Origin of the sequence: Pseudomonas moraviensis (assembly GCF_900105805.1) — a bacterium.
In the GTDB taxonomy this organism is placed as follows: domain Bacteria; phylum Pseudomonadota; class Gammaproteobacteria; order Pseudomonadales; family Pseudomonadaceae; genus Aquipseudomonas; species Aquipseudomonas moraviensis_A.
Genome location: NZ_LT629788.1, coordinates 5,752,044 through 5,809,581, shown reverse-complemented (window position 1 = coordinate 5,809,581; position 57,538 = coordinate 5,752,044). Strand labels below are relative to the sequence as shown.

At 57.5% G+C, this 57,538-nt stretch carries 52 protein-coding genes, 3 tRNA genes and 1 other RNA gene; 23 read left to right on the top strand and 33 right to left on the bottom strand.

Annotated elements, in window-relative coordinates; genetic code table 11:
• The first annotated feature begins 35 nt into the window (after positions 1-35).
• On the top strand, positions 36-530 hold the full coding sequence (locus BLU71_RS25940) for a DUF4148 domain-containing protein (protein WP_083354201.1): 495 nt from the start codon (positions 36-38) through the stop codon (positions 528-530).
• Between the two features lie 7 nt (positions 531-537).
• Here the strand turns inward: BLU71_RS25940 and BLU71_RS25935 are convergent.
• The 16 genes from BLU71_RS25935 to rlmE all read right to left on the bottom strand — a co-directional run bounded on the left by BLU71_RS25935 (position 538) and on the right by rlmE (position 16,146).
• Positions 538-613 (bottom strand) — tRNA-Thr (locus tag BLU71_RS25935).
• 196 nt (positions 614-809) lie between these two features.
• A complete protein-coding gene (gene pnp / locus BLU71_RS25930; protein WP_042608864.1) occupies positions 810-2,915 on the bottom strand; it encodes a polyribonucleotide nucleotidyltransferase in 2,106 nt (701 codons plus the stop codon).
• 204 nt (positions 2,916-3,119) lie between these two features.
• The gene (rpsO, locus tag BLU71_RS25925) at positions 3,120-3,389 is read right to left on the bottom strand and encodes a 30S ribosomal protein S15 (RefSeq protein WP_016771751.1); all 270 of its coding nucleotides are present in this window, start codon (positions 3,387-3,389) and stop codon (positions 3,120-3,122) included.
• 143 nt (positions 3,390-3,532) lie between these two features.
• On the bottom strand, positions 3,533-4,450 hold the full coding sequence (truB, locus tag BLU71_RS25920; RefSeq protein ID WP_024011571.1) for a tRNA pseudouridine(55) synthase TruB: 918 nt from the start codon (positions 4,448-4,450) through the stop codon (positions 3,533-3,535).
• A 4-nt stretch (positions 4,451-4,454) separates the two neighbouring features.
• The gene (gene rbfA, locus BLU71_RS25915) at positions 4,455-4,856 is read right to left on the bottom strand and encodes a 30S ribosome-binding factor RbfA (RefSeq protein WP_016771753.1); all 402 of its coding nucleotides are present in this window, start codon (positions 4,854-4,856) and stop codon (positions 4,455-4,457) included.
• A 159-nt stretch (positions 4,857-5,015) separates the two neighbouring features.
• Positions 5,016-7,547, bottom strand: coding sequence for a translation initiation factor IF-2 (gene infB / locus BLU71_RS25910; protein WP_042608863.1), 2,532 nt, complete (start codon positions 7,545-7,547; stop codon positions 5,016-5,018).
• Positions 7,548-7,574: 27 nt separating this feature from the next.
• Positions 7,575-9,056, bottom strand: a complete 1,482-nt coding sequence (gene nusA, locus BLU71_RS25905; RefSeq protein WP_024011569.1) for a transcription termination factor NusA — start codon at positions 9,054-9,056, stop codon at positions 7,575-7,577.
• Positions 9,057-9,103: 47 nt separating this feature from the next.
• Complete coding sequence (rimP, locus tag BLU71_RS25900; protein ID WP_007973115.1) at positions 9,104-9,562, bottom strand: ribosome maturation factor RimP; 459 nt, start codon at positions 9,560-9,562, stop codon at positions 9,104-9,106.
• Positions 9,563-9,701: 139 nt separating this feature from the next.
• Positions 9,702-9,778, bottom strand: a tRNA-Met gene (locus BLU71_RS25895).
• 97 nt (positions 9,779-9,875) lie between these two features.
• A tRNA-Leu gene (locus tag BLU71_RS25890) sits at positions 9,876-9,961 on the bottom strand.
• A 22-nt stretch (positions 9,962-9,983) separates the two neighbouring features.
• Entirely contained in the window at positions 9,984-10,367 is a 384-nt protein-coding gene (gene secG, locus BLU71_RS25885; protein WP_016771756.1) for a preprotein translocase subunit SecG, read from the bottom strand.
• Between the two features lie 4 nt (positions 10,368-10,371).
• Positions 10,372-11,127, bottom strand: a complete 756-nt coding sequence (gene tpiA, locus BLU71_RS25880) for a triose-phosphate isomerase (protein WP_042608862.1) — start codon at positions 11,125-11,127, stop codon at positions 10,372-10,374.
• Positions 11,128-11,192: 65 nt separating this feature from the next.
• A complete protein-coding gene (gene glmM, locus BLU71_RS25875) occupies positions 11,193-12,530 on the bottom strand; it encodes a phosphoglucosamine mutase (RefSeq protein ID WP_042608861.1) in 1,338 nt (445 codons plus the stop codon).
• 16 nt (positions 12,531-12,546) lie between these two features.
• Entirely contained in the window at positions 12,547-13,398 is an 852-nt protein-coding gene (gene folP / locus BLU71_RS25870) for a dihydropteroate synthase (protein WP_065615754.1), read from the bottom strand.
• A gap of 8 nt (positions 13,399-13,406) precedes the next feature.
• The gene (gene ftsH, locus BLU71_RS25865) at positions 13,407-15,314 is read right to left on the bottom strand and encodes an ATP-dependent zinc metalloprotease FtsH (RefSeq protein WP_016771759.1); all 1,908 of its coding nucleotides are present in this window, start codon (positions 15,312-15,314) and stop codon (positions 13,407-13,409) included.
• A gap of 202 nt (positions 15,315-15,516) precedes the next feature.
• Entirely contained in the window at positions 15,517-16,146 is a 630-nt protein-coding gene (gene rlmE, locus BLU71_RS25860) for a 23S rRNA (uridine(2552)-2'-O)-methyltransferase RlmE (RefSeq protein WP_039759551.1), read from the bottom strand.
• A gap of 101 nt (positions 16,147-16,247) precedes the next feature.
• Here rlmE and BLU71_RS25855 point away from each other — a divergent pair, with 101 nt between their 5' ends.
• Positions 16,248-16,556 (top strand): YhbY family RNA-binding protein, encoded by a 309-nt coding sequence (locus BLU71_RS25855; RefSeq protein ID WP_016771761.1) that lies wholly within the window; start codon positions 16,248-16,250, stop codon positions 16,554-16,556.
• Positions 16,557-16,565: 9 nt separating this feature from the next.
• Here BLU71_RS25855 and BLU71_RS25850 read toward each other — a convergent pair whose 3' ends face one another.
• From BLU71_RS25850 to grpE, 8 genes are all read right to left on the bottom strand, one after another.
• Positions 16,566-16,970 carry a hypothetical protein gene (locus BLU71_RS25850; RefSeq protein WP_042608885.1) on the bottom strand — a complete coding sequence of 135 codons (405 nt, stop codon included), beginning with the start codon at positions 16,968-16,970 and terminating at the stop codon, positions 16,566-16,568.
• Positions 16,971-16,998: 28 nt separating this feature from the next.
• Positions 16,999-17,475 carry a transcription elongation factor GreA gene (gene greA, locus BLU71_RS25845; protein ID WP_039759729.1) on the bottom strand — a complete coding sequence of 159 codons (477 nt, stop codon included), beginning with the start codon at positions 17,473-17,475 and terminating at the stop codon, positions 16,999-17,001.
• A 2-nt stretch (positions 17,476-17,477) separates the two neighbouring features.
• Positions 17,478-20,699 (bottom strand): carbamoyl-phosphate synthase large subunit, encoded by a 3,222-nt coding sequence (gene carB / locus BLU71_RS25840; RefSeq protein ID WP_039759558.1) that lies wholly within the window; start codon positions 20,697-20,699, stop codon positions 17,478-17,480.
• Positions 20,700-20,823: 124 nt separating this feature from the next.
• Positions 20,824-21,960 carry a glutamine-hydrolyzing carbamoyl-phosphate synthase small subunit gene (gene carA, locus BLU71_RS25835; RefSeq protein WP_064364500.1) on the bottom strand — a complete coding sequence of 379 codons (1,137 nt, stop codon included), beginning with the start codon at positions 21,958-21,960 and terminating at the stop codon, positions 20,824-20,826.
• Between the two features lie 258 nt (positions 21,961-22,218).
• Complete coding sequence (dapB, locus tag BLU71_RS25830) at positions 22,219-23,022, bottom strand: 4-hydroxy-tetrahydrodipicolinate reductase (protein WP_016771766.1); 804 nt, start codon at positions 23,020-23,022, stop codon at positions 22,219-22,221.
• Positions 23,023-23,031: 9 nt separating this feature from the next.
• Complete coding sequence (gene dnaJ / locus BLU71_RS25825; RefSeq protein ID WP_039759565.1) at positions 23,032-24,156, bottom strand: molecular chaperone DnaJ; 1,125 nt, start codon at positions 24,154-24,156, stop codon at positions 23,032-23,034.
• Between the two features lie 297 nt (positions 24,157-24,453).
• A complete protein-coding gene (gene dnaK, locus BLU71_RS25820) occupies positions 24,454-26,370 on the bottom strand; it encodes a molecular chaperone DnaK (protein ID WP_042608859.1) in 1,917 nt (638 codons plus the stop codon).
• A gap of 102 nt (positions 26,371-26,472) precedes the next feature.
• Positions 26,473-27,039 (bottom strand): nucleotide exchange factor GrpE, encoded by a 567-nt coding sequence (grpE, locus tag BLU71_RS25815; protein WP_039759570.1) that lies wholly within the window; start codon positions 27,037-27,039, stop codon positions 26,473-26,475.
• 240 nt (positions 27,040-27,279) lie between these two features.
• On the opposite strand from grpE, the gene recN reads away from it, so the two are divergent.
• Entirely contained in the window at positions 27,280-28,953 is a 1,674-nt protein-coding gene (gene recN, locus BLU71_RS25810; RefSeq protein ID WP_064364501.1) for a DNA repair protein RecN, read from the top strand.
• A 76-nt stretch (positions 28,954-29,029) separates the two neighbouring features.
• Here recN and fur read toward each other — a convergent pair whose 3' ends face one another.
• Positions 29,030-29,434: a ferric iron uptake transcriptional regulator gene (fur, locus tag BLU71_RS25805; protein WP_016771770.1), complete on the bottom strand. Its 405-nt coding sequence runs from the start codon at positions 29,432-29,434 to the stop codon at positions 29,030-29,032.
• 97 nt (positions 29,435-29,531) lie between these two features.
• Here fur and BLU71_RS25800 point away from each other — a divergent pair, with 97 nt between their 5' ends.
• Positions 29,532-30,059, top strand: a complete 528-nt coding sequence (locus BLU71_RS25800) for an outer membrane protein assembly factor BamE (protein ID WP_042608857.1) — start codon at positions 29,532-29,534, stop codon at positions 30,057-30,059.
• A 61-nt stretch (positions 30,060-30,120) separates the two neighbouring features.
• Here BLU71_RS25800 and BLU71_RS25795 read toward each other — a convergent pair whose 3' ends face one another.
• The 3 genes from BLU71_RS25795 to BLU71_RS25785 are packed head-to-tail and all read right to left on the bottom strand — an operon-like array spanning position 30,121 to position 32,273.
• Positions 30,121-30,465, bottom strand: a complete 345-nt coding sequence (locus tag BLU71_RS25795; protein WP_083354200.1) for an RnfH family protein — start codon at positions 30,463-30,465, stop codon at positions 30,121-30,123.
• A complete protein-coding gene (locus tag BLU71_RS25790; RefSeq protein ID WP_016771773.1) occupies positions 30,428-30,862 on the bottom strand; it encodes a type II toxin-antitoxin system RatA family toxin in 435 nt (144 codons plus the stop codon). The genes BLU71_RS25795 and BLU71_RS25790 overlap by 38 nt, the downstream gene beginning before the upstream one ends.
• Positions 30,863-30,869: 7 nt before the next feature.
• Positions 30,870-32,273 carry a sodium-dependent transporter gene (locus BLU71_RS25785; RefSeq protein WP_083354199.1) on the bottom strand — a complete coding sequence of 468 codons (1,404 nt, stop codon included), beginning with the start codon at positions 32,271-32,273 and terminating at the stop codon, positions 30,870-30,872.
• A 119-nt stretch (positions 32,274-32,392) separates the two neighbouring features.
• Between BLU71_RS25785 and smpB the strand changes: the two genes are divergently transcribed.
• On the top strand, positions 32,393-32,875 hold the full coding sequence (smpB, locus tag BLU71_RS25780) for an SsrA-binding protein SmpB (RefSeq protein ID WP_007953781.1): 483 nt from the start codon (positions 32,393-32,395) through the stop codon (positions 32,873-32,875).
• 149 nt (positions 32,876-33,024) lie between these two features.
• Here smpB and BLU71_RS25775 read toward each other — a convergent pair whose 3' ends face one another.
• Positions 33,025-33,792, bottom strand: coding sequence for a GntR family transcriptional regulator (locus BLU71_RS25775; RefSeq protein WP_042608853.1), 768 nt, complete (start codon positions 33,790-33,792; stop codon positions 33,025-33,027).
• Positions 33,793-34,055: 263 nt separating this feature from the next.
• Between BLU71_RS25775 and BLU71_RS25770 the strand changes: the two genes are divergently transcribed.
• From BLU71_RS25770 to BLU71_RS25685, 18 genes are all read left to right on the top strand, one after another.
• Positions 34,056-35,753 carry a lactate permease LctP family transporter gene (locus BLU71_RS25770; protein ID WP_083354198.1) on the top strand — a complete coding sequence of 566 codons (1,698 nt, stop codon included), beginning with the start codon at positions 34,056-34,058 and terminating at the stop codon, positions 35,751-35,753.
• Positions 35,754-35,914: 161 nt separating this feature from the next.
• Positions 35,915-36,739: a (Fe-S)-binding protein gene (locus BLU71_RS25765; RefSeq protein WP_083354197.1), complete on the top strand. Its 825-nt coding sequence runs from the start codon at positions 35,915-35,917 to the stop codon at positions 36,737-36,739.
• A complete protein-coding gene (locus tag BLU71_RS25760; protein ID WP_083354196.1) occupies positions 36,736-38,193 on the top strand; it encodes a LutB/LldF family L-lactate oxidation iron-sulfur protein in 1,458 nt (485 codons plus the stop codon). The genes BLU71_RS25765 and BLU71_RS25760 overlap by 4 nt, the downstream gene beginning before the upstream one ends.
• Entirely contained in the window at positions 38,190-38,861 is a 672-nt protein-coding gene (locus BLU71_RS25755) for a LutC/YkgG family protein (protein WP_083354195.1), read from the top strand. The genes BLU71_RS25760 and BLU71_RS25755 overlap by 4 nt, the downstream gene beginning before the upstream one ends.
• Positions 38,858-41,668, top strand: coding sequence for an FAD-binding and (Fe-S)-binding domain-containing protein (locus BLU71_RS25750; RefSeq protein ID WP_083354194.1), 2,811 nt, complete (start codon positions 38,858-38,860; stop codon positions 41,666-41,668). The genes BLU71_RS25755 and BLU71_RS25750 overlap by 4 nt, the downstream gene beginning before the upstream one ends.
• Before the next feature lie 129 nt (positions 41,669-41,797).
• Positions 41,798-42,076 (top strand): hypothetical protein, encoded by a 279-nt coding sequence (locus BLU71_RS25745; RefSeq protein ID WP_064364510.1) that lies wholly within the window; start codon positions 41,798-41,800, stop codon positions 42,074-42,076.
• Positions 42,077-42,174: 98 nt separating this feature from the next.
• Positions 42,175-42,563, top strand: a transfer-messenger RNA (tmRNA) gene (ssrA, locus tag BLU71_RS25740).
• 167 nt (positions 42,564-42,730) lie between these two features.
• Entirely contained in the window at positions 42,731-43,966 is a 1,236-nt protein-coding gene (locus BLU71_RS25735; protein WP_083354193.1) for a tyrosine-type recombinase/integrase, read from the top strand.
• A 280-nt stretch (positions 43,967-44,246) separates the two neighbouring features.
• A complete protein-coding gene (locus BLU71_RS25730) occupies positions 44,247-45,086 on the top strand; it encodes a hypothetical protein (protein WP_083354192.1) in 840 nt (279 codons plus the stop codon).
• A gap of 88 nt (positions 45,087-45,174) precedes the next feature.
• Positions 45,175-45,495, top strand: coding sequence for a helix-turn-helix transcriptional regulator (locus BLU71_RS25725; RefSeq protein WP_083354191.1), 321 nt, complete (start codon positions 45,175-45,177; stop codon positions 45,493-45,495).
• Positions 45,492-46,100 carry a hypothetical protein gene (locus BLU71_RS25720; RefSeq protein WP_083354190.1) on the top strand — a complete coding sequence of 203 codons (609 nt, stop codon included), beginning with the start codon at positions 45,492-45,494 and terminating at the stop codon, positions 46,098-46,100. Before BLU71_RS25725 ends, BLU71_RS25720 begins: the two co-directional genes overlap by 4 nt.
• On the top strand, positions 46,097-46,402 hold the full coding sequence (locus BLU71_RS25715; RefSeq protein WP_083354189.1) for a hypothetical protein: 306 nt from the start codon (positions 46,097-46,099) through the stop codon (positions 46,400-46,402). The genes BLU71_RS25720 and BLU71_RS25715 overlap by 4 nt, the downstream gene beginning before the upstream one ends.
• Before the next feature lie 373 nt (positions 46,403-46,775).
• A complete protein-coding gene (locus BLU71_RS27535; RefSeq protein ID WP_172833297.1) occupies positions 46,776-46,934 on the top strand; it encodes a hypothetical protein in 159 nt (52 codons plus the stop codon).
• Positions 46,931-47,215, top strand: coding sequence for a hypothetical protein (locus tag BLU71_RS25710; protein WP_083354188.1), 285 nt, complete (start codon positions 46,931-46,933; stop codon positions 47,213-47,215). The genes BLU71_RS27535 and BLU71_RS25710 overlap by 4 nt, the downstream gene beginning before the upstream one ends.
• Positions 47,212-47,484, top strand: coding sequence for a DUF3077 domain-containing protein (locus tag BLU71_RS25705; RefSeq protein ID WP_083354187.1), 273 nt, complete (start codon positions 47,212-47,214; stop codon positions 47,482-47,484). The genes BLU71_RS25710 and BLU71_RS25705 overlap by 4 nt, the downstream gene beginning before the upstream one ends.
• On the top strand, positions 47,481-50,387 hold the full coding sequence (locus BLU71_RS25700) for a DUF927 domain-containing protein (RefSeq protein WP_083354186.1): 2,907 nt from the start codon (positions 47,481-47,483) through the stop codon (positions 50,385-50,387). The genes BLU71_RS25705 and BLU71_RS25700 overlap by 4 nt, the downstream gene beginning before the upstream one ends.
• A gap of 93 nt (positions 50,388-50,480) precedes the next feature.
• Positions 50,481-51,425, top strand: a complete 945-nt coding sequence (locus tag BLU71_RS25695; protein WP_083354185.1) for a chromosome segregation protein SMC — start codon at positions 50,481-50,483, stop codon at positions 51,423-51,425.
• Between the two features lie 215 nt (positions 51,426-51,640).
• Positions 51,641-52,006, top strand: coding sequence for a histone-like nucleoid-structuring protein, MvaT/MvaU family (locus BLU71_RS25685; RefSeq protein ID WP_083354183.1), 366 nt, complete (start codon positions 51,641-51,643; stop codon positions 52,004-52,006).
• Between the two features lie 230 nt (positions 52,007-52,236).
• Here the strand turns inward: BLU71_RS25685 and BLU71_RS27400 are convergent, their stop codons facing one another.
• From BLU71_RS27400 to BLU71_RS25660, 4 genes are all read right to left on the bottom strand, one after another.
• Positions 52,237-53,439, bottom strand: a complete 1,203-nt coding sequence (locus BLU71_RS27400; protein ID WP_156889245.1) for a hypothetical protein — start codon at positions 53,437-53,439, stop codon at positions 52,237-52,239.
• A 217-nt stretch (positions 53,440-53,656) separates the two neighbouring features.
• Positions 53,657-54,829: a ComEA family DNA-binding protein gene (locus BLU71_RS25670; protein WP_083354180.1), complete on the bottom strand. Its 1,173-nt coding sequence runs from the start codon at positions 54,827-54,829 to the stop codon at positions 53,657-53,659.
• Positions 54,830-55,093: 264 nt separating this feature from the next.
• Entirely contained in the window at positions 55,094-55,738 is a 645-nt protein-coding gene (locus BLU71_RS25665) for a hypothetical protein (protein ID WP_083354179.1), read from the bottom strand.
• Positions 55,725-56,960: a hypothetical protein gene (locus tag BLU71_RS25660; RefSeq protein ID WP_083354178.1), complete on the bottom strand. Its 1,236-nt coding sequence runs from the start codon at positions 56,958-56,960 to the stop codon at positions 55,725-55,727. The genes BLU71_RS25665 and BLU71_RS25660 overlap by 14 nt, the downstream gene beginning before the upstream one ends.
• Between the last annotated feature and the right edge of the window lie 578 nt (positions 56,961-57,538).

Here is a 57,538-nt window from a genome sequence, read left to right as displayed (position 1 = left end):
GGTACACAACATGCTGTTCACAAGGAAAACCAGTGATGCGCAGCTTCTTGAAAATCTCCGCGGTTGTCTCTACTACCACTTTGATCGCAGCTCTGGCCTTTCCCGCCAGCGCCATGGCCGTTGAACTGAGTTCGAGCAGCGCGTCCTATGGCGACAAGGTTTCACTCATCCACAACGATTATGGCAAGGACGTCCTGATCAAAAGCGATATCAGCATTGATGAGCTGCAAAAGATGCGCGACACCCTCAATGACCAGTCGCGCCAGATCGAAGAATTCAAACGTAACAGCGGTTCGGGTTCAAGCGCCAGCGCCAAGGAGATCGACGAACTGAAAAACAGGGTCAAGGAACAGGACCGCGAACTGGAAAGCCTCGGCCGCCAGGTTGAAGAACTCAAGCGGAACAGCGGCTCAAGCTCCAACTCGAACAGCAGCGAGATCTCGAATTTGAAGCAGATGGTCAACAATCAGGATCGGGACATGGATCAGCTTAAACGTACTGTCGAGGATCTGAGCCGCAAGGTGAAATAAACGAGGATGGTGCCCGAGACAGGAATCGAACCTGCGACCTTCGCGTTACGAGTGCGCTGCTCTACCGGCTGAGCTACACGGGCGATGGGCTAAACCTAGCATCGGTTTTCACAAAAGCAAAGATCGCAGCCTGCGGCAGCTCCCACATAATCGGATTATCAAACCGCTTCTGTGGGAGCTGCCGCAGGCTGCGATCTTTTGCTCTTTATTCAAGGCAAAAAAATGCCCCCGCCGTTTGCACGGCGGGGGCATCTTCATTGCGCTAAAGCGTTGGGGTGATTAAACGCCCGAAGCCTTGGCAGCTGCCACGTCTTTGATGGACAGCTTGATACGGCCGCGGTTGTCCACGTCCAGAACCAGCACTTCGACTTCCTGGCCTTCTTTGAGGATGTCGGTGACTTTCTCTACGCGAGCGTCGCTCAGCATCGAGATGTGCACCAGACCGTCCTTGCCCGGCAGGATGTTGACGAATGCGCCGAAGTCGACGATGCGCTCAACCTTGCCGACATAGATCTTGCCGATCTCGGCTTCTGCCGTGATGCTCAGAACGCGCTGACGCGCGGCTTCTGCGGCATCCTTGGTTTCGCCGAAGATCTTGATCGAACCGTCGTCTTCGATATCGATCGAAGCCTTGGTTTCCTCGCAGATCGCACGGATGGTCGCGCCACCTTTACCGATAACGTCACGGATCTTGTCGGTGTCGATCTTCATCGCGATCATGGTCGGAGCGTTGGCCGACAGCTCGGTACGCGACTGGCCAATGATCTGGTTCATCTGGCCGAGGATGTTCAGGCGCGCTTCAAGGGCCTGGCCCAGAGCGATTTCCATGATCTCTTCGGTGATGCCCTTGATCTTGATGTCCATCTGCAGCGCGGTCACGCCTTTGGCGGTACCCGCTACCTTGAAGTCCATGTCGCCCAAGTGATCTTCGTCGCCGAGGATGTCGGTCAGGACGGCGAACTTCTCGCCTTCTTTAACCAGACCCATGGCGATACCGGCCACCGGTGCTTTCATCGGTACACCGGCGTCCATCAGCGCGAGGGAAGCGCCGCACACGGAAGCCATCGAGCTCGAACCGTTGGATTCGGTGATTTCCGACACCACGCGGATGGTGTACGGGAACACGTCAGCGGCTGGCAGCATGGCCGAAACCGAACGACGGGCCAGACGGCCGTGACCGATTTCGCGACGACCGGCGCCACCCATGCGACCACACTCGCCTACCGAGAACGGCGGGAAGTTGTAGTGCAGCATGAACGGGTCTTTCTTTTCGCCTTCCAGGGTGTCCAGCAGTTGCGCGTCACGGGCGGTGCCCAGTGTTGCCACAACCAGTGCCTGGGTTTCACCACGGGTGAACAGCGCCGAACCGTGAGTCTTCGGCAGAACGCCGACTTCGATGTTCAGCGGACGTACGGTGCGGGTGTCGCGGCCGTCGATACGTGGCTTGCCGTTGACGATGTTTTCGCGAACGGTGCGGTACTCGATTTCGCCGAAGGCTGCCTTGACTTCAGCAGCGCTAGGCTGGCCTTCTTCACCGGACAGCTTGGCAACCACTTGGTCACGCAACTCGCCCAGACGCGCGTAGCGGTCGGCCTTGACGGTGATGGTGTAAGCCTGGGAGATCGCTTCGCCGAACTCGGCACGGATCGCGCCCAGCAACTCGGTGGCTTCAGGCTGTGGAGCCCAGTTCCAGGTTGGCTTGGCGGCTTCGGCAGCCAGTTCCTTGACTGCGTTGATCACAACCTGGAATTCGTCGTGAGCGAACAGTACCGCGCCCAGCATCTGGTCTTCGGTCAGCTCTTTGGCTTCCGATTCAACCATCAGCACGGCGTCGGAAGTACCGGCAACGACCATGTCCAGGCTCGAAGCGGCTTGCTGTTCATAAGTCGGGTTCAGCAGGTAGCCGGTGCTTTCGTGGAAAGCCACGCGAGCGGCGCCGATCGGGCCATCGAATGGAATGCCGGAAATGGCCAGGGCAGCCGAGGTACCGATCATCGCAGCGATGTCCGGATCGGTCTTCTTGCTGGTGGAAACGACGGTGCAGACAACCTGCACTTCGTTCATGAAGCCTTCTGGAAACAGCGGACGGATCGGACGGTCGATCAGTCGGGAAGTCAGGGTTTCTTTCTCGGAAGGACGGCCTTCACGCTTGAAGAAACCGCCAGGGATCTTACCGGCAGCGTAAGTCTTTTCCTGGTAGTGAACGGACAGAGGGAAGAAACCCTTGCCCGGATCGGCTTGCTTTGCACCGACGACAGTCACCAACACGCTGACGTCGTCGTCAACGGTGACCAATACTGCGCCGGAGGCCTGACGGGCGATACGGCCAGTCTCGAGGGTAACGGTCGATTGACCGAACTGGAATTTTTTGATTACCGGGTTCACGGTGTCCTACCTTCTTTGTGGCTCTTGGGGGAAACGGTTTCTTGCGAATTCTTGGGCAATCTCGGGAATCGGCCCGATGGCAATTGTCCGGGTGCTACAGGTAAAGCCATGCTGCAGATAAAACTTGAGGCTGGGAGCCTGCAAGGCGCCAGCGGAAAACCGCTGACGCCCGACAGACCACCAACCTCATAGCGCAATCGCTGATTAGCGACGCAGACCCAGGCGAGCGATCAGAGCGGCGTACCGGCTCACGTCCTTGCCTTTCAGGTAGTCCAGCAGCTTGCGACGCTGGTTAACCATGCGGATCAGACCACGACGGGAGTGGTGATCTTTACCGTTGGCCTTGAAGTGACCTTGCAGTTTGTTGATGTTGGCGGTCAGCAGTGCAACCTGCACTTCTGGCGAACCAGTGTCACCAACAGCTTGCTGGTAGTCAGCAACGATTTGAGCTTTTTCTTGAACGTCGAGAGCCATGAGGCAATCCTTCCTTATCAGGAAACTGTTTCAGGGAAACAGCTTCAACAGGCCAGGGACAAATCCCTGTATCTATAAATGAGTAGTGACCATGCCTGTTAACAGCCACACTCGCCGGCCCGCTTGACGCAGACCGGTTCCGGTCATTCTGACCGAATCAAGCGACGCGGCGCGATGCGCCCGTCTTCGCTCACTTCACCGATACCGATGAAGCGACCATTGTGATCCTGTACTCGCACCATGCCGAACTTCGGCGCATCCGGGGCACGCACCGGCTGGCCGTTGAGCCAGTAGAACGCGCTCGCCTCGGAGAAGTGCAGCAACGGCCAATCCTGCAGGCCGCTGTCCGAAGGCATCAGGAAACGGTCGACCGCTTCGTTGCCACCTTCGGCATGTACCGCTTCCAGCTCTTCGAGGGTCACGGTCTGCGCGAGGGTGAAAGGCCCGGCCTGGGTCCGGCGCAATTCTGCGACGTACGCACCACAACCGAGTTGCTCACCGATATCCTCCACCAGGGTACGAATATAGGTGCCCTTACTGCAGTCCACCGCAAGCCGCGCAGTATCGCCTTCGAAGGCCAGCAATTCCAAGCGCGCAATAGTAACAGAACGCGGTTCGCGCTCCACTACTTCGCCTGCACGTGCCAGTTTGTACAGCGGCTGGCCATCACGCTTGAGCGCCGAGTACATCGGCGGTATCTGACTGATTTGCCCGCGAAATTTCGGCAGAACCGCTTCGACATCGGCGCGACCAACGGTCACCGGACGCTCCTGCAAAACCTCGCCTTCGGCATCGGCCGTGGTGGTGGTCTTGCCGAGTTGCGCCAGGGTTTCATAGCCCTTGTCGGAATCGAGCAGGTACTGCGAGAACTTGGTCGCCTCGCCGAAGCACAGCGGCAACACGCCGGTGGCCAGCGGGTCGAGGCTGCCGGTGTGCCCGGCCTTCTCGGCATTGAGCAGCCAGCGCACCTTCTGCAACGCGGCGTTGGAAGTGAAACCCAACGGCTTGTCGAGCAGGATGATGCCGCTGACGTTACGACGGATACGTTTGACCTGAGCCACCGAATTACTCCTTGGTGTCTTCAGGTGCTGGAGCGGCAACGTGCTGATTGTCTTCAGCCACGGCCCGCTCGATCAGTGCCGACAGGTGCGCACCACGCACGACAGATTCGTCGTAGTGGAAGTGCAGTTGCGGCACACTGCGCAGCTTCATTTCGCGGGCCAGTTGCATGCGCAGGAAACCTGCGGCGGCATTGAGCACCTTGATGCTTTGCGCGATGTCTTCAGCGTTGTCCTGACCCATCACGGTGATGAAAATCTTCGCGTGACCGACGTCACGGGACACTTCCACAGCAGTGATGGTGACCAGGCCGACGCGCGGGTCTTTGACTTCGCGACGGATCAGTTGCGCCAGCTCGCGCTGCATCTGATCGCCGATACGTTGGGTACGGCTGTATTCTTTTGCCATGATTTGTTACCTGTTACTGCCCAGCGGTGAAACCCGCAAGGTCTGAAAGCGGCAAACGCCCGGCCTGACAAAAGCCAGACCGGGCGTTGCGTTTAGAGTCCGGACGCTGGGCCGTGCATTTGCATGCTACGGCCCATCGTGGCCCTTGAAGTGCGCGAGTCAGAGGCTGCGAGCAACCTGAACCTTCTCGAAGACTTCGATCTTGTCGCCGACTTTGACGTCGTTGTAGCTCTTCACGCCGATACCGCATTCCATGCCGGCACGTACTTCGGAAGCGTCATCCTTGAAGCGGCGCAGGGATTCCAGCTCGCCTTCGAAGATAACGATGTCTTCACGCAGTACACGGATCGGACGGTTACGGTGCACGACACCTTCAATCACCATGCAACCGGCGATCGCGCCAAACTTCGGCGAACGGAACACGTCACGCACTTCGGCCACACCCAGGATGTTCTCGCGAACATCGCTGCCGAGCATACCGGTCAGGGCTTTCTTGACGTCTTCGATGATGTCGTAGATCACGTTGTAGTAACGCATATCCAGACCTTCCTGCTCGACGATCTTGCGAGCGCCAGCATCGGCACGCACGTTGAAGCCGAACAGTACAGCGTTGGAAGCCAGTGCCAGGTTGGCGTCGGACTCGGTGATACCACCGACACCGCCACCCACGACGCGCACTTGCACTTCATCGTTGCCCAGGCCATTCAAGGCACCGTTCAACGCTTCCAGCGAACCACGGACGTCGGACTTGAGGACGATGTTGAGCGTCTTCTTCTCGGCCTGACCCATGTTTTCGAAGATGTTTTCCAGCTTGCCGGCGTGAGCGCGAGCCAGTTTGACTTCGCGGAACTTGCCTTGACGGAACAGAGCCACTTCACGGGCTTTCTTCTCGTCGGCAACCACGCTCATCTCGTCGCCAGCGTCCGGGGTACCGTCCAGGCCGAGGATCTCGACAGGGATGGAAGGGCCGGCTTCCTTGATCGGCTTGCCGTTCTCGTCGAGCATGGCACGTACACGGCCGTAGTTCGAACCGACCAGAACCATATCGCCTTGACGCAGCGTACCGTCCTGAACCAGCACGGTTGCCACCGGGCCACGGCCCTTGTCGAGACGCGATTCAACCACCACACCACGGCCAGGAGCCGATGGAGTAGCTTTCAGCTCGAGAACTTCGGCCTGCAGCAGAACGGCTTCAAGCAGCTCGTCCACGCCAGTACCCATCTTCGCCGAAACCGGAACGAATGGTGTGTCGCCACCCCAGTCTTCGGAAGTCACGCCGTGAACCGACAGCTCGCTGCGGATGCGATCGAGATCGGCGCCCGGCTTGTCGATCTTGTTCACTGCGACCACCAGCGGCACGCCAGCTGCCTGAGCATGCTGAACGGCTTCGATGGTTTGCGGCATCACGCCGTCGTCCGCCGCAACCACGAGGATCACGATGTCGGTCGCCTTGGCACCACGGGCACGCATTGCGGTAAACGCGGCGTGACCCGGGGTGTCGAGGAAAGTGACCATGCCGCGATCAGTCTCAACGTGGTACGCACCGATGTGCTGGGTGATACCGCCGGCTTCGCCAGCAGCTACCTTGGCACGACGGATGTAGTCGAGCAGGGAAGTCTTACCGTGGTCAACGTGGCCCATTACGGTCACGACTGGAGCACGGGAGAACGACTCACCTTCAAACTTCAGGGACTCGGCCAGGGAATCTTCCAGGGCGGTGTCGCTGACCAGGGTCACTTTGTGGCCCAGTTCTTCGGCTACCAGTTGAGCAGTTTCCTGATCAAGCACCTGGTTGATGGTCGCTGGGGTACCCAGTTTGAACATGAACTTGATGATTTCAGCAGCCTTGACCGACATCTGGTTGGCCAGATCGCCAACCGTGATGGTCTCGCCGATCTGCACATCACGCACGACAGGGCCGGTAGGGCTCTGGAAACCGTGGGCGTTGCGCTTCTTCAGCTTGGCCTTGCCGCGACCACCACGACGGAAGCCATCGCTTTCTTCGTCGGTAGTGCGTGGTGCCACACGTGGCGCCGGAGCTTTTTCCTTGACCGATGCGCGATGCGGAGCGTTTTTGCGCTCGCCATCACCGCCACCGCTGCGACGATTGTTGTCGTCGGCACGTGGCTTGTCCGGACGGCGCTGTTCGTTCTGCTTGTTGCGAACGTCAGCCGAAGGAGCAGGAGCAGCAGCCACCACCGGTGCGCTTTCGCGAACAGGTTCGGCAGCGGCAGCCGGCGCCGCGACGGCGTCGCTGGCAGCGGTTTGCGCAGCAGCAGGCTGGCGACGCGCTTCTTCTTCGGCGCGTTGCTTGGCTTCTTCTTCAGCCTTCTGACGGGCAGCATTTTCTACTGCGCGGCGCTCATCCAGTTCACGCTTGCGCTCGGCTTCGATTTCTTCCGGGCTACGCTGTACGAAAACTTTCTTCTTGCGAACTTCAACGCTGATGCTCTTGCTACCAGCCACACGCAGGGTGCTGGTGGTTTTACGCTGCAGCGTGATCTTGCGTGGTTCTTCCACTTTCGCCTTGTGACTGCTCTTCAAGTGAGTCAGCAGGGATTGCTTCTCACTGTCAGTCACATTTTCGTCGGCGGCGGTGTGCGGCAGACCTGCCTCACGCATCTGCTGCAACAGGCGCTCTACCGGTGTTTTGACCTCATCGGCCAGTTGTTTCACCGTGACTTGCGTCATGCACTTCTCTCCTCAGGCCGCGCCTAATTACTCGAACCAGTGGGCTCGGGCGGCCATGATCAACTTGCCGGCACGATCATCGTCAATGCCGTCGATGTCGAGCAGGTCGTCAATAGACTGCTCGGCCAGGTCTTCGCGGGTAATTACGCCGCGCACCGCCAGTTCCATCGCCAAATCCTTGTCCATACCCTCAAGCGAGAGCAGGTCTTCGGCCGGATGGGCGTCTGCCAGCTTTTCCTCAGTAGCGATGGCTTTGGTCAACAAGCGATCCTTGGCGCGAGCACGAAGCTCGTTGACGATGTCCTCGTCAAAGCCGTCGATGTTGAGCATCTCCTCCACCGGTACGTAGGCAATCTCTTCCAGGCTGGTGAAGCCTTCATCTACCAGCACCTGAGCCAGCTCTTCGTCGACTTCCAGCTCGTCGATGAAGTTGCGCAGGATGTCGCCGGTTTCTGCTTGCTGCTTAGCCTGGATGTCCGATTCGGTCATCACGTTCAGGGTCCAGCCAGTCAACTGGCTGGCCAGACGCACGTTCTGACCACCGCGACCGATGGCCTGAGCCAGATTGTCTGCGCCAACGGCGATGTCCATGGCATGGGCATCTTCGTCAACGATAATTGCCGCAACCTCGGCCGGGGACATGGCGTTGATCACGAACTGGGCCGGGTTGTCGTCCCACAGCACGATATCAACACGCTCGCCGCCCAACTCACCCGATACCGCCTGGACGCGCGAACCGCGCATACCGATGCAGGCACCTTGCGGATCAATGCGCTTGTCCTTGGAACGGACGGCGATCTTGGCGCGCGAACCCGGATCACGGGAGGCGGCCATGACCTCGATGAGGCCTTCAGCGATTTCCGGCACTTCGATACGGAACAGCTCGATCAGCATTTCCGGCGCGGTACGCGACAGGATCAGCTGCGGGCCGCGGTTCTCGGTGCGGATTTCCTTGAGCAGCGCACGCAGGCGCACGCCGACACGGAAGGTTTCGCGAGAAATGATGTCTTCGCGGGCCAGCAACGCTTCAGCGTTGTTGCCCAAATCGACGATCACGTTGTCGCGGGTGACTTTTTTCACGGTGCCGGAGATGATTTCCCCCAGGCGCTCGCGATAGGCGTCGACCACTTGAGCGCGCTCGGCTTCGCGAACTTTCTGCACGATGACCTGCTTGGCAGTCTGTGCAGCGATGCGGCCGAACTCGATGGATTCGATTTTCTCTTCGACGACGTCACCGACCTTGGCGCCAGGATGCGTTTCGGCAACCTTGCTAGGCCAGGTCTCGATGGCCGGATCGTCGAGATCATTCTCTTCGACGACCGTCCAGCGACGGAAGGTTTCGTAGGAACCGGTGTGGCGGTTGATTTCCACACGCAGGTCCACTTCGTCTTCAAAACGCTTTTTGGTAGCAGTGGCCAGAGCCAGCTCCAGCGCTTCAAAAATTACGCTTGCCGGTACACCCTTTTCATTGGATACCGACTCAACAACCAGCAGTACTTCTTTGCTCATCGTACGCCTCGCCTTTCGCAAGCCATTGGATCCGCGGGATCCGCGTCTCAGTCAAAACTGGGAATAATGTTGGCCTTGTCGATCATATCGATCGGCAACAGGAACTCGTGGTCTTCTACCTGCACCACGACGTCCTGCTCTTCTACACCGCGCAGAAGGCCCTGAAAGTTGCGTCGACCTTCGAAAGGCGAGCGCAGCTTGATCTTCACTTGTTCACCGGCAAATTTGGCAAACTGCTCAAGAGTGAACAGCGGGCGCTCCATGCCAGGCGAGGAAACTTCAAGGGTGTATTCAACGGAGATTGGATCTTCAACATCCAGGACACCGCTGATCTGACGGCTGACAATGGCGCAGTCGTCCACCAGCACGCCACCCTCTTTATCGATATAAACGCGCAACATCGAGTGCCGACCCTGAGCCGAAAACTCGATACCCCAGCATTCATAGCCCAGGGCCACGACCACCGGGGCCAGCAAGGCCTGCAACTCTTCTAGCTTGCTCGACACCTGAACCCCCTAGTGCATGATATGTGCATGCTTTGCAAAATAAAAAAATGGGCATAACGCCCATCCTTGAAACGCCGTCGAACAGCGGCGTTGAAAGTATCCAGCTAACAAAAAGCCCCTTAAAAGGGGCTCCTTAAACTGGTTGCGGGGGCCGGATTTGAACCGACGACCTTCGGGTTATGAGCCCGACGAGCTACCAGACTGCTCCACCCCGCGACAAAGCTGGGGCGGAAGTATACGACCGATCCCTTTTAGGGTCAATGTAACCTTCCACCTGCAAAAAAGCCCGCAACAGCGGGCTCTCCTGACTAATTGGTACCGAGAAGGGGACTCGAACCCCTACACCCTATGGGCACAACCACCTCAAGGTTGCGTGTCTACCAATTCCACCACCTCGGCAATACTACGTTTGAAACTCTTCTTACTTCTGCTCTTGAGCTGGAGGCACGTCAGTCGCTGGAGTAGCCGACTTTTGCTCTTGAAGCACCGGGACATCATCAGAAGCCGGTTGTTGCTTAGGTACTTCCAACACTGCTGGATCTGGCAAACCTGCTTGAGTCAGCTGATGAGCCTTCTCTTTAGCAAAGTAACCTAACCCCAGGCTGGTTATGAAGAAACCGGCGGCAAGTATAGCAGTAAACTTACTAAGAAAGGTAGAGGAACCTTGGCTTCCGAACACAGTATTTGAAGCACCTGCTCCGAAAGACGCGCCAGCGTCCGCACCCTTACCCTGCTGCAGCAAAACCAGAGCAACTACGCCCAATGCACCCAGCAGATGAAAAACGACTACGACTGTTTCCAGCATTTTTTCAGTTTCCCGCGGCGCGACAGATCGCACCGAACTCATCTGCATTCAGGGAAGCTCCACCAATGAGCCCCCCATCGATATCCGGCATGCCGAACAGTTCGACCGCATTGGCCGCCTTCACGCTGCCGCCGTATAGAAGCCGCACATTTCGTGCGACTTCAGAATTCTCTGCCGCCAACTGCTCGCGAATGGCTTTATGCACATCCTGAGCCTGTTGCGGCGTTGCAGTCAGCCCGGTACCAATGGCCCAGACCGGCTCGTAAGCAATCACTGCCTTGGCAAAAGCACCGACACCCAGCTCCTCAATGATGCTGCCCAGCTGACGCCCGACAACTTCAAGAGTTTTTCCGGCTTCGCGTTGCTCAAGGGTCTCCCCCACACACAACACCGGAATCAAGCCACATGCCTGTGCAGCTGCGAACTTGCGATTCAGCATCCCGTCTCGCTCGCCCAGAATCTGGCGGCGTTCGGAGTGCCCGACAAGCACCAGGGAACAACCTGCATCCACCAACTGACTGGGAGCAATCTCACCGGTCAGCGCACCTTGCATGGCTTCCACCGCAGAATTCTGCGCGCCGACCGAAATCGACTTGCCTTTCAAGCCATCAATCACTTGATTGATATACAAGCAAGGCGGGAACACCGCGACATCAACACCGCTTGGCAAGGCCAGATGACGAAGGCCGTTGATCAGCTCAGCGACGCTGGCGCGGGTACCGTGCATCTTCCAGTTACCAGCTACCATAGGGCGACGCATGCTGTACCTCGTCGGTCAAAGTGGGCGCAGATGTTACCCAACACAATCATGGCTTGCAAGCCGTATCAGGCAGAAACTTCGGTTACCAGTTTTGCCAGCTCTTCGGCATAGCCGCGAACCTGGTTTTCGTCCTCGCCTTCGACCATTACGCGCACCAGAGGCTCTGTGCCGGACTTGCGCAGAAGCACGCGACCGCGCCCCGCCATCGCCTGGGTTACACGGGCGCTGGCTTCCTTGACAGCCGGATGCTCCAGTGGGCTTTCACCGCCGCCGAAGCGGACGTTGATCAGCACCTGAGGGCACTTGCGCAAAGCCTGTCGGGTTTGGGCGAGACCTTCATTGCGGGATTTCAGAGCCATCAACACCTGCAAGGCCGCGATGATCGCGTCGCCCGTGGTGGTGTGATTGAAGCAGACCACATGCCCGGAGTTTTCTCCGCCGACAAGCCAGTTGCGCTCTTGCAGCTCAGCGATGACATAGCGGTCACCGACATTGGCACGAACGAACGGGATCGACAGATCTGCCAGGGCCAGCTCAAGGCCGAGGTTGCTCATCAGCGTACCGACCACTCCACCCTGCAACTTGCCGCGCTCATGCAGATCGCGGGCAATGATAAACAGCAGATCATCGCCATCGACGATGGTACCGGTGTGATCAACCATCAACACGCGATCGCCATCACCATCGAAAGCGATGCCGAGGTCGGCGTGTTCGGCCAGCACCGCAGCCTGCAACGGCCCCATGTGCGTGGAACCACAGTTATCGTTGATGTTCAGCCCGTTCGGCTGGGCAGACAGCACGACAACTTCGGCGCCCAGCTCACGGAAGACGCTCGGCGCCACCTTATAGGTCGCACCGTGCGCACAGTCGATGACTATTTTCAGGCCGGAGAAATTGGTTCCGGAAGGCACGCTGCTTTTGCAGAACTCGATGTAGCGACCCGATGCATCATTGATTCGCGAAACTTTGCCGATCTTGCTCGATTCGACGACGGTCATCGGCGTATCCAGCAACTCTTCGATCATCAACTCCAATTCATCCGGCAGCTTGGTGCCTTTGCCGGAGAAGAACTTGATGCCGTTGTCGTCATGCGGATTGTGCGATGCACTGATCACGATCCCGGCTTCAGCCTGGAAGGTACGCGACAGATAGGCAATGGCTGGCGTCGGCATCGGGCCGAGCAGCATCACATCGGCGCCCGCCGAGGTCAGCCCGGCCTCGAGTGCGGACTCGAACATATAGCCGGAGATCCGCGTGTCCTTGCCGACCAGCACCTTGCACGCACCCATCTTGCGGAACGCCATGCCAGCCGCCCAGCCGAGCTTGAGCATGAAATCAGGCGTGATCGGATATTCACCAACGCGACCGCGAATGCCGTCGGTACCAAAATATTTCTTGCTCATAAGTGCTCCATCATTCTTATTCGGCTGATTCTACGGCCGCGATCATTCGCACCACATCGACAGTTTCCGCCACATCGTGGACGCGCAATATTCGCGCGCCCTTTACCGACGCCAGCGCCGCCAGCGCCAGACCGCCATGCAGACGCTCACCCACGGGACGGTTCAAAGCGTGGCCAATCATACTCTTGCGCGAAACACCCACCAGCAGTGGCCGACCCAGTGCGTGCAGGGCCTCCATGTGCTTGAACAAGCTTAGATTGTGCTGCAAGGTTTTGGCGAAGCCGAAGCCGGGATCGAGAATGATCCGCTCGGCGGGAATGCCCGCCTGCGCACACTGATCCATGCGCTCGGCCAGAAACTCGCCGACCTCACGAGTGACATCCTGGTAATGCGGATTGTCCTGCATATCGCCCGGCTCGCCGAGCATGTGCATCAGACACACCGGCAATCCGGTCGCCGCCGCCGCGTCCAGCGCGCCATCGCGACGGAGCGAACGTACATCGTTGATCAACCCGGCACCGAGCCGTGCGGTTTCGCGCATGACCGCTGGCGTGGAAGTATCGACCGAGATGATGACATCCAGCTCGCGGTTGATCAGCTCGACTATCGGTGCGACGCGCTCAAGCTCCTCCAGAGGAGAAACCGCTCGAGCACCCGGCCGGGTCGATTCGCCGCCGACATCGATCAGCGTCGCACCAGCCAGCACCATGGCTTCGGCGTGGCGCAGCGCTGCGTCCAGCTGGCTGTAACGGCCACCGTCGGAAAAGGAATCGGGAGTGACATTGAGAATGCCCATGACATGCGTATGGGCCAAATCAAGAACCCGGTTGCCGCAAGGCAACCGGGTCAGGGACTGAACAGAAGTCATTTCAAACCTTAAACGTCAGCAGCCGGACCGCCAATCGGTTTTTCCGGACGCTCGTCCTGCACGACAGGCGGCGGAGGCGTACCGGTGCCACCGGACCAGTCACGCGGCTCGCGAGGTGTGCGACCGGCCATGATGTCGTCGATCTGCTCGGCATCGATGGTTTCGTACTTCATCAGCGCATCAGCCATGGCATCCAGCTTGTCACGGTTATCCGTGAGGATCTGCTTGGCGGTGCCGTAGCACTGATCGATGATACTGCGCACTTCGGAGTCGATCAGCTTGGCTGTCTCACCCGAGAAGCTGGCAGCCTGACCGCCACCGCCGCGACCGAGGAACACTTCACCCTCTTCTTCGGCGTACATCAGCGGACCGAGTTTTTCCGACAAGCCCCACTTGGTCACCATATTCCGGGCAATCTGACTTGCACGCATGATGTCGTTGGAGGCACCGGTGGTCACACCATCGAAGCCCAGCGTCATTTCCTCAGCGATACGGCCGCCGTACAACGAGCAGATCTGACTGATCAACGCACGTTTGGACAGGCTGTAGCGATCTTCTTCCGGCAGGAACATGGTCACACCCAGCGCACGACCGCGCGGGATGATCGATACCTTGTAGACCGGATCATGCTCAGGTACGACGCGACCCACAATGGCGTGGCCAGCTTCGTGATAAGCAGTGTTCTGTTTTTCTTTCTCGGACATGACCATGGATTTGCGCTCGGCACCCATCATGATCTTGTCTTTGGCCAGTTCGAACTCTTTCATCTCGACGATACGCTTGCCGCTACGGGCAGCGAACAGCGACGCCTCGTTGACCAGGTTGGCCAGGTCAGCACCGGAGAAGCCCGGAGTACCACGTGCGATTACCGCCGGAGCAACGTCGTCGCCCATTGGCACTTTGCGCATGTGCACTTTCAGAATCTGCTCGCGACCACGAATGTCCGGCAAGCCAACCACCACCTGACGGTCGAAACGGCCCGGACGCAGCAGCGCAGGGTCGAGTACGTCGGGACGGTTGGTTGCGGCAATCACGATGATGCCGTCGTTCATTTCGAAGCCGTCCATCTCTACCAGCAACTGGTTGAGAGTCTGCTCACGCTCATCGTGACCACCACCCATACCGGCGCCACGATGGCGACCCACGGCATCGATTTCGTCGATGAAGATGATGCACGGTGCGTGCTTCTTGGCCTGCTCGAACATGTCGCGGACACGGCTGGCGCCGACACCAACGAACATTTCGACAAAGTCGGAACCGGAAATGGTGAAGAACGGCACTTTCGCTTCGCCGGCAATCGCCTTGGCCAGCAAGGTTTTACCGGTGCCCGGTGGGCCTACCATCAGCACACCGCGCGGGATACGGCCGCCCAGACGCTGGAATTTACCCGGATCACGCAAGAACTCGACCAGTTCGCCGACTTCTTCCTTGGCTTCGTCGCAACCGGCAACGTCAGCCAACGTGGTCTTGACCTGATCCTCGGAGAGCAGGCGTGCCTTGCTCTTGCCGAAGCTCATCGGCCCGCCCTTGCCACCGGCACCGCCCTGCATCTGGCGCATGAAGAACATGAACACCGCGATGATCACCAGGATCGGGAAGCTGGCCACCAGAAGCTGGGTCCAGATGCTTTGCTGTTCAGGCTGCTTGCCTTCAACCACAACGTGATTGTCGACCAGATCGCCGATCAGGCCATTGTCCTGGATTGCCGGACGAATGGTCTTGAAGCTGTCGCCATCGGTGCGCTTGCCGGTAATCACATAGCCATCGACGGCTACGCGCTCGACCTTGCCATCCTTGACCTGCTGGATGAAGTCGGAATAGTTGAGGGTCTGCGGCTCGTTAGGGCTGGAGAAGTTGTTCATCACCGTCACCAAGACAGCCGCGATGATCAACCACAGGATCAGATTCTTTGCCATATCGTTCAATTAACTACCCTCTGAAGCAAGCTCCGCTACTGGCGCGCGCTTCGCATGATATTCACCGGCCTAACTTACTACATTACCTACAACTCTGGCAGGCGCCGTCTGTAACCCTTTGTGAAACACTTTCTACACAATATTCGCTTATGCCCGCAGAGCGAAATATGAAAAACCTATCGCCCCGCCGAAAAACCTCGTTTTACGCATCACCGCCGCGATAACCCCAGGCCAGCATGTACTGCTCACGGGAGCTGCCACGGGAAGAGTCTGGCTTGATCATCTGGATCTTGTCGAATTTCTTGCGAGCATCCTTCAGATAAACATCGAACCCTTCGCCCTGGAAAATCTTGATGACGAAATTGCCACCGGGCTTGAGTATCCGCTCCGCCAGATCCAGCGCCAGCTCACAAAGGAACATGGCCTTGGGCATATCCACTTCGGGCGTACCACTCATATTGGGGGCCATATCGGAAATCACAAGGTCCACCTGCGAATTACCAACGGCCTCGAGGATTTCGGCAAGCACCGAGTCTTCCGTGAAGTCACCCTGAATGAAGGTCACGTCCGGAATGCCGTCCATTTCAAGGATGTCAGAAGCGATCAGACGCCCCTGACCACCGATCAGCCGACTGGTGACCTGCGACCAGCCGCCCGGGGCCGCACCGAGGTCGACCACGCTCATGCCCGGACGGATCAATTTGTATTTTTCCTGGATCTCCAGAAGCTTGTAACTTGCACGCGAACGGTAGCCATCCTTCTGCGCCTGCTTCACATAAGGATCGTTGACATGTCTTTTCAGCCAACCAAGGCTTGTCTTGGAACGCGCCATTGGGCACCTCGATGATTAGGGTCGTGATTAGTTGGGCGGATCCACGAACCCTCGGGTAAAATGGCCGCCATTTTACAGAATCCAGACGAAAGGGTCAGATTATGCCGCTCACTCCAGAGCAGAAGAAACAGTACAAATCCATCGGCCACCACCTCAAACCAGTGTTGACGGTGGCGGACAACGGTTTGACTGAAGGTGTTTTAGCCGAACTTGAACGCGCCCTGGCGGATCACGAGCTGATCAAGATCAAGCTCAACATCCTCGATCGCGAGTCGCGCTTGGCGCACATCGCCGAACTGTGCAAGGTCGGCAAAGCGGACCTGGTTCAGGTCATCGGCAAGATGGCTCTGGTCTATCGCAAGAACTTCAGCGCCAACAAGCAGCTGTCGAACGTTCATCGCTTCAAGTGATGCGCAGGGTCAAGGGTGTGCTTCGCGCACCCTGCCACTCCATCCCGGCACCGGCTGCATGACCAGCACCAGCCCGGAAAACCCCAGCACCAGATAACTGAATACCTGCCAGCGCTGCGCATCCGGCCAGCCGACACGCACAGCGACATACATCGCGCACGCGTACAACGCCATCAACAGCACCTGCCCGCGAAAATCCCGCCATAGACTGCCAAGGCCTTCGGCCTGTACCAGCACTAAAGCCTGAAAGATCACGCACAGAGCGGCGAATCCCACCACCAGCACTTCGAATGCACTGGCTACTTCGTCGATCAACAGCGGCGCCAGGCCGATCTGGCCTAACGCCGGCTGCAAACCAAGGTGAATCAACCATAGACCACCGACCCAAAGCATCTGGGTCAGCTGCCAAAGCATGGCGCCCGCGTGCAGCGGACGCCTTCTTTCAGATGTGACGAACTTCGACAATCTCGTACTCGATCACGCCGCCTGGCGTTTTGACGGCAACTACATCGCCCTCTTCCTTGCCAATCAAGGCGCGGGCCAGCGGCGAACCGACGGAAATCTTGCCGAGTTTGAAGTCAGCCTCATCCTCACCCACGATGTGGTAAGTGACGCTTTCATCAGTCTCGACGTTGGCGATTTCCACGGTGGTGCCGAAGATCACTTTGCCGGTATGCGGAATGGTCGTGACATCGATGATGACCTGATTCTGGATCCGGCCTTCGATGTCACGAATCCGCGCTTCGACCATGCCCTGCTGTTCGCGAGCGGCATGGTATTCAGCGTTTTCCTTCAAGTCACCCAACTCGCGGGCCGTACCGATGTCCTGGCTGAGCTTCGGACGAACGACCTTGGTCAGGTGAGCATGTTCTTCTTCCAGGGCTTTGGCGCCCTGAACAGTCATTGGGTACTTGGTTATGCTCATGCCTTCAATCCTGCGTGTAGATCCTGCAAGCGGCGCACGGTTTTTTCCGGACCGAACTTCAGCGCTTCGCAGATCGCTTCGCCCGCAGCGATGGTAGTGGTGCAGTAGATCTTGTGCTGCAGGGCGTTGCGACGAATGGAGTACGAATCGGCGATCGACTGACGACCTTCGGTGGTGTTGATGATCAGCGTGACTTCGTCATTCTTGATCATGTCGACCACGTGCGGACGCCCCTCGGTCACCTTGTTCACGCGGCGCACTTTCAGGCCTGCCGCTTCGATCAGCTTGGCAGTGCCGGCAGTGGCGACCACTTCGAAGCCCAAGTTGATCAGATCACGGGCCACGCCTGCAACCAGCGGCTTGTCATCATCGCGCACGCTGATGAACGCGGTACCGCCGGTCGGCAGCACTTCGCTGGCGCCCATCTGCGCCTTGGCGAATGCTTCGCCGAAGGTATCGCCGACACCCATTACTTCACCGGTGGACTTCATCTCTGGGCCGAGGATCGGGTCAACGCCAGGGAATTTGGCGAACGGGAACACCGCCTCTTTCACGCTGTAGAAGTTCGGGATGATTTCCTTGGTGAAGCCGATTTCCTTCAGGGTCTTACCAGCCATCACGCGGGCAGCGATCATCGCCAGGGAAACACCGATGCACTTGGAAACGAACGGCACGGTACGCGAGGCGCGCGGGTTGACTTCGATGACGTAGATGTCTTCGCCCTGCAAAGCCAATTGCACGTTCATCAGGCCGACAACGCCCAGTTCAAGGGCCATTTTCTTGACCTGTTCGCGCATCTCGTCCTGGATGTGTGCCGGCAGCGAGTACGGCGGCAGCGAGCATGCGGAGTCACCGGAGTGAACGCCCGCCTGTTCGATGTGCTGCATGATCGCGCCGATCACCACGTCTTTGCCGTCGCAAACCGCATCCACGTCCATTTCGATGGCGCAGTTGAGGAAGTGGTCGAGCAGCACCGGGCTGTCGTTGGACACTTGCACCGCGTCACGCAGGTAACGCTTGAGCTCGTCTTCCTTGTAAACGATTTCCATCGCACGGCCGCCCAGGACATAGGACGGGCGCACCACCAACGGATAACCGATTTTCGCGGCAGCACGAACGGCTTCGTCTTCGCTGCGCACGGTGGCGTTTGGCGGCTGACGCAGGTTCAGGCGCTCGACCATTTGCTGGAAGCGCTCGCGGTCTTCGGCACGGTCGATGGCGTCAGGGCTGGTGCCGATAATCGGCACGCCAGCAGCTTCCAGCGCGCGAGCCAGTTTCAGCGGAGTCTGGCCGCCGTACTGGACGATCACGCCTTTCGGCTTCTCGACGCGGCAGATTTCCAGTACGTCTTCCAGGGTTACCGGCTCGAAGTACAGACGGTCGGAAGTGTCGTAGTCGGTGGAAACGGTTTCCGGGTTGCAGTTGACCATGATGGTTTCGTAGCCGTCTTCGCGCAGAGCGAGAGCAGCGTGAACGCAGCAGTAGTCGAACTCGATGCCCTGGCCGATACGGTTCGGTCCGCCACCCAGGATCATGATCTTGTCGCGACCCGACGGCGCGGCTTCGCACTCTTCCTCGTAAGTCGAGTAAAGGTAAGCGGTGTCGGTGGCGAACTCGGCGGCGCAGGTGTCAACGCGCTTGTAGACCGGGAATACTTCGAGCTTCTGACGATGGGTGCGCAGGTTCTTCTCGGTGACGCCCAGCAGCTTGGCCAGACGCTGATCGGAGAAGCCTTTGCGCTTGAGCTTGAACATCAGGTCGCGGTCGATCGAGGACAGACCGAGGGTCTTGACCTTCTCTTCGTCCTTGATCAGGTCCTCGATCTGCACCAGGAACCACGGGTCGATCATGTTCATGCCGAAGATGTCTTCGACCGACAGACCGGCACGGAAGGCGTCCGCCACGTACCAGATACGCTCGGCGCCCGGCACGGTCAGTTCGCGCTTGAGCACGCTCATGCTTTCCGGGTTGCTCAGATCGAGCTTCTCGTCCAGGCCGCAAACGCCGACTTCCAGACCGCGCAGGGCTTTCTGCAGGGATTCCTGGAAGGTGCGGCCGATGGCCATGACTTCACCGACCGACTTCATTTGCGTGGTCAGGCGCGCGTCAGCCTTGGCGAATTTCTCGAAGGCGAAGCGTGGCAGCTTGGTGACGACGTAGTCGATCGACGGTTCGAAGGACGCCGGGGTCTTGCCGCCGGTGATGTCGTTCGACAGCTCGTCGAGGGTGTAACCCACAGCCAGTTTGGCCGCGACCTTGGCGATCGGGAAACCGGTGGCTTTCGAAGCCAGTGCCGAGGAACGCGATACCCGCGGGTTCATTTCGATCACGACCATACGGCCAGTGTTCGGGCAGATACCGAACTGCACGTTGGAACCGCCTGTCTCGACGCCGATCTCGCGCAGGACCGCCAGGGAGGCGTTACGCAGGATCTGGTATTCCTTGTCGGTGAGGGTCTGGGCCGGAGCCACGGTGATCGAGTCACCGGTGTGCACGCCCATCGGGTCGAAGTTTTCGATCGAGCAGACGATGATGCAGTTGTCCTTTTTGTCGCGGACAACTTCCATTTCATATTCTTTCCAGCCGATCAGCGATTCGTCGATCAGCAGCTCTTTGGTCGGCGACAGGTCCAGACCACGAGCGCAGATTTCTTCGAACTCTTCACGGTTGTAGGCGATACCGCCACCGGTGCCGCCCATGGTGAAGGACGGACGGATGATGCACGGGAAACCGAGAGTTTCGAGAACCGCATTGGCCTCTTCCATGCTGTGGGCGATCCCGGAACGCGGGCACGCCAGGCCGATGGATTTCATCGCCTTGTCGAAACGCGAACGGTCTTCAGCCTTGTCGATGGTGTCGGCGTTGGCACCGATCATCTCTACGCCGAACTTCTCCAGAACGCCTTCGCGCTCCAGGTCCAGGGCGCAGTTCAGTGCAGTCTGGCCGCCCATGGTTGGCAGTACGGCGTCCGGACGCTCCTTCTCGATGATCTTGGCAACGGTCTGCCACTTGATCGGTTCGATGTAGGTAGCGTCGGCCATGTCCGGGTCGGTCATGATGGTGGCCGGGTTGGAGTTCACCAGGATGACGCGGTAACCCTCTTCGCGCAGGGCTTTGCAGGCCTGGGCGCCGGAGTAGTCGAATTCGCAGGCCTGGCCGATAACGATCGGGCCAGCGCCGAGAATCAGGATGCTTTTAATGTCTGTACGTTTTGGCATGGTTTGTCACTCAAATCCGCAGGTCAGTCGGCAAGCCGTCTTGATCGATTTCTGAAGTCCCGAAGGGGCCGCCGGGTGCCGGGGCCGCCCTCAAGGCTTCTCTCTACAGTCTCAAGGCGAACGCTTAGCGTCGCTTGGCCATCTCGTTGATGAAGCGGTCGAACAGTGGCGCGACATCGTTCGGGCCCGGGCTCGCTTCAGGGTGACCCTGGAAGCTGAACGCGCTCTTGTCGGTGCGCTCGATGCCTTGCAGGGTGCCGTCGAACAGCGACTTGTGGATCGCGCGCACGTTGGCTGGCAGGGTGGCTTCGTCTACCGCAAAACCGTGGTTCTGGCTGGTGATCATTACCACGCCGGTGTCCAGGTCCTGCACCGGGTGGTTGGCACCGTGGTGGCCGTGGCCCATTTTCAGGGTCTTGGCGCCGGAGGCCAGAGCCAGCAACTGGTGGCCGAGGCAGATGCCGAACACCGGCGTCTCGGTTTCCAGCACTTGCTTGATCGCCTGGATCGCGTAGTCGCATGGCTCCGGGTCACCAGGGCCGTTGGACAGGAACACGCCGTCCGGCTTGAGCGCCAGTACATCGGCGGCTGGCGTCTGAGCCGGCACCACGGTGACGCGGCAGCCGCGCTCGACCAGCATGCGCAGGATGTTGACCTTGACGCCGTAGTCGTAGGCGACCACGTGGTATGGCAGTTCGGAGGCTTCGATAGTCGCGTGGCTGTCGGTTTTCAGATCCCAGACAGTCGAGCGCCATTCGTATTGAGTCTTGGTGCTGACGACTTTCGCCAGGTCCATGCCCTTCAGGCCCGGGAAGCCTTGCGCAGCGGCGATGGCCGCTTCTTCGGAGATGTTGTCGCCGGCCATGATGCAGCCGTTCTGTGCGCCTTTTTCACGCAGGATGCGGGTCAGGCGACGGGTGTCGATACCCGCGATTGCCACTACATTGTTGGCTTTCAGGTAGTCGGACAGGGACATCGTGTTACGCCAGTTGCTCGCTACCAGCGGCAGGTCACGGATGACCAGGCCAGCGGACCATACGCGGTCGGACTCGGCGTCTTCCGGCGTGGTGCCGGTGTTGCCGATGTGCGGGTAAGTCAGGGTAACGATCTGTTGGGCGTAGGAAGGATCGGTAAGGATTTCCTGATAGCCGGTCATTGCGGTGTTGAACACCACCTCACCAACGGTCTGACCGTCGGCTCCAATGGCTTCGCCGCGAAAAATGCTGCCATCAGCAAGGGCGAGTATGGCTGGCTTAGTCAAGAAGACCTCCCGTAAATAACGCATGAAAGGGCAATCGCAGGTTGTAAAAAAGCGGAGTGACGTATGGACACGTCACCCCGCTTCTTCACTGAAATTATTCTGCGCGCTTTTAGTGGACACACTAAAGCTGTAGCTTACAGAAAAGGCCGTTTTTGGTCCACCGCTAAAGAGCCTTAAAGGCCGGAGAATGCGACAGGTCGTCGCCAAGCGGTGAAAACCGGCGCAAAACGGGACGTCTGCGCCGGGTTCAGCAACGACTCAACGCAGGTCGAGCACGTCTTGCATGTCGTACAGGCCCGGTTCGCGACCATCCAGCCACAGCGCCGCACGCACCGCGCCCTTGGCGAAGGTCATGCGGCTCGAAGCCTTGTGGGTGATCTCGACGCGCTCGCCATCGGCAGCGAACAGAACGGTGTGGTCACCGACGATGTCGCCGGCACGCACGGTGGCGAAACCAATGGTTTCACGCTCACGCGCACCGGTCTGACCTTCGCGACCGTAGACCGCGACCTTCTTCAGATCACGTCCCAGCGCATCGGCAATCACTTCACCCATGCGCACGGCGGTACCCGACGGGGCATCGACCTTGTGCCGGTGATGGGCTTCCATGATCTCGATATCGACATCGTCGCCCAGCACGCGCGCAGCGGTGTCGAGCAACTTCAGGCAGAGGTTGACGCCGACGCTGAAGTTGGCAGCGAAAACGATTGGAATATCCTTGCCCGCCTCGGCCAGCAACTGCTTCTCTTCAACACTGAAACCGGTGGTACCGATGATCATCGCCTTGCCGTGTTTGCGGCAGAACGCGAGGTTCTTCAGGGTCACGGTCGGGTGGGTGAAGTCGATCAACACATCGAACTCTTCAACCACACGATCCAGATCACCGGACAGCGGCACGCCAATACGGCCCAGCGCTGCCAGCTCACCGGCATCCGCGCCAACCAGCGTGCTGTCGGGACGATCGACCGCCGCGGTCAGACCGGCGCCCGGCGTCTGCTGCACCGCTTCGATCAGGGTCTTGCCCATGCGCCCGGCGGCGCCCATCACTGCAATACGTCGCATGCCGACTCCTTACAAATCGCCGAAGAAACGCTTCACACCGTCGAACCAACCGGTGGTTTTCGGCGAATGGCTGTTGTCGTCAGCCAGGGAGCTGCGGAATTCTTCCAGCAGTTCACGCTGACGACGATTGAGGTTGACCGGCGTTTCCACAGCCACACGACACATCAGATCACCGGCACCGCCGCCACGCACTGGCGCCACGCCTTTGCCGCGTACGCGGAACTGCTTGCCGGTCTGCGTGCCTTCGGGGATTTTCAGTTTGACGCGACCGTCGAGGGTCGGAATCTCCAGCTCGCCGCCCAACGCTGCGTCAACGAAGCTGATCGGCACTTCGCAGAACAGATGCTTGCCGTCACGCTGGAAGATGTCGTGCTCGCGCACATTGATCACAACATACAGGTCGCCAGTCGGCCCGCCCTGGGTACCCGCCTCGCCTTCGCCGGACAGACGAATGCGGTCGCCGGTATCAACACCGGCCGGCACTTTCACCGACAGGGTTTTGTACTCTTCTACGCGACCGTCGCCGTGGCAGGAGTCGCACGGATCGGAAATGATCTTGCCTTGGCCATGGCAGCGCGGGCAGGTCTGCTGCACCGAGAAGAAGCCCTGCTGCATGCGCACCTGGCCGATACCGCCACAGGTCGGGCATGTCGTCGGCGAGGAGCCTTTCTTGGCGCCGGAACCATCGCACGGCTTGCAGTTGACCAGTGTCGGCACGCGGATATTCACCGACGTGCCGCGCACCGCTTCTTCCAGATTCAGCTCCAGGGTGTAGCGCAGATCGCTGCCACGCTGGGCGCCGCCACGGGAACCGCCGCGACCGCCGCCGAAAAAGTCACTGAAGACATCGCCAAAGATGTCCGAGAAATTCTGGCCACCGAAACCGGCACCGCCGCCGCCCATGCTCGGATCGACGCCGGCATGCCCGTACTGGTCGTATGCCGCGCGCTTGCTGGCGTCGGACAACACTTCATAGGCCTCGTTGGCCTCTTTGAATGCTTCTTCCGAAGCTTTGTCGCCGGGATTACGGTCGGGGTGGTGCTTCATGGCCAGGCGGCGATAGGCCTTCTTCAGGTCCGCTTCGCTCGTGCCCCGCTCGACACCCAATACTTCGTAATAGTCACGCTTTGCCATAAGTTCTTTGCACTCTTAAGGACGTTCGGCAAACCCCTCCTGAGCCTCGCCAAACTCGTTGAGCCCCCATTAAGGCCCGGACCCAACTCACGTCAATTCAACGATCCTGGTCTTGATTGATGCGGTATCTGCGGCGCGAAAAGCAGGAGCATTCCCGGCCATACCGCCAGCATCCGAACGCTGTCGCATGCTGTAAAAATTCGCGTATTCCAGATACGCCAACGCGGGAGGCAAGCTCCCGCGCGGCGACATCCTACCAGTCACCGCCGCAAGGCAGTCAACCGGGCGACCAACAACTTACTTGTGGTCTTTTACTTCTTCGAACTCGGCGTCGACAACGTCGTCAGCCTTCTCAGCCGATTCGCCTTGCGGGGCTGCGCCATCAGCTGGCTGAGCCTGTTCGGCGTACATCTTCTGAGCAACCGGAGCGGAGACTTTCGACAGCTCTTCAACCTTGGCTTCTATGGCAGCCTTGTCGTCGCCTTTGACGGCGGCTTCCAGAGCAACCACTGCAGCCTCGATTGCAGTCTTCTCTTCGGCGGTGACCTTGTCGCCCGCGTCAGCGATCATCTTGCGAGTCGAGTGCACCAGTGCATCACCCTGGTTACGGGCAGCGGCCAGCTCTTCGAACTTGCGGTCTTCCTCGGCATTCGCCTCGGCGTCACGCACCATGCGCTCGATTTCTTCGTCGGACAGACCGGAGTTGGCCTTGATCACGATCGACTGGGTCTTGCCGGTAGCCTTGTCTTTCGCGCCGACGTGCAGGATGCCGTTGGCGTCGATGTCGAAGGTCACTTCGATCTGCGGCACGCCACGTGGAGCTGGTGGAATGTCGGCCAGGTCGAACTTGCCCAGCGATTTGTTCTGTGCGGCTTGCTTGCGCTCGCCCTGCAGAACATGAATGGTCACAGCGCCCTGGTTGTCGTCGGCAGTCGAGAACACTTGCGATTTCTTGGTAGGAATCGTGGTGTTTTTCTCGATCAGCGCGGTCATCACGCCACCCATGGTTTCGATACCCAGGGTCAGCGGGCTGACGTCGAGCAGCAGCACGTCTTTAACATCACCGGCCAGAACAGCGCCCTGAATCGCAGCACCCATGGCAACGGCTTCGTCCGGGTTGACGTCTTTACGCGCTTCTTTACCGAAGAAATCAGTAACCAGCTTCTGCACCAGCGGCATACGAGTCTGACCACCGACCAGAATCACGTCGTTGATCGCGCTGACGTCGATACCAGCGTCTTTCATGGCAATGCGGCAAGGTTCGATGGTGCGCTGAACCAGGTCTTCAACCAGTGCTTCGAGCTTGGCACGCGAGATTTTCACGTTCAGGTGCTTAGGACCGGTCGCATCTGCAGTGATGTACGGCAGGTTGACGTCGGTCGACTGAGCGGACGACAGCTCGATCTTGGCTTTCTCAGCGGCTTCTTTCAGGCGCTGCATGGCCAGCGGGTCACCTTTGAGGTTCATGCCGCTTTCTTTCTTGAATTCGTCAACGAGGTAGTCGATCAGACGAATGTCGAAGTCTTCACCGCCGAGGAAGGTGTCACCGTTGGTGGCCAACACTTCGAACTGGTGCTCACCGTCAACTTCAGCGATTTCGATTACGGAAACGTCGAAAGTACCGCCACCCAGGTCATAAACGATCACGGTGTGATCGCCCTTGGCCTTGTCCATACCGTAAGCCAGCGCGGCTGCGGTTGGTTCGTTGATGATACGTTTTACGTCCAGACCAGCGATGCGGCCGGCGTCTTTGGTAGCCTGACGCTGGCTGTCGTTGAAGTAGGCCGGAACGGTGATCACCGCTTCGGTCACTGCCTCGCCGAGGTAGTCTTCGGCGGTCTTCTTCATCTTCTTCAGAATTTCAGCCGAGATTTGTGGCGGAGCCATTTTCTGGCCGTTCACTTCAACCCAGGCGTCATTGTTGTCAGCCTTGACGATCTTGTAAGGGACCATCTGGATGTCTTTCTGCACAACTTCTTCGTCGAAACGACGACCGATCAGACGCTTTACTGCGTACAGGGTGTTGTGTGGGTTGGTGACAGCCTGACGCTTGGCCGACTGACCTACCAGGATTTCGCCATCGTTGGCGTAAGCGATGATCGACGGCGTGGTACGCGCGCCTTCAGCGTTTTCAATAACTTTGGCTTTGCCGTTTTCCAGCACGGAGACGCAGGAGTTGGTAGTCCCCAGGTCGATACCGATAATTTTGCCCATGTTCACTCTCCCGAAACTTTGGATTTTGTTGCCGCAGCAGTGGTGGCTGACTGCGGTAGCACTTAAACGCTTGACTTCTAAATGGGGGCCTTGCGGCTAATTTCAAGCCTGCTCGTCAATCGAAGGCGAAACCGGTGCCGGCGCCTTGCTGACCACGACCATCGCCGGGCGCAGCAGACGACCATTGAGCTGGTAGCCCTTCTGGAAAACCTTCAGCACGCTGTTCGGCTCGACATCGGCGCTTTCCTGCATGGCCATCGCCTGATGGTGAACGGCGTTGAACGGTTCGCCATGCGGATCGATCGCTTCAAGCTGGTAGCGCTTGAGGGTGTCGTGGAACATTTTCAGGGTCAGCTCGATGCCTTCGCGCATCGGACGGATGCTTTCGTCGTCCGGGCTCGACAGCTCGAGGCCGCGCTCCAGGCTGTCGACGATCGGCAGCAGGTCGCTGGCGAATTTTTCCAGGGCAAACTTGTGCGCCTTCTCGACGTCCTGCTCGGCACGGCGGCGAACGTTCTGCAGATCGGCAGCAACACGCAGAGACTGATCCTGCGCGGCGGCCAATTGCTCTTCGAGCACTTGCACACGGGTCGCCAGGTCGTCACCCGAACCTTCGGGCGCCTGATTGGCATCTGGGTTTTGCGTATCTACTGTCTGTTCGTCAGCCATAGAATTCTCCTTTCAATTTCGTCCGCGAGCCTGACTCGCGCTTCTGCCCCGATATATGGGGCCGCAAAATCAGGCTTCAAGGGCTGCAATCGATTGTCCCTACAAAAAAGTGCTGAATAGTCATTCTCGAATGCGCTAAGAAAACTTTTCGATCAAGCAAATCGAGCTAAGCGAGGGCATTGTCAGGCCGGAACAAAACACTGTATAAATAACCAGACCTCAAGCCTGGGAGCGGCCCTTATGCTGGTGCACCTGTCCGTACACAACTACGCCATCGTCGAACATCTCGATCTCGAACTCGATCGCGGGATGAGCGTGATCACAGGGGAAACCGGCGCCGGCAAGTCGATCATGCTCGATGCCCTGGGCCTTACCCTGGGCGATCGCGCCGACAGCGGCGTGGTCCGCCCGGGCGCCGATAAAGCCGACATTCTCGCCACGTTCGACCTGGCTGATATCCCTGAAGCCAGCGCCTGGCTGACCGAGCGCGACCTGGAAAACGACGGGCCGTGCATTCTGCGTCGGGTCATCACCTCGGAAGGTCGTTCGCGCGGCTATATCAACGGCACGCCCTGCCCGCTTGGCGACCTCAAAGCCCTTGGCGAGCTGCTGATCGATATCCACAGCCAGCATGAACATCAATCACTGCTGAAAACCGACACCCATCGCCGCCTGCTCGACGAGTACGCTGGCGCGACCGATCTGGCGCGTCAGGTACAACTTGCCGCCCAGCGCTGGCGCCAGACCCGCCAGGAACTCGAGCGCCTCTCCAACTCTGGTGATGAACAACGTGCACGTCATCAACTGCTCAGCTACCAGCTCGAAGAACTGGAAAACCTCGGCCTCGGCGAAAACGAACTCGAACAGCTGGAGCAGGAACACAAGAACCTGACCAACGCCGAAACCTTGCTGGGCATTTGCCGGCAAGTGGTCGAGCAGTGCAGCGAAAGCGATTCCGGCAATGTGCTGAATGCGCTGACCGCCAGCCTCAATCGCCTGTCCAGCGTGAATAATTCAGTGGGTGCGCTGGGTGAAGCCAGCAGCCTGCTGACCAGCGCGCAGATTCAGGTAGAAGAAGCGGTCGGCGAGCTCAACCGCTTTCTCGACAACTTCGATGCCGACCCGGCTCGCCTGCAATATCTGGAAGAGCGCCTGGACGCGATCTACACCCTGGCGCGCAAACACCGGATTCAACCGACCGAAGTCGGCGAAATGCAGCAGAAGTTGCTGGATGAAATCGAAACCCTGAACGCCAACGATGAATCCATCGAGCGCCTGGGCGAAGAGCTGGCGTCCTACGCCCGTCACTATCAAGAGAAAGCCCGCGAGCTGAGCGACCTTCGTCATCAGGCAGCCGGCAGCCTCGCCAGTGCGGTGGAGCAGGAAATCCAGCGCCTGGGCATGCCCGGCGGCCGCTTCACCATTGAACTGAAAGCCAACAGCAGCGACGAGTTGCTGCCGAACGGACTGGAACAGGTCGAACTGCTGGTCAGCGCCAACCCCGGCCAACCGCTCAAGGCGCTGGCAAAAGTCGCGTCCGGCGGTGAGCTGTCGCGGATCAGTCTGGCGATTCAGGTGATCACCGCCCAGACCTCCCGTGTGCCAACGCTGGTATTCGACGAAGTGGACGTGGGTATCGGCGGCCCGACTGCCGAGATCGTCGGCCAGCTACTGCGGCGCCTCGGTGATCGCGGCCAGGTCTTGACCGTGACCCACTTGCCGCAAGTGGCGGCGCAGGGTCATCAGCATCTGTTCGTGCACAAGGTTCGCGACGAGAAGGCGACTCACACCGCTGTCGCGAAGCTGACAAAGAACGAGCGCATCGAAGAAGTCGCGCGCATGCTCGGCGGCATCGATCTGACCAAGGAATCCCTGGCTCACGCGAAAAAAATGGTGGTGACCGCCAAGGCCTGACAAACGGTAGAAAGCACGAAGGCGACCCTTGGGTCGCCTTCGTTCGTTTCGCGAATGTGAAATTCGCGCGACATGCTTACTTTTTCTTGCGTACGTACAGTACGAGATTGTGATCAACCATCTCGAAGCCATGCTTCTCGACGATCGATTTCTGAAGTTTTTCGATTTCTTCGTCGAAGAATTCGATGACTTCACCCGACTCCACGTTGACCATATGGTCGTGGTGACCACCGTCAGCCAGTTCGAAGACCGCGTGGCCGCCGTCGAAGTTGTGGCGGACCACGAGGCCGGCCGCTTCGAACTGGGTCAGTACACGGTAAACCGTGGCCAGGCCGACGTCCTCACCAGCTTCCATCAACGCCTTGTAGACGTCCTCGGCACTCATGTGGCGCTGCTCGGTAGAGTCGAGCATTTGCAGGATCTTGACCCGTGGCAGGGTCACTTTGAGGCCGGCTTTGCGTAGTTCGCTATTTTCAACCATGGTCAGCTTTCTCGCGATGCTGCTTCGCAGCTTCTCTTAATGCGGGTATGATCGGCGTTTACGTTGTCCCAGCCAAGATAGTGGAAGTCGCCCACCGATGCAAAACACCAAGCTCTTGCTAACCAGTTTCACCTTTGTGGGACTGCTCGCACTCGCCGGTTGTTCATTCCCCGGGGTTTACAAAATCGACATCCAGCAGGGCAATGTCGTCACGCAGGACATGATAGACCAGTTACGCCCGGGAATGACCCGGCCGCAAGTACGGTTTATCATGGGCAACCCTCTGCTTGCCGACACGTTCCATGCCGATCGCTGGGATTATCTGTACAGCCTGCAACCGGGTGGCGGTGAACGCCAGCAGGAACGAATCAGCGTTATCTTCAATTCCAACGACCAGCTTGTCAGCCTGTCCGGTGACTTCATGCCGGGCGTGAGCCGTGACGAAGCCATTCTTGGCAAGGACAGCGGCACGAACGTCACCGCGCCTGCTGAGAACGCCGAGAAGCCAGAAGCTGAAAAACCAGCCAAGCCAGGCTCCTTGCTGGATCAGATCCAGAAGGACGTCGATGGTGTGGAAACCGTACCGGTTCCGACACCAGAACCGCTGGACACCTCGCCGCAGTAATACGCGAGGCAATAAAAAACCCGGACATTCCGGGTTTTTTATTGCCTGCCGTTTGGCTCAATCAGGAATTACGTGCCTTTGCCTCGGCAGCCTTCGCCGCACGCAGGCGTCGAACTTCTTTGGGATCCGCCAGCAGCGGCCGGTAAATTTCGATGCGATCGCCGACCTGAACAGCACGCGCCTCCGCGTCAGTCACGACTTTGCCAAAAATCCCCAGCGGACATTCCGCCAGATCCAGCTCAGGAAACTCGGCCGCGATGCCCGATTCGTGCACCGCCGCCCGAACGCTAACGCCCTCAGCGACGCTGATCGCACGCAGAACTTGCCGATCAACCGCCGCGTACACCACTTCTATCTCGATCACCGGCTCAACCGTGCATCTGCTTGGCGCGCTGGCAGAAAGCATCCACCAGCTGATTGGCCGCCTGATTGAACAGCGGGCCCAACGTAGCGCGCACCAGCGGCCCGGCATAATCGAACGACAGATCCAGACTGATCTTGCAGGCTTTTTCGTTCAGCGCCTTGAACACCCAGATGCCGTGCAACTGAGTGAACGGGCCTTCTTCAAGGTTCATCTCGATCGACTGCCCCGGCACCAGCGTATTGCGCGTGACGAAATGCTGGCTGAGGCCGCCCTTGGCCACGCCGACACTGGCGCGCATGTGTTCCGGGGAGCTTTCCAGTACTTCAGCCTCCGAGCACCACGGCAGAAACTCCGGGTACCGCGCGACGTCGTTGACCAGGTCGTAGAGAAATTGCGCCGGGTACGGCAGAAGCGCGGATCGTTGGATATGTGTCGTCATGTAAGCGTTACTTCCAGAGCTGAGCGGCAAAGACTACAAGAATGCCGATAGGCGCCACGTAGCGCATCAAGAACAGGGACAGGGCAAACAGAACCGGGTTACGGATGGACAATTCATCCCGCACCGCTTCACGCCCCATCACCCATCCCGCGAACAGCACGAAACACAAGCCACCGAGGGGCAACATGATCCGCGAGGTGAAGAAATCGATCACACCGAAGGAGTCGAGACCGCCCTGCGCACCCCATTGGTAGAGGCTGAACACCCCGCCTTCGTTCACGAAAAACTTGGCTTCCTTCCAGATATTGAAGGAAAACACCGTGCCCAGACCGACAAACCAGCAGGTGAACGCCAGCCAGAAAGTCACCCAGGCGCGGCTGATTTTCGTGCGCTCAACGAGGTAAGCCACCATCGGTTCGAGCAGGGAAATCGCCGAACTCCACGCGGCCACCGCGACCAGCACAAAGAACACCACGCCCATCAACTGGCCGAGAAATACGTTACCAAAAGCAAATGGCAGGCTGACGAACATCAGGCCCGGGCCTTCGCTCGGGTTCAGGCCCGCGGCGAACACAATCGGAAACAACGCCAGACCGGCTACCAGCGATACGAAAGTATCCAGCAGGGCAACACCGACCACCGTGCCCGACAGCGAGGTGTTCTTCGGCATGTAGGCGCCGTAGATCATGATCGAGCCGACGCCAACGCTCAGCGAAAAGAACGCATGGCCCATCGCTGGCAGCAGGCCGTCGAGGACTTTTTCCGGGTGGAAGTCGAACATGAAATGCACGCCTTCCATGAAATGCCCGGTGGTCATGCTGTAACCCAGCAACACCAACACCATCACGAATAGCAGCGGCATCATGATCCGCAGGCTGCGCTCAAGCCCGGCGACCACACCTTTGGCGATCACGTAGGCCGACAGCAGCATAAAAATCGTGTGCCAAAGTGTCAGGCGCCATGGATTGGAGATGACATTGCCGAAATAGGCGCCGACCTGATCGGCCGTCGCGCCCTGGAAATCGCCCCGGCCCATGTCGACGATGTAGTCCAGCGACCAGCCGCCGACCACACTATAGAAAGACAGGATCAGCAGAGCCGTGATCATCCCGGCAAACGCGCCCCACGACCATTTGGCCGAGTGCCCCGCCTCCAGCGCCAGCACCTTCAAGGCGTTCGCCGGACTCTGTCGGGCGCGCCGGCCGATCAGGGTTTCCGCGAGCATGACCGGGACACCGATGAGCGCGATGCACGCCAGGAACATCAGCACGAAGGCGCCGCCACCGTAGACCCCGACCATGTAGGGGAACTTCCAGATACTACCCAGTCCCACGGCCGAACCGGTCGCGGCGAGTATGAACACCCAGCGGCTAGCCCAACTGCCGTGGACAGAAACCTTGTCTGTCGACATCGTTTATCACGCCCAAGCGTTAGAAAAAGAGGCCGCATTGTCCGGGATTCACTCAACCTGCTCAAGCACGCAGCAACACCGTAGCCGACAGCCGAACAACTCCATATAATGCCGCCCCTATGGCTAAACAGAAGAAACACCCAACAGGGACCATCGCGCAGAACAAAAAGGCGCGACACGATTACTTCATCGAGCACAAGTTCGAGGCTGGTCTGGTCCTGGCCGGCTGGGAAGTAAAAAGTCTGCGGGCGAGCAAGTTGCAGCTGGTCGACAGCTATGTCCTGCTCAAGGATGGCGAAGCGTGGTTGCTCGGCAGCCACATCACGCCGCTGATGACCGCAAGCACTCACGTCATCGCCGACCCGGTGCGCACACGCAAACTGCTGCTCAACCGCCGCGAGCTGGACAAGCTCGCCGCCGCCGTGCAGCAAAAGGGTTACGCCTGCGTCTGCCTGTCCTGGTACTGGAGCAAGCACATGGTCAAGTGCGAGATCGCTCTGGGCAAGGGCAAGAAGGAATACGACAAGCGTGACACCGAGCGCGAGCGCGACGCCGGTCGTGAATTGCAGCGAGCGGTGCGCAACAAGGGCAAGGAAGACTAGTCCTCGCCCTGAAGCACAACTGTGGCGAGGGAGCTTGCTCCCGCTGAGGCGCGCAGCGGCTCTCGCTTTTTTCTGGGTCGCGGGAGTCGAATGCGCCTGCTGCGCAGTCGAGCGGGAGCAAGCTCCCTCGCCACAATTGATGCGCTACTTCACATCCCCTTGCGCCGCTCCGCCCGAGCCATGCGCTGCACCTCCTGACGCACCTCTTCCAGCACTTCCTGCACATACAGAATATGTCGGCTGGACACTTCCCTGGCCTGCTCCGCGCGCCCTTCGATAATCGCCAGATACAATTCTCGATGCTGCGAGATCAGCATGTCGCGGGTTTCCGTGCGCTGTTTGTACATGCCGCCAATGTTGGTCACGACGTTGCGCTTGAGCAGATCGAACAAACCACGAATGGTATGCAGCAACACCGCGTTGTGGCTGGCTTCGGCAATCGCCAGATGAAATTTCGCATCCGCCGCGCCCTCTTCCGCGCGGCTGACCTCTTCATGGCGCGAGTAGCAATCCTGCAGCTCTTCGAACGCAGTAGTCAGTCGTTCACGATCGACATCGGTGGCGCGCAACGCGGCGTAATAAGCGCACGACGCCTCCAGGGTGTGCCGAAACTCGAGCAAATCGCGCTGCGCTTCGGGATTGCTTTCAAGCAATTGCAACAGCGGATCGCTGAACGTCGAACCAAGCCCTTCCACCACATAATTGCCGCCGCCCTGGCGGCTGACCAGCAAGCCTTTGGCCGCGAGTTTCTGAATCGCCTCGCGCAACGACGGGCGTGATACGCCAAATTGTTCGGCCAGGGTACGCTCGGCCGGCAGCCGCTCGCCTGACTTCAGCGTGCCCTCAAGGATCATCCCTTCGAGGCGCTCGACAATATCGTCAGACAAACGGCGCTGACGTATCTGATCAAAGCCCATAACTCATTTCTCCACGATCCCGACCGCTCGCCGGGCTGTCTATTCTGGCCTATCCGCGCGCCGCCGACACCTGCCAGACACCACTTCGCCAAACCGGATCAGTTGCCCCCTGCACCGTATCTTCGACGAAAGTTTCAGGGCGGCAAATTGACACACCTACGCCAAGGCTTTTACCCTAGCCAACAGCGCTTGTAAATTGGTCTTACCAATTATCCAAATACGCTGACAGTGCCTGACCAACAACAATTAGGGGCCACCCCACTATGCAAACCTGGCAACAGCTCTACAGCCCGCTCGGCAGTCTCGGCGTTTCCGCACTCGCGGCCGTCATTCCCATCGTGTTCTTCTTTCTCGCCCTGGCGGTGTTCCGCCTCAAAGGCCATGTGGCCGGCAGCATCACCCTTGCGCTTTCGATTGCCGTGGCGATTTTCGCTTTCCAGATGCCAGTGGACATGGCGTTCGCCGCCGCCGGTTATGGCTTCGCTTATGGTCTGTGGCCGATTGCCTGGATCATTGTCGCGGCGGTATTCCTTTACAAACTGACGGTGAAGAGCGGTCAGTTCGAGGTCATCCGCAGCTCGGTTCTGTCGATCACCGATGACCAGCGCCTGCAGGTGCTGCTGATCGGTTTCTGCTTCGGCGCATTTCTGGAAGGTGCCGCCGGTTTCGGCGCGCCGGTCGCGATTACTGCCGCACTCCTTGTAGGACTGGGCTTCAATCCGCTGTACGCCGCCGGCCTGTGCCTGATCGCCAACACCGCGCCGGTGGCGTTCGGCGCGCTGGGGATTCCGATCATCGTTGCGGGTCAGGTCACTGGCATTGACGCCTTCAAGATCGGCGCCATGACCGGTCGCCAACTGCCGCTGCTGTCGCTGTTCGTGCCGTTCTGGCTGGTGTTCATGATGGACGGCCTGCGCGGTGTGCGCGAAACCTGGCCGGCCGCGCTGGTGGCAGGTTTGAGCTTCGCTATCACCCAGTACTTCACTTCGAACTTCATCGGCCCGGAACTGCCGGACATCACCTCGGCGCTGGCCAGCCTGATTTCCCTGACCCTGTTCCTCAAGGTCTGGCAACCACGCCGCGCCGCCGGCCAGCACATCGTCGGCGCCGTGTCCGCCTCGGTGGTCAGCGCCAGCGTCGGCGGTTTCGGCCAGAAGCGCACCACCGTGGCTTCGCCCTACAGCCTCGGGGAAATTTTCAAGGCCTGGTCGCCGTTCCTGATCCTCACCGTACTGGTGACGATCTGGACGCTGAAGCCTTTCAAAGCGATGTTCGCTGCTGGCGGCTCGATGTACAGCTGGGTATTCAACTTCGCGATTCCGCACCTTGATCAACTGGTGATCAAGACTGCGCCGATCGTGGCCAATCCGACTGCCATTCCAGCGGTGTTCAAACTTGATCCGATTTCCGCCACCGGAACAGCGATTTTCTTCTCCGCGCTGATTTCGATGCTGGTACTGAAGATCGATTTCAGAACTGGTCTGACCACTTTGAAAGAGACCTTCTACGAACTGCGCTGGCCGATCCTGTCGATCGGCATGGTGCTGGCGTTCGCCTTTGTCACCAACTACTCCGGCATGTCCTCGACCATGGCCCTGGTATTGGCCGGTACCGGCGCGGCATTCCCGTTCTTCTCGCCGTTCCTCGGTTGGCTGGGCGTGTTCCTCACCGGTTCGGATACGTCGTCGAACGCGCTGTTCAGTTCGTTGCAAGCGACCACGGCGCACCAGATCGGCGTCAACGACACCCTGCTGGTGGCGGCCAATACCAGCGGCGGCGTGACCGGCAAGATGATCTCGCCGCAATCGATCGCCGTGGCCTGCGCCGCGACCGGTCTGGTCGGCAAGGAATCGGATCTGTTCCGCTTCACCCTCAAGCACAGCCTATTCTTTGCAACGATTGTCGGTTTGATCACCCTGGCTCAGGCCTACTGGTTCACCGGCATGCTGGTGCAGCACTAATACCTACAAGAAGCCTACAAGAAAGACGGAAATAACCGACGCCGGCCCGTGATCCGGCGTCAGCAATTCACCACCGGGTCTGTAAGGCTGCTGAAAGCAACGCGCTTTATATTCGGCAGCCGCAGCAGACGGATAACCGGGCCCACCCGGAGACACGCCTGATGAGCGAGCTTTTCTACAACGCTGTGCCGAACGCGACCCGCGTGGCACCGCCACTGCCCGAACCTCGGCAATACCCCAGCGAGATACCGTCGCGGGTCTACCTGTTCGGCACGTGTGTGGTTGACCTGTTCTACCCCGAAGCCGGGATGGACGCGATCCATCTGCTGGAGCGCGAAGGCATCCAGGTCGAGTATCCGCAAGGGCAGAGTTGCTGCGGCCAACCGGCCTACACCTCGGGTTACACCGAGCAGGCGCGGACCGTAGCGCGCTCGCAACTGGCGCTGTTTGCCGGGGATTATCCGGTGGTGGTGCCCTCGGGTTCCTGCGCCGGCATGCTGCGCGAGCATTACGCCGACTTGTTCAAGGACGAGCCGGAGACGTTGAAACAGGTGCAGGCCCTTGCGGCTCGCACCTATGAACTGGCCGAGTTTCTGCTGTTTGTCTGCAAGGTGCAGCTCAAGGACAGCGGCGAACCGGTGAAAGTCGCGCTGCACACGTCGTGTTCGGCACGCCGCGAAATGAACACCCACCTGCACGGCCGCGAGTTGTTGGCGCAGTTGAACAATGTGGAACGGGTCAATCACGACCACGAAAGCGAATGCTGTGGCTTTGGTGGGACATTCAGCGTCCGTATGCCAGACATTTCCGGCGCGATGGTGGCTGACAAGACCCGCGCGCTGAAGGACTCCGGCGCACACAAGGTACTAAGTGCCGACTGCGGCTGTTTGATGAACATCAACGGCGCGCTGGAGAAACAGCAGGAAGCGTTGCGCGGGCAACATCTAGCGAGCTTCCTCTGGCAGCGAACCGGAGGTGCGCAATGAGCACCTCGACGATTATTCCTACGGTCGCCGTAGAAGAAGATTTTCGCACCCGGGCGCACAACGCCTTGGGTGATCAGCAGTTGCGGAACAACTTCCGCACTGCCATGGATTCACTGATGACCAAGCGGGCAGCGGCTTTCAGCGATGCCCACGAAAGAGAACACTTGCGCGCACTGGGCAATTCGATCAAGGCCCGCGCGCTGTCCAAGTTGCCCGACCTGCTGGAGCAACTGGAACAGAACCTGACCCGCAACGGTGTGACAGTGCACTGGGCGGAAACGGTGGACGAGGCCAATGGCATCGTCCTGTCGATCATCCGCGCTCACGAGGCGCGGCAAGTGATCAAGGGCAAATCGATGGTCAGCGAAGAGATGGAGATGAACCATTTCCTCGAGGCTCGGGACATTGAATGTCTGGAGTCCGACATGGGGGAGTACATCGTCCAGCTCGACCACGAGAAGCCTTCACACATCATTATGCCGGCGATCCACAAGAATGCCGGTCAGGTCGCGTCCTTGTTCCACGACAAACTTGGCGTGGAATACACCAAGGACGTTGACCAACTCATTCAGATCGGTCGCAGGGTCCTGCGGCAGAAATTCTTCGAAGCCGACATCGGCGTCTCCGGCGTCAACTTCGCCGTGGCCGAAACCGGCACCCTGCTGCTGGTGGAAAACGAAGGCAACGGGCGCATGACCACCACCGTGCCGCCGGTGCATATCGCCGTGACCGGCATCGAAAAAGTCGTGGAAAACCTGCGCGACGTGGTGCCGCTGCTGTCACTGCTGACGCGCTCGGCGCTGGGCATTCCGATCACCACCTACGTCAACATGATCTCCGGCCCGCGCAAGGAACATGAACTCGACGGCCCGCAGGAAGTGCATCTGGTGCTGCTCGACAACGGTCGCAGCCAGGCTTTCGCCGACAGTGAATTGCGCCAGACCCTGAACTGCATCCGCTGCGGCGCCTGCATGAATCATTGCCCGGTGTACACCCGCGTCGGCGGCCACACCTATGGCGAGGTCTACCCGGGGCCGATCGGCAAAATCATCACCCCACACATGGTCGGCCTGGCCAAGGTTCCGGACCACCCGAGCGCGTCTTCACTGTGCGGCGCCTGCGGTGAAGTCTGCCCGGTGAAAATCCCGATCCCGGCGATCTTGCGGCGTCTGCGCGAAGAAAACGTCAAAGCCCCGGACGCGCCGAATCAGGTGATGCGCGGCCAAGGCAGCAAATATTCGCGCAAGGAGCGTTTTATCTGGAACGCCTGGGCCAGGCTCAACAGCTCGCCGACGCTGTACCGAATCTTTGTCTTTTTCGCCACGCGTCTGCGCGGGCTGACACCCAGCAACGTCGGCCCGTGGACGCAAAATCACAGCGCACCAGAACCCGCCGCGCGTTCGTTGCATGACATGGCCCGCGAGCATCTGGGCAAACAGGGAGAGCGTCGATGAGCGCCAAGCAAAATATCCTCGGCAAGCTGCGGAAAAGTCTGACCGGCACCACGCCGATCGCCGACACCTTCGACGTCGATCTGGTCACCCAGCCCTACACCTACAGCGCCGAGCAACGCATCCCGCAACTGCGCAAACTGATGGAAGCGGTGCACACCGAAATCCACCTGACCTCGGGCGCCGAGTGGCCGGGATTACTGGCGCAACTGCTGCGCGACCGCCAGTTGCCGAGCCTGCTGATCGCTCCGACAACAACCCACGGGCAACGCATCACACAGCACTGGGCGAATAATCCCGATCTGCCAGCGTTGAAATCCTACGACCGGCCGATGGAAGAATGGAAAGCCGAGTTGTTCAACGACACCCCGGCCAGCCTCACCGGCACCCTCGGTGCGATCGCCGCGACCGGCAGCCTGATTATCTGGCCAACCCGTGAAGAGCCACGCTTGATGAGCCTGGTGCCGCCGGTGCATTTCGCCCTGCTCAAGGCCAGCGAAATCCGCGACAACTTCTATCAGGTGCAACAGGAGTTCGAATGGGCGCAAGGCATGCCGACCAACGCGCTGCTGGTCTCCGGCCCGTCGAAAACCGCCGATATTGAACAGGTCCTCGCCTATGGCGCCCATGGCCCGAAAGATCTGGTCGTGCTGATTCTGGAGGATCAATGAGTCTTCCTGCTGATTTCCTGCGTGATGCCGAGCGACTGATTCCGCCAGAGCGGCGCTTCGACGATCCACTGTCGACCCTGGCCTTTGGCACCGATGCCAGTTTCTATCGACTGATCCCGAAACTGGTAATCCGCGTCGAATCCGAAGACGAAGTGGTGGCGCTGCTGCAACTGGCCCAGCGCGACAAGGTGCCGGTGACCTTCCGCGCCGCCGGCACCAGCCTGTCCGGGCAGGCGATCAGCGATTCCGTGCTGATCGTGCTCGGGGATAACTGGAATGCCCGCGAGATTCGCGGCCAGGGCACGCAGATCCGCCTGCAACCGGGCGTGATCGGCGCGCAAGCCAACGCCTGGCTGGCACCGTTCGGGCGCAAGATTGGCCCGGATCCGGCGTCGATCAACGCCTGCAAAATCGGCGGCATCGTCGCCAACAACGCCAGCGGCATGTGCTGCGGCACTGCGCAAAATACCTATCACACCCTGGCCGGGATTCGTCTGGTGCTGGCCGACGGCACGCGTCTCGACACCGAGGACACTGCCAGCGTCGCGGGATTTCGTTCAAGCCACGGCGAACTGCTCGAACGACTGGCGACATTGGGACGCGAGACCCGCGCCAATCCCGAACTGGCCGCGAGAATTCGCCACAAATACCGTCTGAAAAATACCACCGGCCTGTCGCTGAATGCCCTGGTGGATTTCGACGAGCCTGTGGATATCTTGAGCCACCTGCTGGTCGGCTCCGAGGGCACCCTCGGCTTTATCAGCGCGGTGACCTACGACACCGTCATCGATCACCCGAACAAGGCCTCGGCGCTGATCGTGTTCCCCGATGTCGAAACTTGCTGCAACGCCGTCACCGTGCTGAAAAGCCAACCGGTATCCGCAGTGGAACTGCTCGACCGACGCAGTCTGCGCTCGGTGCAGGACAAAAAGGGCATGCCGGCTTTCGTACAGCTGCTGTCGGAAAATGCCTGCGCGCTGCTCATCGAATCCCGCGCCGCCTCGTCGACATTGCTGCAGGAACAACTGGCGCAAATCATGGCGTCGCTGCGCGATTTCCCCGTCGAGAAGCAGGTCGATTTCACCGAAGACCCAGTGGAAAACGCCCGCCTCTGGGCCATCCGCAAAGACACCTTCCCCGCCGTCGGCGCCGTGCGCAAAACCGGCACCACAGTGATCATCGAAGACGTGACCTTCCCGGTCGAACAACTGGCGATCGGCGTCAATCGCCTGATCGAGCTGTTCGACAAACATGCCTACGACGAAGCGATCCTTTTCGGACACGCACTGGAAGGCAATCTGCACTTCGTCTTCACCCAAGGCTTCAACAGCCCGGAAGAAATCGCACGCTACCAAGCGTTCATGGACGACGTCGCGCAACTGGTCGCGGTGGAGTTCGGCGGCTCGCTGAAGGCCGAACACGGTACCGGCCGCAACATGGCGCCGTTCGTGGAACTGGAATGGGGCGGCGACGCCTACCAACTGATGTGGCAGCTCAAACGCCTGCTCGACCCCAACGGCATACTCAATCCGGACGTGGTGCTCAGCGAAGATCCGCAGATCCATCTCAAGCACCTGAAGCCACTGCCGGCGGCGGACGAGATTGTGGATAAGTGCATCGAGTGCGGTTTCTGCGAGCCGGTCTGCCCATCCAAAGGCCTGACCCTGAGCCCGCGCCAGCGCATCGTCATCTGGCGTGATATCCAGGCGAAAAAACGCGCCGGCGTCGACACCACCGAACTGGAAAAAGCCTTCGACTACCAAGGCATCGACACCTGCGCCGCGACCGGGCTCTGTGCACAACGCTGCCCTGTAGGCATCAACACCGGCGAACTGGTGAAAAAGCTTCGTGGCCGACACGCCACGCACCAGAAAACCGCCGACTGGATCGAAGGAAATTTCGCCAAGACCCTGCAAGGCGCGCGCTTCACTCTGCACGTCGCCAACGGCGCGCGAATGATGCTCGGGGCGCCGCGTCTGGCGAAGTTGTCGGCGACGCTGACGCGCTTGTCCAAGGGCCAAGTGCCGCTGTGGACCAACGCCATGCCACAACCGGAAAAAGCCATTCGCTTCAGCCCGAGCGTTTCGGACGAGCGCCCGCGCGTGGTCTACCTGGCGGCTTGCGTCTCGCGGGTCATGGGCCCGGCGGCGGGCGACAAAGAACAGATGTCGCTGTACGACAAAACCCGTGGCCTGCTGGAAAAAGCCGGTTACCAGGTAGTCTTTCCCGACAACCAGGACAACCTCTGCTGCGGTCAGCCATTCGCCTCCAAAGGCTATGCCGAACAGGCCGAGCACAAACGCCAGGAACTGATCAGCGCCCTGCTCCACGCCAGTCGCGGCGGCCTCGATCCGATCTATTGCGACACCAGCCCGTGTACGTTGCGTCTGGTTCAGGACATCGGCGAAACGCGACTGGATCTGTACGATCCGGTGCGCTTCATCCGTACGCATCTGATGGATCGTCTGAACTTCACACCCCAGGAAGCACCGATTGCCGTGCACGTGACCTGCAGCACTCAGCACTTGGGCGAAAGCCAGGCGCTGATCGATCTGGCGCGCAAATGCAGCAACACCGTGGTGATTCCCGAAGGCATACATTGCTGCGGATTCGCCGGCGACAAAGGCTTCACCACACCGGAGTTGAACCGCCATTCACTGCGTACGCTCAAGGACGCCGTGCAGCACTGCAGCGAGGGGATTTCCACCAGCCGCACGTGTGAAATCGGCCTGACCCAGCACGGTGGAATCGACTACCACGGGCTGGTTTATCTAGTGGATCGGGTGACGCGGGCAAAAGTCGTCTGAAGAAAAATAGAACTCTTGAGCGAAGCGGCAATCCACAGAACAGGCCCCGACAAATCGGGGCTTTTCCTCCATTCGGTGGCTCGCGCAGCGGTCAGCGAAGCCTGGATCCCTCAGTTCAAGGAGATACACATGAAGCGTTCTGTACTGTTAGGTCTGTTCGTTACTGCCTCGATGATGGCGTCCACTTCGTTCGCCGCAGACAAGCCTGCCGATCTGTGCGATGCCAATATCCAGACGATCAACAACGCCAAAGGGCAGTTGTCGGCGAACCCGGAATTGAGCCAGCAGGCCGAAAAAAGCGTAAGCAGGGCCCACGCACTCAAAGCCGAAGGCAAAATCGACGACTGCGTCGCGGAAACCTCGCAAACCATCGTGGAACTGCGCAAAGCCACCGGCACCAACAACTGATCCATGCTGACGGGCCAACCTGCGGGTTGGCCTCGTCGGCAGATTGACGTACACTGTGCACGCTTGTTGCCCGATCAGATTCACCGGGCAATGAGTTCGGGGCCGTTTAGGATTCGACGCCGGTTGCGAAACTCTAGGTGCATGCCGACTTGGTAACAGAAGTCGTAAATCCACTGTTGCAACTACTTATAGTTGCCAATGACGACCAATACGGTGTTGCTCTCGCTGCTTAATTGCAGCTGACAATGCTCCTGGTACCTTCGGGTCCAGCAATCATCAGGGGATGTCTGTAAACCCGAAATGATTGTCATATAGAACAGAATCGCCGTGCAGTACGTTGTGGACGAAGCGGCTAAAACTTACACAACTCGCCCAAAGCACCCTGCCCGTCGGGTCGCTGAGGGTTAACTTAATAGACACGGCTACGCATGTAGTACCGACAGCGGAGTACTGGCGGACGGGGGTTCAAATCCCCCCGGCTCCACCAAATAGCAATCTAGACCTGTCTCAGACAGTCTACGAAACTCCCCAAGAAGCCCGCCCTGTGCGGGCTTTCTTGTTTCTGGCTATCCGTCCCTGTCTACCCCTATCCCATCATGCGCTGTATCCTCCCGTGTACCACGGATGTAAATTGAAACTGATGGGTACAAGGAAATGAAGCGCACTGAAATCAAACGTCGTCCTCTGGCTGACACGGTCGTAGCGACTCTGGAACCCGATTCCAAGGAGTACCGCGAGCACGATGGAAACAACGTGTATCTCCGAGTGCGGCCCGATGGCAAAAAGTCATGGCAGCTTCGATACAAGAAGGCTGACGGTAAGTGGTCCTGGATAGGGCTAGGCAGTTACCCGGCAGTTACTGGATCTGCTGCACGACAGAAAGCGACCGAACTGCGGGCTAGTACAGCTGAAGGGAGCAACCCCTTGGCAACGATGCGAGCCAGGAAAGCTGCGGAGTTGGAAAGCGCCAGTAATACCTTTGAGAAACTTGCTCGGGAGTGGTACGCGTCCAAACGAAAAGGCTGGACCAACGGCACCGCCGTTCGAACCATTGGCGCTTTAGAGCTTCACGTCTTCCCAGTTTTCGGAACGCGCTCCTATCGCGAAATCCTTCCGATGGAGTGGATGGACTTTCTTCGCTCGATGGAACGGAAAGGGATCATTGAGCAGACCAGCCGTGTACGAGGAATGTGTCGAGAGATATACGATCTTGCTAGGGTAACCGGCCGGGCAACCCACAATCCGTTGGAAGGCCTTCACAAATTTCTTCAGACGAAACCGGCGGAAAACTACGCCCATGTATCCCAAGAAGAACTGCCTCCGCTGCTCCGAGCAATCCGAGCGTATCCAAGTGCTATGGATATCCGTATCGGCCTGCATCTGCTTTCCATGCTGGCATGTCGTCCGTCCGAAATTCGGGAGGCTCGGTGGTCAGAATTCGACTTAAAAAAAGCGCTATGGACAATCCCGGCGGAGCGAATGAAACGTCGCCGAGAGCACCTAGTGCCACTTCCGCACCAAGCAGTAACTCTGCTGAAAGAGCTGTATGTTTTGACCGGCAGCTACCAGTTACTTTTCCCAGGCCGCAGCGACACAACCAAAGCACGCTCCAACACTGTCTTCCTAATGGCGTTACGTCGCCTCGGTTATGAAGGTCGACAAACTGGCCACGGATTCCGACACATCGCCAGCACGATACTCAACGAGCACGGTTTTGATGAGAACCATATCGAGGCCCAACTTTCGCATGTGAAGGATGGAGTTGCAGGTGTTTACAACAAAGCGGTCTACGTTAAACAACGTACGACGATGATGCAGTGGTACGCGGATTACCTGGACCAGTTAGCTGCCGGAAATGTCGTTCACGGGCATTTTGAAGAAGTGGTATGAACGTGCGTTTCCATATCCGACCAAAAATCGGTGTTACAGGTGTTACGCATGTAACGACCGCTACCAAACGCCTGAATTCATTGACTCTAAGGCTTGTTACACGATTGCGCGGATCTTCGTACACCGCATGTAACTCGGCACAAATGTGTAACGCCAAAACGAGCCCTTTCCCCACTGCGGGCCGCTGCTTACCGCGTACTGAAAGAGGGGTTTCGCTGGTTACGCTCGCAAAATATAGGGCGTGGGATCAAAGCGGAGACGATGCGCGAGCCACTAACCAATGACTACTAACCAAAGCATCGCGCATTCGGCACTTACGTCTGGCTTGAGGGGCTTCCTATCTGACCAGTCGCTTTATGCCCTGTGCCGTGAACAGCTCAATGACGTGTGTTACTTGATCGATCAGTGTTGCCAGCGCATCCAGAGCAGCGGCATCAGCAGCGATCTCAGCAGTATGTGCATCAAGGCGACTATGCATGAGGAAACCATTTTCCAGTACGCCTCTACCGACCACAGAGCGCGCCTCGCGCACTGGGTTCGTCAATACAGCGGTTGTCACGCTGCTTCGGATCGAGAGGCACATGCGGCCTACATCATGGCATGCGCTGTGAAGGCACTCGGGATTTTGAGCGACTGGATGCGTGAAGCCGATCAGAAGGTCTGGTCATACGTGTCGAAGCATCCGACCGACTGGCCTTGGAGCTTCTATTGTAATTTCGTCGAGACTCAGATTGATCCGCGGGAACGCATTGAGGCGCTCGAGCAATATGTGCTTCATCTGGAGCCGATTACTTCACTCCCCTGCCTTATCGATGATGAGCTGACCCCGACTGCAGATAGAGCTATCAAAAACGCCATTCGCAAGAAAGGTGGCGTCGTCAGTGGGATAGGGCGAGCTCAAGACATGACCACTCGCGATGCGGCTATCACTAAGCAGGCCCTTCATTACTTGGCGAGCGGCATGTCACACAGGGATATCACCTCGAAGGTACATTCCTGGCTCGAGCAGGAAGTCGCAAAGCCACCCGCGCAGCGCCCTGAGTGGATCGCCCTTGAAACCGAAAAGGCGTTGTCTCGTAAAAGTGTCGAGGCAATTCTCAAGCGCAACTTCGTGGTGTAAACCTGAAATTTCAAATGGAAGTGAACTGCTCACCGGCGCCCAATCTCTAGACCATTGCTCTCGTCCAAACCAATCGAGAGCAATACCAATGACAAAGAACCTCACCCAATTCCCCGCTCCAACCTTTTCAAATCTTGCTAATCGTTTCGACTCTCCTTCCGCCGTACCAGATCTAGCCACTCCGTTTGATCCCGCCACTACCCTCATTCGCATGCCGCGTCTTGAGATAGCTACGGGACTCAAGCGCTCGACTCTCTACAAGCTGATGCAGTGCCCTGAAAGTGGTTTTCCACGACCGGTAAAACTGAGCAATAGCAACGCACGCGGAGCTCCTGTCGCGTGGGTTCTTTCTGAAGTCCAGAGCTGGGTCAAAAGCCGCATCGAGGCCCGGAATCAGGTGGCCGCATGAAGCGCAATTACTGCCCTTTCAAGGGACCATTCTTTGACTCGTACAGCATCGGATTCCGCCTCTATCAACCTGGTGAAATTAACTGGCGTCATCGCACTATTGCGGGCGTGAGCTGGAACGGCGAAGAGCAAGATGCGTACTTCTTCAGCCCTGACGGTCTCGTGCTTCCACTAAAAGCCAATCCTTGGGAACTGCCCGAACTCATCCGCAAAAATACGGTGCGCAGAGAGTTTTCGAGCGTTCACGGCTCCGGATATTTTGCTATGAGCGAAAGCCGCCTCGCCTCGTTGAAATCGCGGGGCATGACCGACTGGGTTACCTACTGGCTCGTCGATCAATCAGCGGGATTCGCGAACGATCCGGCGGTATGGCAACGGATCATGGATGAGGATCTTGCCGTCGAGAAGACGACAAGCGAGCGCGCTCATCAACATATGCGCTTGACCTCCGACCTGAACGGTTATGTCGAGGAGTGTGTTGCACAACGCCGCGAGCAAATGGCCGTTGTACACCGTCGCCGCTGTGCTGAAGACAGCAAGATCCTCGCTTGGCTCAAAGGCGAAACACCTCCTCCACTGTTCGCTAGTACGCAGGAGGCAGCATGAATCGTAAGATCGCTGATAACGCCTTGATGCATCCGTTCTCCGTACTGCGCCGGATCGGATTTTCTACTCGTCTCATGCAGCGCCTCGAACGCCACCGCAGCCGACAGGAAAAGCGAGGCCGCGTAGTTAGCGTGATGAGTTGGGCCGACGGCACCTGGTGCGCCCTTTCCCTCTACTGCGAAAAAGCCGGCGCGGTGGTCGTCGACGAAGGCCAGCAAACCCAAGCCTATGAAGACGCCCGCTCGATGCTCAGCGGCGGCTTCCTACCCCTCCTATCCCTGCGCTGGGAAGCCCATGCCTGAAACGAAAACGCCTCCGGGGGCGATCCGGAGGCGTTGAGGTCAATCTACATGCACAAACAATTTATGCCGCACCTGAAAAAACCGCAAGCCATCAGCGCAGTTGCACTTTCGAAAGACGGACGTTACTCTCTGGTCGTCGCTGCAAATTCAGTGACCGGACTTGGCCGTCCGAACCGCAAAAGGCGCACAAGCGCCCTCCATCCGAACGCAGGCGCTTTTTTTGTGCCCGCCGTATCGTGTTATGGCGGCTGTGCGTGGGACACCTTCGGGTGTGCCGGGTCCCTTTTGCCCCGGTCGGCCAACCCGCGTACAGCTGTCACCTTTCCTTGCTTGGCCGCAAGCGGTGGCAGCTCCTCAGCAAAAGGAGCTCTACATGACCGCTATCAATCCGTCCAAAATTCGCGCCGCTGCACACCGTGCAATGGCTCTCGCCGCTTTACACGCCAACTCCAGCCTCGCTACACGCCTCTCCCGTTACAACGCTCACATGGCCAAAGCCCGCGCACTCGAAACCGCAGGCGGTGCCCAATGAACAACGCTTTGAGTTTCGCCCTGCCCGAAGACCTGCTCTGCGTGAATCCGACCGCAGAAGCCGGTGTGCCCATCGACGCCATCACCTGCGCCATTGCTCGCGCCGACTCGGTGCTGACGCTGCTTGAAGAACACTTCGAAAACGACTCCTCGCGCCTTGCTAATCACGTCATCGCGGCCGTCCTCTGGGACGTGCGCGGCACACTTGGCTTGATCAAAACGCTGACCTTGCACGGCGACTCCACCTCGATGCCTGCTGCGCAGAAAGGCGGTGCGCTATGACCACCTCCACCACCCTCGGGCATGCCACGTTCACTCGCGTGAACGCCTCCGATTTGAAGTTGTTCCGGGTCAATGCCGGAGTACCGGTCGAAGACGCACTGGAGATGGTTTCCCTGCTGCAGCATCACGCCAACCAACTTAATTTCGACGCCGCCATGAGTGACAGCGGTGAGCGTTTCAGTTGGCCTGCCATGTACCTAGGCGAGATGGCTAAAGCTCTGATCGATGACATCAACGACGCATTGTTTCTGCCGAGGGCTGACGCATGAGCCAACGCCCGAGCACCTCCGCAAAGCGTCTAAGCTTTGCCGACGTGAAAGCCGCCGCACTGAAAGACATTGATCGCGTTCTGTCTCACTGGCTGCCCAATGGCAAGCGCGTCGACGGAGGCAAGGAATACACCGCACCCAACCCAACCCGCAGCGATAAGCGCGCCGGTTCGCTCAAGATCAGTTTGAGCAAAGGCACATGGTCCGACTTTGCCACCGGCGACAAGGGCGGCGACCTGATCGATCTGGTGCGCTATCTGGACGGCGGCACCGACATCGAGGCCTGCAACCAACTCGCAGAATTCCTCAACGTGTCGCCCGGCGGTGCCCAGGCGAAGACAACGCCTGCCAAGACAAAAGCTCCTGAGTGGATTGCCATCCAGCCGATCCCAGGCGAGGCCATGAACAAATGCCCTGCCAAGCATCGGCAGCACGGCGCACCGTCCAAGGTGTGGATCTACCGTGATGCAAAAGGCCAGCCGCTTATGGCGCTCTACCGCTTCGACCTGACGCCCGATGAGGACGGCAAGCCGAAAAAGGTTTTTGCACCACTTACATGGTGCGAGCGCGCCGATGGCCAAACCACGCAATGGCGCTGGCAGGGTCTGCCCGATCCACGTCCGCTGTTGCGACTTGATGAACTCGCTCAGCGCAGTGACGCGCCAGTGGTTTTATGCGAAGGCGAAAAAGCTGCCGACGCTGCCGCCGAACTGCTGCCGAGCCACGTGGCCACCTGCTGGCCGAACGGTTCCAACTCTTGGCATAAAGCTGACCTGACACCACTTAAGGGTCGCGATGTGCTGTTGTGGCCTGACAACGACGACAGCGGCAAAGCTTGCATGAAAACCGTCGCCGAAAAGCTGCGCGAAATCGGAGCCGCCTCGGTCCGTTTCATCGCTCTGGACTCGTTCAAACGCAAGCCCACGCTGAAGAGTGGCCGCGCCGCTTTCGCCAAAGGTGGTCAATGGGATGATGGTGATGACGCTGCCGATGCGCTCACCAAAAATTGGACAGCCGCGCATTTCGCTGAGCTGCAAAGCAGCGGCGAGCTGTTTGGTTTGGTCGAGGAAAAACCATCCCCGGAGCAAACTGAAGCCAAGCCGGACGCGAAGACGAAACCCGCAGCCAAGCGCCCGACAAAATCGAAAACCGACCTGATGCCCGGCGGCTTTCGACTCACGTCAGAAGGTGTGTTTTATGCCGGTGATGACGGTGAGGCGCGTCCGGTGTGCTCGCCATTGGAGATCCTCGCCCGTACTCGCGACGACAAAGGTCAGAACTGGGGCTTGTTAGTCGAATTCGACGATCCCGACGGCGCCAAGAAACGCTGGAACATTCCGGCGCGCACCATGACCGGTGACTTTGGCAAAGACGTGCTCGGCCCGCTGGTGGACATGGGGCTACGTCTCGCCGGAAGTCGGTCAGGGCGTAATGCACGCAATGATCTGCAGAGTTATCTCGGCGGCTTCGACAGCGCCCAACGGGCTCGACTGGTCACGCGTTTAGGTTGGCATGACACGGCGTTTCTACTGCCCGAGCAGCAGGTTGGTGCGCACAGCGAGCACCTACACTTCTACGAAGCCGGTTCGCAACTTCCGCCAATCAGCGAAGCGGGCACGCTTGAACAATGGCAAGAGCAGATCGGCGCGCTGTGCGTCGGCAATCATCGTTTGGCATTTGTCGTCGGCGTGGCCTTCGCGGGGCCGCTGTTGCACATGCTTGGTCATGAGTCGGGCGGCTTTCACTTGTACGGCGACAGCTCCGGCGGCAAGACCACCCATTTGCAGGTCGCCGCCTCGATCTACGGCGGACCGCGACTGGTGCGTTCGTGGCGTTCCACCGACAACGCGCTGGAGTCTATCGCCGCCGCGCATTCCGACGGCCTTCTGGTCTTGGATGAAATCGGCATGTGCGACCCGCGCATCATCGGCGAGACGGTGTACATGCTCGGCAACGGCACAGGCAAGGCACGCGCCAACGATCGAGGCCAAGCTGGCCGACAGGTACAGGAGTGGCGCCTGCTATTTCTCTCCACCGGCGAGAAGACGTTGGCCCAGCACATGGCCGAAGCGAACAAGGAACTAAAAGCGGGTATGGAAGTGCGCATGCTTGCTGTCCCGGCCGATGCCAGCAAAGGCCTCGGCATGTTCGATGTGCTTAACGGTTTTGAAGATGCAGCGGCACTGTCCGACGCGCTCAAAGCACGCGTAGCGAAGTACTACGGCACGCCGCTCACAGCCTTCCTTACCGCGCTGTGTGAACCCGGTAAGCGTCACGGCTGGGCAGCCATCCTGCGCCGCACGCTGGAAGGTTTTATCGCCCAGTCGTTACCGGCGTCGGCCAGTGGACAAGCGCACCGTGCCGCCGCTCGCTTCGGTCTCGCCGCTGCAGCGGGCGAGTTGGCAACCGCGATGGGGATCACCGGCTGGCCCGACGGGACCGCAACCATCGCTGCTCGCGTGTGCCTCAACGCATGGATGAACGAGCGTGGCGGCGCCGGCAACTTCGAGGGCGATGCAATCGTGGCGCGACTTAGACAGATCATCGAGCGCTTCGGTGAGAGCCGCTTTACGCGTTGGGAGTCGACGGCGGCGAAGATCGACGAACACGGTCCGCGCACCATCGACCGACTCGGTTTTCGTAAGACGTTGGAGCACGGTCTTGGTGATTCCCTGCACACAACCAACACCTACTACGTGCTCCCCGAGTTATGGCGCTCGGAAATCTTCCGAGGCATGAACATCAACGCGGTGAACAAGGAACTGCTGCAGCGCGGTGTTCTGGAACCGGGGAAGGACGGCAAGGCGTCGAGCCTGATCCGGTTACCAGGCCTCGGTACGCAACGTTGCTACATCGTGAAGACGATTCCGGGAATGGATGAGAGCGAGGCTCGGGCTGCCTGAGGGCATCTCTGCTGATCGAGGTAGCGCCGGCTAAATCCCGGCCTCGCCAGCCACTCAGCAAACCCACAATCGAATTGAACAGAGACCAACCACATGAACGAGATTCAAAACCTGAAAGACCGTCGCGACCATCTGTTGAGCGAGGCCGACCAACTGCATGCCGAACTACTGCCTCTTGAGGCTGTGCTGGAAGGCGAGGAAACCATCGAGCCGACTCAGGAGCGCGAACTCCGCAACAGGTACAACGAGCTGAAACGGAGTTTCGATTCGCGCAAAAACAACGCCGACCTTTTGGACAGGAAGATCAGTCGCCGCGAGAACCTTGCCTACTGCGATTCACTGATGGCGGGATACATCGAAGCGATGGATAACTGGACCGCTGATGAACAGGAGTTGAGGGAGAAGCGCCAAAGCCTCAGCAACCGTTTGGAGCAGATTCAGCAGCAGGCGGAAGAGGACATGGCGAGAGCTCGTCAGGCCGAGACGGACGCTGCCACGGCTTACGCGCAGGCAGTCGCCTGGGGTGATACCGAAGGCGAGAAGACCGCCAACACTGATGCGCAGAAGGCGGCGAAGAACCTCACGGTGGCCACCGAACACAATCGTCGCCAACACCTGATCATGAAGGCTTTAGAGCAGGAGCTGGTCACCGTAGATAAATACATCGCAGAAGCACAGGTAAAGCATAAGGGGATAGAGCGCACCGCCCTGCTGCTATCGCAAACGGTACTCGAAGAGAAGTGGAACGAGGCCGCAAAAGCGTTGTTCGAGGTGGGCGGAAAATTGTGGGCCAATTACAACCTGCTTGACCGTGACCAGATTGGACTTATGAAGCTTGCCGTTCCAGAGCAAGGTGAGAACTTTGGGAATTGGACGTGGGAAGAGCTATCAGCTCGTTCGCGCCAATATCGCGCGCGGGACTTAATCCAGCTCGACAGCCTGACGGTACCGCAGTACCTCGAAGATATGAACAATCCAGAACGACGCAAGGATGAACGTAATGAACAAGCCGATACAGAACAGCGCCAGTTGGTCTGACACGCTCAAAACTCGGAAGGCCCATCTCAATGCCCTCTTGAAGACCATCAACGCAGGCCCGGGCAAATCCAGTCCAATACAAACGCTGACGATTAACGCGATCAAATCGGAAATGACCCACATTGACAACCAACTGAACCGTCGAAAATAGCGGTGAACTTATAACTAACTCGTTTTATCTTAATAACTACTCACGATCACTCAAGGGAAAGACAATGTCCAAACTCGCAGAGTACCGCCAGCTGGAAAAACACCTCGCTGAGCAGCTCCAGGCACTGGAAGCACTAAAAGGTGATGACGGACTGAAGAAAGAAATCGAGTTCGAGACCAAGCTGCGCAAGCTGCTTGAACACTATGGTTTCAGTCTGAAGCACATCATCAACATTCTAGAACCGCAGACCACGGCGAAGCGTCCAGGTGCAGCTCCAGCAGCCAGCACACGTAAACCACGCGAACTCAAGGTCTACAAAAATCCGAACACTGGTGAAGTCATCGAAACAAAGGGCGGGAATCACAAAGCGCTGAAAGAGTGGAAAGCGAAACACGGAGCCAACGTCGTCGAAGGATGGCTGAAGAACTAACTCTGCTTAACCTGAAAAAGGGCCCAGTCGGGCCCTTTTTGTTACGAAAGAAAAGGCCTGACATCAGTCCACAGTTGCAGATTTCCAGCCAATGAACTGCTTATCGTACAGGTCGTCTAGGAGAAGCGCGGCAACCGTAAATATTAAAGTCATCCGCTCGACTGGTATGCCTACGGAGCCTTGTTGCTGGACCTCTCACGATCAGCGATTCCCACTTTAGCGAAAACGAGTTACCTCGGCGGTTGGTACGGGAACTTGCTCGGAGTTACAATACGACCATTCTGAATTCGCGGCAGTACGACGGCCGTGTAGTAGGTATTCAGCGGCCAGTTGAAAAAACTGTCGTGGCCGCCGAAGAGCAGATCGTGCAGGACTCGCTCAATGCGTGACACCCGATTAAGTGCTCGTTCAACTTTCCATGGATCGGCTTTACGCGATCTCATTTCTGCGATCCTAGTCATTGCACCGGGTAGCATATTCGCTGCATGTTTGCGGCTCGTGGCAACTTTATTTTCGTATGCATTTCCGCAGTCCCTGGCGGCCTGCCAGCCGATAGCGCAGATATCCGCCAGAGACAAGACCTCAATCAGCGCTCGCAACACTTTTCGAGTAGCGGATTCTGACGTGATATCTAACTTTTGCTTACTCATCTGCAAGTCTAGATAACTAAAGGCGTAGTCTTCTGCCACTTCCCTGATCATGCCGACTAAGGCCGTTTCATCCGAAGACGCCAAGCTCGAGGCTAAGTCTGCGCGTAGTCGTAGCAATAGCTCCGATGCAGACAATGCCGCGTCATCGGCGGTGTCAGCGCTCACATTGTTTGACCAACCATACTCCTCCGCGGCGTAAATCCATTCAGAGCGCAAGCTGTCGGTTACCCAATGAGGGGCACTGACCATAACTATTGCTCCTGCACCCCACAGCGCGCCGATGAAGGATTGGGTACCGTTGATACTTGGTGCAAATGCCCCTAAGTCACCGGTCCCCGCTACGCTGGCTACACCGCCAACATGGGTGAGAAGCAGGGCCGTGAGGAGAATCTTGTCTTTGAGGAGGAGACGACTATAAGGCAGCCGCTGCCCAGCCCATTCTTTATTAGCGCGGCGAATTCGCTGCTCGATACAATGATGACAGCAACAATGGCTGCCTTGTTCGTGGCCACATGGCTTGCAGAACGGTGCTGGCATGCCATAGCTCTTGGTTTGCCATTTCTGCTGCATTGGAGAACCGCAACTGGGACACGGGCTGTCGTTTAGAACCCTCAATGGCAAAAGCGGCTGTAACTGCTTATAGGAGGTCTCAACGTGATACTCAACAAGCAGGTCTTTCACTTTCTCCCCGTTCATAAACCGGGTGTGCAGCTCGAGAATTTGAGTAATCGAAAGGTGCGAGAGGGCGGGATGTGGCGCTGCGAATGAAATAGTTGGTGACATGTTAATGCGGTTCTTTGGCCACTCTTGGATCGATGATTCTAACGAGAAAAGGCTTGTCTGACCTTAAGAATGTATAAAAGGAACCACATAGTCAGCTCAAAACGCGACTCCCCCTCACAGGCAATGAGCGAGTTGCCGGCGAAAGATAGCCCTCTAAGAAAGCAGTGGAAACGCACCTCCCAATTCTTAGAAACCCACAAAGTAATAAGATTTTCTGCTACAGGTTAAATACCTCGACCGCTTTTAACATCGTCTTGGCACCAACACCTTTAACCTTAGACAAAGAACTTTTATCAAGCGATCCATGCTGAACTCGCGCCTTGATTATTTCTTTAGCAGTATTTCGACTCACGTCAAGTAACGCTTCAAGTTCGTCAATTGTCGCCGTATTGACGTCAATGCAAGTTGCGATTTTATGCGACTCCCCCATGTACTCCAGGAGGTCTGCAATTACAAGATATGTATGAAAAACTGCTTTAACCGCTTCTACCTGTTCAACCTCAGCATGAACCCCTTTATTTGTTATTTTATTCGTTTTTTCAAGCCAAGCACCCAGAAAATCGACATGCGTTTTAGCTAAATCTCGATTGCTTTCTGATTCAATAGCGCTATCCATAAATGCCCAAAGCCTATTGACATATTGCCCCTGACCGAGCGTCCGTCCTTTAACGGAGGTCTGATTCGATGGATAAAGCTCGTCAGCTAAACCCTCGAGAAGCCGTCGGCAAGATGTGAGGGCTTGGGACCACTCTTCCGCGTTAGATGCGGATACTGAGCGGAAAACTATCATTAACTGCTCAGCCAACAACGGGTTTAGGTCCAGAAGTTTGTCATCGACAACTGTTTTTAACACATCAAAGCTACTACTGACCGTACCGGAAAACCTTAGCTTATTATAGAGCTCTGAAGCAAACTCATGCGCCTTTCTACGAACATAGCTAAGATGATTGTAAAGAGGTGTTTTATAATAAGTTCCATCATTGCCAATTTTGTTTTTTGCAAGATCAGAATATCGCTCTTCGATAACTCCGACGCTCAAAAAACCACCACCTGCAACATGATTTTTGAAAGTCAACTCCTCGGTGACCAAGTGCAAGCCTCGCTTCAAACCAAGTTTTTCGAGCCTTCTTATATCCTTATCTATTTCTTGCTGCTTGACCTCATCACTTGAATAGTCATTTTTAGTTAGAGTGGCTAAAAGCTTCTGTATTTCGCCTACGTACTTGTGATCACCAAATTGAATCTGGCACCATATTTGAACATCAAGATTATCTACTAGCACTGCTGCCCGAGATAATTTTTGTACTGACGAGAAGACCGAGCTCTTGGGCGAGTCCAAATCCCTCAATGTCTGTTCCAATAAATTCAAAGCTTCAGCTTTTTGCGTCATAGTTCACTCATCAGACTTAAATTTAGCGAATTTTCCGTTCAGATAGTACTCGGATTTGGACAACAGAGGTAGACGTGTCTGGCCTAGATATTGTCAGCCACCTGCTTCAGGGAGTTTGGCTTAATGCGAGACACAAGCACCCTAAGCTCGTCCGACCTACATCGAGCGCTGACGGCCACAATCAACTAGCCAATTGAACAAAACTGGAATTAGCCGATTCAAATTTGCGGAATGTAAAGATATAGGCTCAAAGTTATTCGGAAATTATGATCCATCTTTTTTGTCTTTAGCGGACTCTGATGTGATCGAATTTTTCTGAGGCTCCATATAAGTGACCTGCCCTAACTCTGTCAACAACTTGGAGTTTATATTTAACCCCCCATCCTTGATATTGTAATACCAGATGGAGTCTTTATCCTTTCTGAAGGCGCAAGCCTTGGTAGTATTTTCCTTGTCTTTTAAAATCACCCAGTGACAACTCTCCATAAATGTCTCCGAAAGCTTCACACCGACGTCTTGCGATTTTTGGTATGACGAAAAGCATAGAAATATTATATAGAGCAGTAGTAGCAGTCCAGCCGGGGTATACTGCAACGCGCTTTTTATTTTACTGAAGTGGCTCGGCGCTCTCGCAATCGCTGAATTTGGCTTCATGAATTTTGCTGCAGCCCATATGGCAGCTAAAACAATAATTACAACAAATGATGTTAGAGCAATAACCTTTAAATGGTGATAAAAAATCTCAAATGTAATAAGACCACCGTCATATAATATCTTGTCGACTGATGGCTGACTGAATTCTGGATTAATACCAAACTCTCGCATGAATGCACTATTTTGGCCTGTGCCAGCAGCATACACACAGCCAGTTATTAGCAGGGCGCTACTAATTGGCTCAACGATTTTCATGGGATTTTCCTATCTCCAACACGTTTATGCCAAATTCGAAGCCTTCGAGCTTTTCAGTATCCACCTTTGTAATGCTTAAATTCAGACTTTTCTTGACCTCAGTGATTGAGTGATCTTGACTTTCAATAACCTCAGCTTGAGAACCAGCTGCCTTCGCAATTGACTTTAGCTTCTGGGATACTACTGGCGTTTTATATCTATCATTAAATATGTCGCCCGTATCTTTTTTAACAGTAAGTGTCGGTATTGCCTCATTGTTTGTCAGGCTCGCTATCTCCTCCGCCTTCACCTGACCAGTAAGTAAAAGACAAGCCAAAACGCAAGCAAAAATTTGATTAGTAAGGGAGTCGCCAATGAGTGGTATTCGGCACCACATATCACCCGGAGACATAAATTCAGCTTGGCAGGTGACTATGTCACTCTTACCCAAAAGTATCGCACTTTCGATTAACCGTGCTAATTGACTTAAATCGGAAAACTCTTCACCAAGAAGTGTCTCGCTAAGGCTTTTGATTAGCGCGACATTTTGAAATAGCTTGCCTACAGCAAGCGCATTTACACGATGACTGGTTTTTATTTTATTCGAGAAAAACAGCGATTCGCCATCTGTGAAAAATGGATAAATCAGGTGAAAGATTTTTTCTTTGTGATTATTTAGGGACGTAACTGTTTGTTGGCCGCTTGTAGCTTTTCTAACCGCACCCGGGAGCTCAGATCGAGAGATGGAGGGCCCCCAGACCACATGTTTTCGCAGTTTATAACTTAAGGAGGAACGTTCAAAGCCTGGTGTACCATCTTTTTTTATTGTTGGTATGCGAATGGGTGCCTGATCGATATACGGAGTAGTTTCGCTACAGATCCCAAAACTATAACCATCATCTTTTTCGTTTCGGGTAACAATAAGATCTCCGCATTTAATATCATTAGCAAATCTTCTGATTTGGTTCAAGACATTAAACCCAGACCTATTGAGTTTACGACTCTCTTTCCCGTTCGTATTATCGCGAAATTCACTGTATTTTTCGTTGGTTAGTAATTGAGCTCTAATAAATTCCTCAGTTGGCAATTCATTAGGAATGATTCCACCATAAGCTCTTTCCAAGTGTTCGATTGCTATTACGCCTCCTGCACGAAAGTGTTTAGCATACTTCCCTTTTTCTGCACGTATAAACCATACGTTTTGTTCTTGAGTGAGGAGAGCGATTTTCAAATTTTGCAGCATATTAAATCCTTTTAGTATTGGCTTATGTTCTTATCTTGGTAATTAGTGAAAACAGTGACGTTGAACCTTTCCTACAATCGCATTGGCGGCATGATGGCATGAATGGCAGGATGATGGCTAAGGGATCAATGCGAGCGTTCTGTTTGACGCGCGGCACGAGCTTTTTTGGCTCACCAGAGGGACTGAAAACGTTACACACTGCGTCCCTGATACACCTCATGCCCTTCGCAATAACGGCCTGTGTAACGCGCAATATATGTAATAAAATCAATGACTTAGGCGGTATCGTTACACCTGTAACACTTATTACACCTCGTTTCTAAAGCATCTACCCCACTCCCCGTCAGAAATCAATTCCACCAGCGGGGTGATTCCGCGGGGGCTGGGGGCCCCTGCGCTGAAGCGACATATACGGGGTCGGAAACCCGCCGGACTTTGTTAGCGGACAGGTGCCCAGCTTAGTGAACAGGTGAACCGGGTGAACACCCAGTTCACCAGTGCAATTGCACAAGATGATGGGAGGTCGCCGGGGACCCTGAGCATTTCTGAATGACACGGGGCATAAAACCCGCGGGATC

What these genes read in the sequence shown, in the direction of transcription:
- BLU71_RS25940 (WP_083354201.1), top strand. Translation starts at nt 36, where the DNA reads ATGCGCAGCTTCTTGAAAATCTCCGCGGTTGTCTCTACTACCACTTTG.
- rpsO (WP_016771751.1), bottom strand. Translation starts at nt 3,389, where the DNA reads ATGGCTCTCGACGTTCAAGAAAAAGCTCAAATCGTTGCTGACTACCAG.
- rbfA (WP_016771753.1), bottom strand. Translation starts at nt 4,856, where the DNA reads ATGGCAAAAGAATACAGCCGTACCCAACGTATCGGCGATCAGATGCAG.
- infB (WP_042608863.1), bottom strand. Translation starts at nt 7,547, where the DNA reads ATGACGCAAGTCACGGTGAAACAACTGGCCGATGAGGTCAAAACACCG.
- nusA (WP_024011569.1), bottom strand. Translation starts at nt 9,056, where the DNA reads ATGAGCAAAGAAGTACTGCTGGTTGTTGAGTCGGTATCCAATGAAAAG.
- secG (WP_016771756.1), bottom strand. Translation starts at nt 10,367, where the DNA reads ATGCTGGAAACAGTCGTAGTCGTTTTTCATCTGCTGGGTGCATTGGGC.
- tpiA (WP_042608862.1), bottom strand. Translation starts at nt 11,127, where the DNA reads ATGCGTCGCCCTATGGTAGCTGGTAACTGGAAGATGCACGGTACCCGC.
- glmM (WP_042608861.1), bottom strand. Translation starts at nt 12,530, where the DNA reads ATGAGCAAGAAATATTTTGGTACCGACGGCATTCGCGGTCGCGTTGGT.
- folP (WP_065615754.1), bottom strand. Translation starts at nt 13,398, where the DNA reads ATGACTTCTGTTCAGTCCCTGACCCGGTTGCCTTGCGGCAACCGGGTT.
- ftsH (WP_016771759.1), bottom strand. Translation starts at nt 15,314, where the DNA reads ATGGCAAAGAATCTGATCCTGTGGTTGATCATCGCGGCTGTCTTGGTG.
- rlmE (WP_039759551.1), bottom strand. Translation starts at nt 16,146, where the DNA reads ATGGCGCGTTCCAAGACAAGCCTTGGTTGGCTGAAAAGACATGTCAAC.
- BLU71_RS25855 (WP_016771761.1), top strand. Translation starts at nt 16,248, where the DNA reads ATGCCGCTCACTCCAGAGCAGAAGAAACAGTACAAATCCATCGGCCAC.
- BLU71_RS25850 (WP_042608885.1), bottom strand. Translation starts at nt 16,970, where the DNA reads ATGCTTTGGCAGCTGACCCAGATGCTTTGGGTCGGTGGTCTATGGTTG.
- carB (WP_039759558.1), bottom strand. Translation starts at nt 20,699, where the DNA reads ATGCCAAAACGTACAGACATTAAAAGCATCCTGATTCTCGGCGCTGGC.
- dapB (WP_016771766.1), bottom strand. Translation starts at nt 23,022, where the DNA reads ATGCGACGTATTGCAGTGATGGGCGCCGCCGGGCGCATGGGCAAGACC.
- dnaJ (WP_039759565.1), bottom strand. Translation starts at nt 24,156, where the DNA reads ATGGCAAAGCGTGACTATTACGAAGTATTGGGTGTCGAGCGGGGCACG.
- dnaK (WP_042608859.1), bottom strand. Translation starts at nt 26,370, where the DNA reads ATGGGCAAAATTATCGGTATCGACCTGGGGACTACCAACTCCTGCGTC.
- grpE (WP_039759570.1), bottom strand. Translation starts at nt 27,039, where the DNA reads ATGGCTGACGAACAGACAGTAGATACGCAAAACCCAGATGCCAATCAG.
- recN (WP_064364501.1), top strand. Translation starts at nt 27,280, where the DNA reads ATGCTGGTGCACCTGTCCGTACACAACTACGCCATCGTCGAACATCTC.
- fur (WP_016771770.1), bottom strand. Translation starts at nt 29,434, where the DNA reads ATGGTTGAAAATAGCGAACTACGCAAAGCCGGCCTCAAAGTGACCCTG.
- BLU71_RS25800 (WP_042608857.1), top strand. Translation starts at nt 29,532, where the DNA reads ATGCAAAACACCAAGCTCTTGCTAACCAGTTTCACCTTTGTGGGACTG.
- BLU71_RS25795 (WP_083354200.1), bottom strand. Translation starts at nt 30,465, where the DNA reads ATGCTTTCTGCCAGCGCGCCAAGCAGATGCACGGTTGAGCCGGTGATC.
- BLU71_RS25790 (WP_016771773.1), bottom strand. Translation starts at nt 30,862, where the DNA reads ATGACGACACATATCCAACGATCCGCGCTTCTGCCGTACCCGGCGCAA.
- BLU71_RS25785 (WP_083354199.1), bottom strand. Translation starts at nt 32,273, where the DNA reads ATGTCGACAGACAAGGTTTCTGTCCACGGCAGTTGGGCTAGCCGCTGG.
- smpB (WP_007953781.1), top strand. Translation starts at nt 32,393, where the DNA reads ATGGCTAAACAGAAGAAACACCCAACAGGGACCATCGCGCAGAACAAA.
- BLU71_RS25775 (WP_042608853.1), bottom strand. Translation starts at nt 33,792, where the DNA reads ATGGGCTTTGATCAGATACGTCAGCGCCGTTTGTCTGACGATATTGTC.
- BLU71_RS25770 (WP_083354198.1), top strand. Translation starts at nt 34,056, where the DNA reads ATGCAAACCTGGCAACAGCTCTACAGCCCGCTCGGCAGTCTCGGCGTT.
- BLU71_RS25765 (WP_083354197.1), top strand. Translation starts at nt 35,915, where the DNA reads ATGAGCGAGCTTTTCTACAACGCTGTGCCGAACGCGACCCGCGTGGCA.
- BLU71_RS25760 (WP_083354196.1), top strand. Translation starts at nt 36,736, where the DNA reads ATGAGCACCTCGACGATTATTCCTACGGTCGCCGTAGAAGAAGATTTT.
- BLU71_RS25755 (WP_083354195.1), top strand. Translation starts at nt 38,190, where the DNA reads ATGAGCGCCAAGCAAAATATCCTCGGCAAGCTGCGGAAAAGTCTGACC.
- BLU71_RS25750 (WP_083354194.1), top strand. Translation starts at nt 38,858, where the DNA reads ATGAGTCTTCCTGCTGATTTCCTGCGTGATGCCGAGCGACTGATTCCG.
- BLU71_RS25745 (WP_064364510.1), top strand. Translation starts at nt 41,798, where the DNA reads ATGAAGCGTTCTGTACTGTTAGGTCTGTTCGTTACTGCCTCGATGATG.
- BLU71_RS25735 (WP_083354193.1), top strand. Translation starts at nt 42,731, where the DNA reads ATGAAGCGCACTGAAATCAAACGTCGTCCTCTGGCTGACACGGTCGTA.
- BLU71_RS25730 (WP_083354192.1), top strand. Translation starts at nt 44,247, where the DNA reads ATGACTACTAACCAAAGCATCGCGCATTCGGCACTTACGTCTGGCTTG.
- BLU71_RS25725 (WP_083354191.1), top strand. Translation starts at nt 45,175, where the DNA reads ATGACAAAGAACCTCACCCAATTCCCCGCTCCAACCTTTTCAAATCTT.
- BLU71_RS25720 (WP_083354190.1), top strand. Translation starts at nt 45,492, where the DNA reads ATGAAGCGCAATTACTGCCCTTTCAAGGGACCATTCTTTGACTCGTAC.
- BLU71_RS25715 (WP_083354189.1), top strand. Translation starts at nt 46,097, where the DNA reads ATGAATCGTAAGATCGCTGATAACGCCTTGATGCATCCGTTCTCCGTA.
- BLU71_RS27535 (WP_172833297.1), top strand. Translation starts at nt 46,776, where the DNA reads ATGACCGCTATCAATCCGTCCAAAATTCGCGCCGCTGCACACCGTGCA.
- BLU71_RS25710 (WP_083354188.1), top strand. Translation starts at nt 46,931, where the DNA reads ATGAACAACGCTTTGAGTTTCGCCCTGCCCGAAGACCTGCTCTGCGTG.
- BLU71_RS25705 (WP_083354187.1), top strand. Translation starts at nt 47,212, where the DNA reads ATGACCACCTCCACCACCCTCGGGCATGCCACGTTCACTCGCGTGAAC.
- BLU71_RS25700 (WP_083354186.1), top strand. Translation starts at nt 47,481, where the DNA reads ATGAGCCAACGCCCGAGCACCTCCGCAAAGCGTCTAAGCTTTGCCGAC.
- BLU71_RS25695 (WP_083354185.1), top strand. Translation starts at nt 50,481, where the DNA reads ATGAACGAGATTCAAAACCTGAAAGACCGTCGCGACCATCTGTTGAGC.
- BLU71_RS25685 (WP_083354183.1), top strand. Translation starts at nt 51,641, where the DNA reads ATGTCCAAACTCGCAGAGTACCGCCAGCTGGAAAAACACCTCGCTGAG.
- BLU71_RS27400 (WP_156889245.1), bottom strand. Translation starts at nt 53,439, where the DNA reads ATGTCACCAACTATTTCATTCGCAGCGCCACATCCCGCCCTCTCGCAC.
- BLU71_RS25670 (WP_083354180.1), bottom strand. Translation starts at nt 54,829, where the DNA reads ATGACGCAAAAAGCTGAAGCTTTGAATTTATTGGAACAGACATTGAGG.
- BLU71_RS25665 (WP_083354179.1), bottom strand. Translation starts at nt 55,738, where the DNA reads ATGAAAATCGTTGAGCCAATTAGTAGCGCCCTGCTAATAACTGGCTGT.
- BLU71_RS25660 (WP_083354178.1), bottom strand. Translation starts at nt 56,960, where the DNA reads ATGCTGCAAAATTTGAAAATCGCTCTCCTCACTCAAGAACAAAACGTA.